The sequence below is a fragment of the Myxococcales bacterium genome (genome assembly GCA_016717005.1).
Lineage (GTDB): Bacteria > Myxococcota_A > Polyangia > Haliangiales > Haliangiaceae > UBA2376.
Map to the genome: position 1 here is coordinate 308187 of JADJUF010000008.1, position 57671 is coordinate 365857.

Genomic DNA, 57671 nt, shown 5'->3' on the forward strand with positions numbered 1-57671 from the left:
CGGCCAGCGGATCCAGGTGAGCCTGGCCGCCGGCGCCACGACCGTGAGCGCGAAGGCGAGCGACCGCTGGACGCAGGACGATCCGGGCCGCGCCGAATGCGGCGACGCGGAGCTCGCGGTCACGGCGGTCCGCGTTCGGTGAGCGCGGTCGGCGGCGGCGATCAGTGGATCGCCGCGTGCGCCGCGGCCTCGGCCGTCGGGTTCGGCCCGCTGTCGTCGGCCCAGTACAGCTCGACCCGGTTCTTGCCCGAGCGCTTGGCGCGGTAGAGCGCGCGGTCGGCCCGGCGGACCAGGTCCTCGGCCGAGCCCAGGCCGCTGTCGGGGTACGTGGCGATGCCGAACGACGCGGTCACCGACAGCACCGGCCCGTCGGAGGTGACCGCGATGCGGCGCTCGGCGATCCGCACGCGGATGCGCTCGGCCAGCGACAGCGCCGCGACCAGCTCGGTGCGCGGCAGGATGATCACCAGCTCCTCGCCGCCGTAGCGCGCGGCGGTGTCGACGCCGCGCAGCTCGCCCTTGACCGCGGCCGCGACCTCGCGCAGCACCCGATCGCCGATCAGGTGGCCGTGGGTGTCGTTGAGGTGCTTGAAGTCGTCGATGTCGATCATGACGATCGAGAACGCCTGGTCGTAGCGGCGCGCGCGCTCGATCTCCTCGTCGACGCGGGCGTCGAAGTAGCGCCGCACGAACAGCCCGGTGAGGCCGTCGACCATCGCCATCGTGTACAGGTGCGCGTTGTGCAGCGCCGCGCCGACCTGCAAGGCCAGCGAGGCCAAGAGCCGCTGGTCGGTGGGGCCGAAGGCCGCCGGCGCGCGGCTCTGCACCGCCAGCACGCCCTCGCAGGTCCCGGCCACGAACAACGGCACGCCCAGCCACGAGCGCACGCCCTCGGTGCCCTCGGGGCCGAGATCGACGTCGCTGTGCGCGAGGTCGTCGATCGCGACCGGCGCCAGGGTCGCGACCACGCGCCCCGCGGCGCCCTCGCCGCGCGCCACCGCGAGGCGCGCGAAGTGCGCGCGGTCGCGATCGTAGGCGTCGACGACGAAGCGCTCGGTGTCGCGCTCGGCGCCGCGATGGATCAGGGCCACGGTCTCGGCCGCGGGGATCGCGAGGACCACCTGCCGCGCCACGGTCGCGACCACGTGCGGCAGCTCGATCGATCGGGCCAGCTCGCGGGCCGAGTGATCGAGCTGCTCGAGCTCGCGCACGCGCGCGCGCCAGGCGTGGCTGGCCCGGGCCAGGCGATTGAAGATCAGGTTGACCAGCAGGTAGGTCGCGCACACGAACACGAACGCGACCTCCTCGTGGGCCAGGTACAGGAGCGCGAGCACGGCGGCCAGCGGCAGGAGCGATCCCTCGGCCAGCATGCCGGGGCCGGCCTGGTCCCAGGCGAACCGGCGCCACGGCTGGCCGCCGAGCACCTGGCGCAGCCCCGACAGGAGGTTGTGGGCGACGAGGAACGCGCCGCCGACGAGGAGGACGTGGATGATGACGTCGAGCTCGAGGTCGGCCGACAGATCGAGGCGCGCGAACCCGGCGGCGATCGCCGCCAGGAGCCCGCCGCTCATGCCGCCGAAATACGCCGCGTACAAGAGCCTCGCCGGCCAGGTCTGGCGGACGCTGCGCGGCGCGAACCACGGCCGCGCCAGTGCGTCGACCGCGAGCGTGACCGCGACCATCGCGCCGCCGGCGACCGGTCCGACGGCGACCGCGGCCGCGACGTAGAACGCCGAGTCGAGCGACAGCACGCTCGGACCGACCCGGAACGCCAGCGCGCGGGCCGCGGCCACGACCAGCACGAAGCCGGCGAACGACAGGGGGCTCGCGTGGCCCAAGACGCCGCCCGCCGCGATCGCCTGGGCGATCAGCGCCGACCACCCGAGCGCGGTGAGCGCGAAGGTGAATGCGAGCTGTGGAGTGAGTCGACGGGGCATGGTCGGACCAGTAGCCGGAGAGCTACCACAGGCTTCTGACGCATGCAGTCATATTCGACCGACGGCACCCATGCTCGGCTGACACCCGCTCCGCTCCCGATCAGGCGCGACCCAGCTCCCGATCGGATGACACCCGTGCACACGGCAGGCAGTCACAATCGACCGACGGCACCCATGCTCGGCTGACACCCGCTCCGCTCCCGATCAGGCGCGACCCAGCTCCCGATCGGATGACACCCGTGCACACGGCAGGCTCGGCGGCAGCTCCCGATCGGCGGACACCCGCGCCGCCGCGGCCGTCGGGCGCGATCCCCGAGCACCGGCGGGAATCCGCCAGCGCCCGTCCGCCTCTGGGCAGCCAGGGTTGGCCGCCGCTCCGGCGTTCGTCGGTGTTGGCCCCAGGGCGTCAGGCCCCTGGGGGAAGGACTAGATGTCGATGATGGCGACGCCCCGCTCCTCACGAGCGGGCGTCGGCGGCGGGTTGGCTTCGGCAGGGCGCGGCGACTCGAGCGGCACCTCGATGCGATGCTCGTGATCGCGCCGACGCTGCTCTTCCTCGCGTCGCAAGATCTCTTCGATGATCCAGGGGTCTAGCATGGTGAAACCGCCCTAGTCTCCCGGGGTTTCCAGGATTTGAGAAGACGGTGAGGCGCTGCGGTACTAGTAAGACGCTCGGCGGGTCGTTTTGTTTACGCTGCAATCGATGCGCCGCTGACGACCACCCTTCATGGTTAGCATAACGCACGAGAACCCCAAGGGGTCCAGTAAGCGACGGCACATCTTTGCCGTCGAGAACGTGGGCGGAACCGCCCGGTGCCGGGATCTCCAGGGGCCCGCTGACCCCAGAGCGGCGAGTTCTGCCAGCGCTCACGGCGAGTTAGCCCGACGCCCGGACAGCGACATTTTTTGCGCACGGGGGCCCATCTGGTCACCCCACCCCGATCCCGGGCCAGCTACTCGAGATCCTTGAGGCGCCACCGTCCGTCTTCCCGGACGAAGGTGATCTGCTGGCCGGCGCCGTAGCGCATCCGGGCCTCGCCGGGGCCGATCTCCTCGATCGGCTGATCGACGTTGGCCTCGAGCGCGTTCATCAGCTGGGCCATCGCGTCCTTGCGCTCGCCTGCGAACTGCTCGCGCATCTTGTCGACGTTCATGAGGTCGGCGTAGGCCTTGGGCACGAACCGCAGGAGCACGTCCCAGCGCTCGAGCCGGTAGGCCCGGACGAACGAGCGCAGCGCCGCGCGCGGCGTGGCCTGGTCGTAGAACGCCAGCGGGTTGTCGGCGATCCGCCAGCGCCCGTCTTCCTCGATCAGCCGCAGGCTGTCCCCGAGACCGTAGACCAGCTCGGCGGTCACCTGCAGCCGGCGCTTGCGGCTGACCAGGCGACCGGCGGTGTCGTCGACCTCGCGGGGGTTGTCGCGCAGCATGCGCACGAACTCGTCGCGACCGACCTTGGCCCGGAACTCCGACGACATCAGCTCGTAGGCGGCCTCGTAGTTCTTGGCCCGCAGCGCCGAGGCGTAGCGATCCAGCGCGCTGGCCGGGGCGGTGCGCGCACCGCCGCAGCCGGCGGCGAGCGCGAGCGACAGACCGAGACCGACCGCGAGGAGGCGACGCACGGTCAGGTTATAGCAGCAGTCGCGCGCGCCTGCGCCGCGCGCTCGGTGTCGTGGGCGTAGGTCGAGAACGCGCGGGTCATGAGCACCGCCGCGACCCCGACCGCGCCGGCCGCGGTCAGCATCGCCGGCCGCCCGCCGGCGCGCTGGTAGATCTCGCCGATGACCCGCGACGACGGCGCGGTGCCGAGCAGGTGGGTCGCGAACAGCACGACCGCCTGGGCCGAGGCCGCGCGCCCGACCGGCGCGACGTCGTCGATCGAGGCCGCCATCGGGCCGTGGTACCAGGTGACGAAGAACATCGTCGTCACCGCCGCGACCGTCAGCGGCGCGCCGGCCGGCAGCAGGATCGCGGCGATCCCGCACGGGACCGTCGCCGCCATGCCCAGCGCGATCGCACCCGGCCGCCCCCAGGCCCAGCGCCGGCGCAGCCGGTCGGCGACGTGCCCGCCCGCCAGCACGCCGAGCAGGCCGGCGCCGAGCGAGCCCGCGAACAGCGAGGTCGCGGCCTCCTTGGTCATGCCCTTGTCGCGCTGCAGGAAGTCGAGCAGCCAGGCCTGCAGCCCGCCGGCGGCGAAGGCCATCACCGTCGTCGCGGTCGCGAGCCGGCGCAGCGTCGGCACCGCCAGCAAGGCGCGGGTGTCGGTCACCAGCGACCGCAGGCGCGCGCCCAGGCCCAGGCGCGCCCGCGCGACCGGCACCGCCGCGGCGGTCCGCTGGTCGGAGATGAGCATCACCACGACCGCCAGCACCAGGCCGGGCGCGGCGACGGCGATCCAGCCGTCGGGGAACCCGAGCGCGCCGCCGGCGCCGAAGCCCGCGACGCCGCCGATGAACAGCCCCAGGTTGAAGACCGCCATCGCGGTGGCCTTGTGGCGACCGGCGTAGCGCTCGCCGAGCATCGCGTTGGCGACCGGCACGACCGCGGCGGTGCCGAGGCCGACCAGCACCCGGGTCACCAGCACGCCGGCGTAGTCGTCGATCACCGCGCCGAGCAGGCCGGCGAGGCTCCACAGCACGATGCCCGCGGCCAGGACCCGGCGGCGATCGGCGCGATCGGCCAGCCAGCCGACCGGCAAGGTCGCGAGCGCGTGCGGCAGCATGAACGCCGTGCCGAGCCAGCCCAGGTCACGATCGTCGACGGCGAAGTGGGCGCGCAGATCGTCGTAGACCGCGAACGGCACGTTGCGCGACGCGTACGACAGCAGGTTGGCGAGGGCCAGGACCGCGAGCACGGTCCAGGCGGCGGTCGGTCGGCGCGCCACCCGCGTCGCCTACTCTTCTTCCGGAGGCATCGGGTCGACGTCCGGAGCGATCGCCGACGGCGCCGACAGCGACCACCGCAGCTGGTACGGCCCGGCCACGACGCCCTTGCCGCCCTTGCCCATGACCGACAGCGTGACCACCTGCCCCGGCACGACCTCGAGGCTCGAGAGCTGGATCCGGGCGCCGCTGCGCGCGCCCTGGCCCTTGGCGCCGCCGCTCGCGGTCAAGGTCACGTCGACGCCGGCGGGCGCGTCGAGCGCGACGTCGAGCGTCGCGAAGCCGAGGCTCGGCGACAGCGCGAACCGGTCGACCTCGCCCGGCCCGAGCTGCCCGCTCATCGTGCCGCTGTCCTCGGTGCCGAACCGCAGCGGGTTCGCGCGGTCGACCGCGTCGTTGGGCTCGGCCTCCTCATCGAGATCGAGCAGCCGGCTCCGGATCGTGAGCGCGTAGGTCGCGTCGGGGTTGGGCGGCGTGCCGCTGACCTTGACGTACTGGACGGTCGGCTCGCCGGGCGCGACCCGCGGCGCGATGCTGCGCAGGGTCAGGGCCGCGCCGGCCGCCCCGGTCTGGCGCACCAGCTGCCGGCCGGCGGCGTCGGTGAACTCGACGGTGAGCGCGACCTTGTCGACGGCGGTGACCGCGACGTCGAGCCCGTCGCCGTCGGCCAGCCCGTCGATGGCCAGCTTCCAGACGTCGACGTCGCCCTTCCAGCCGACGTAGCCGGTCACCGGCGTCGCCAGCGTGATCCCGTTGGCCGCGCCGAGATCGTCGTCGGGCTCGCGCTCGCCGTCGGGCGGCGGATCCTCGGCCTGGGTCGCGGTCAGCTCGTAGGCCGGGCCCGGGCCGACCCGCCCGGGGCCCGCGTCGACCTTGCCCTTGACCTTCTTGCGGTGCTCGATCTCGCGCACGACCAGGAAGTACCGACCGGCGTCGAGCGAGATGTTGGGGAAGCCCTCGGCCACGCCGGCGCCGCCGCGGTCGGCGGTGGCGATCAGCTGAAACTGCTCGTCACGCAGGTCGAGCGCGCCGTCGATCCCGGCCATCCCGGTCAGGCGCGCGGTCAGCAGCCGCGCGCCGGGGCTGGTCATCGCGTAGACGTCGACGTCGGCGGCGCCGTCGAGGGCGCCGCGCATCCCCGTCGCCGCCAGCTCGATCGCGGTGGCGGCGTCGTCGTTGGGCTCGCGCTCGGGCGTGCGCGGGGTCGCGGCCGGGCCCGCCTGGCGATCGACCAGCTGCACGGCCGGCCCGCCGCCGTCGGAGCGCACGATGTGGGTACGGTCGCCGCCGCTGCGGCAGCCCGCCGCCAGCGCCAGCGCCAACGCCAGCGCGCGGCTCACGCCACCTTGCTCCGCGGCGCGATCGCCGCCAGCATCTCGGCCGACGACACGACCGCGCCGTCGACCCGGCACTCGCCGCGCAGCTTCATGATCTTGCCCTTGCGCAGCGGCACGACCTCGATGATCAGCTGGTCGCCCGGCACGACCGGCTTGCGGAACTTGGCCGCGTCGATGCCCATGAACAGCATCACGTGGGTCGTGCGATCGAAGCCGGCCGACTGGGCGCCGAGCAGACCGCCGGCCTGGGCCATCGCCTCGATCTGCAGCACGCCCGGCATGACCGGCGCGCCGGGGAAGTGGCCGGGGAAGTACGGCTCGTTGAACGTGACGTTCTTGAGCGCGACGATCTTGTCGGGCGACAGCTCGAGCACCCGGTCGACCAGCAGGAACGGGAACCGGTGCGGCAGGATCTCGAGGATGGCTTCGACACCGAGCACGGGCGCGGGGCTCATGCGGCTCTGGTACCACGGCCCCGGCGTCGGCGGCGCGGCTTGGCCGAGCGCACGTCGAGGATCCGGCGCATGGCCGGCCCCGGCGCCAGGCCCAGCTCGCCCAGGACCTCGGCGGCGGCGCGCAGCCCGGTCTCGGCCGCGCCCTCCATGTAGCCCTGGGCGTCGACCGAGGTGTGCTCGCCGCAGAAGTGGAACGCGCCCTCGGCCTCGCCCTCGAGGCCGCTGTAGCCGCCCTGCCCGACCTTGTAGCAAGCGTAGCTGCCGAGCGCGTGCGGCGCGGTCGGCCAGTGCATGCGCACCGCCGAGCCGGCGGTGTACGCGGCCTGGCTGCCGGGGAACACCGCGTCGAGCCACGGCAGCGCCTCGGCGGCGCGGTCCTCGGCCGAGCCGTTGCCGAGCGCGACGCCGCGGGCGCCGCCGACGAAGTTGGTCAGGATGCCGTCTGCGCCGGCGTAGCCGCGCGAGGTCTCCCCAGGTCGCCTGCAGCTCGCCGACGTCGGACACGCTGCCGCCGCTGGCCAGGCCGGTGGTGCGCCACGGCCGGCTGCCGAACCGCATCATCAGCTTGGCGTTGGTGCCGTAGCCGAGCTGGCGGATGATCCCCTGCTTGCCGTCGGACAGGCCCGCGGCCGCGAGATCGAGCCGGCGCAGGAGCGTGAACGGCAGCGCGAACACGACCCGGTCGAAGGTGGCCTCGACCGTGCCGCCGGCGGTGTCGAACGTGAGCCGCGGGCGCGCGCCGTCCTCGGCCTGGACCGCGACCAGCTCGTGGCCCAGCTCGATGCGCCCGGTCAGGCGCGCGGCCAGGCCGTCGGGCACCGCCTGGTTCCCCTCGTGGATGTGGTACCGCTCGTCGGAGTCGCCGTAGATCCGGAACGGATCGGGCGCGTCGAAGTCGATCAGCCACAGCAGGTTCCAGATCGTCTGCTCGGTGACCTCGAGGCCGTACTCGCCGACGTAGGCGCGCTCGAGGATGCGGCGCATGAGCGAGCCCGATGGCAGCATGCCGTCGGTGCCCAGCCACTCGGGGATCGACAGGTTGTCGAGCCGCGCGAACTCGCTCGGGCTGTCCTCGGCCGCGGCCGCGGTAGCCATGCGCGCCGCCAGCGGCGTGAACTCGGTGACCAGCGTCGCCTCGGGCACGATCTGGCCGTCGAAGTAGAACGTGTCGCCGCGCAGGCCGGCGTCGCCGGCCGCGAGATCGTCGAGGGTCAGGCCTAGCTCGTCGCACAGGCCCTGCAGGACGGTGTGGCCGGAGTCGACCAGCTCGCCGCCGAGCTCGATGACCTTGCCGTCGGGGTACGGGCCGCGATCGGTGAACATGCGCCCGCCGGTCCGGGCCGCGGCCTCGTAGACCGTCACGTCGACGCCGGCCTCGGCCAGGCGGACCGCGCAGTGGAGCCCAGCGGTGCCGGCGCCGATCACCGCGACCCGGGCCGAGCCGTCGAGGTTGTCGCCGCACGCGGCCGCCAGCGGCACCAGCGCGGCGGCGCCCAGCGCCGACTTGAGCACCGTGCGGCGATCGGGGCCGGGCCGGCGTCGCGCCGCGAGCTCGGCCGGATCGAGGCCGGTGCGGCGAGCGAGCTCGGCGGTGCGGAGGGCGCGGCGCAGGGCGGCGAACAGCGGCGAACGGGCCATCGCGCGAGCATAGCGGAGCCGTCGGGGCGTCGTGAAGGGCGCCGGGCGTCAGCGCGCGATCGCGTAGAGCGTGGTCGTCACGACCTGCTCGGCCCAGCGGGCCTTGTAGTCCATCGCGGTGCCGAGGTCGTAGGTGTCCACGCCCTCCGCCACCAGCCCCTCGATCTGCGCCAGCTGCGCGACGTTGCCGAGGCCGTAGCTGCGGTACGCGACGTCGTGAGAGAACTGCAGGCCGCGGTACTCGCCGGCGAAGACCCCGCCGAAGATGAACGCGACGTCACGGTCGTCGACGGCCGCGATCATCAGCCGGGCGCGGTCGGTCGCCGCCAGCGGCTCGATCATGCGCTGGTAGAAGTCGCGCATCGGCCCCTGATCGACGCCGACGCCGGCCTGGCCCTTCCAGCTCCGGCTCTCGATCGCGACGATCCGCTCGAGGCAGGCCTGCGCGGTCGCCGGCGTCACCGCGACCGGCACGAACACGAGGCCGGCCTCGGCGGCCCGGCGCTGATCGGTGCGCACCGCCTTGCGGAAGTTGCGGCTGCGGCGGCCCAGGAACCCGTCGACGCCGCCGGCGAGGCTGGCGACGTAGCGCTCGGTCGACGGGCCGACCCCGAGCCGCCAGCCCGGCCGCAGCAGCGCCCGGAGCGCGAGGTGGTGGGGACCGCCGGTGGTGATCCCGGCCAGGAGCGCCAGGTCCCAGTCGCGATCGAGCGCCAGCGCCTGCATCAGGCCGTCGACCAGCGCCGCCGGATCGGGGCCGAGCAGCGGGCACGCCAGGCCCCAGGCCAGCTCGAGCGGCTCGAGGTAGCGCCCGCCGGGCCGCTGGGCCCGGGCCAGCGCGATCCAGCCGTCGCCGACGGTCCCCAGCCACGGCACCCGATCGCCCATGAGCGCGTGGTGCGCGGCCACGACCCACGGCGCCGACGAGCAGAACCGGTCGATGCCCGGCGTCACCGCGACCGCGCGGTCGAACGCGGCGGCGCGGTCGACCAGCTCGGCCAGGGTCACGGGCGCCAGGGCGGTCACGGCTGGTTGATCATGTGGTCGGCGAGCTGGGCCAGGGCCCGGTCGAGGTGCGCGCGCAGCGCGGCGTCGGCGACCTCGGCCGCGAGCGCCTCGCGCATGCACGCCATCCACTGGTCGCGCTCGACCGGGCCGATCGTGAACGGCAGGTGCCGGGCCCGCAGGCGCGGGTGCCCGAACCGCTCGACGTAGACCTGGGGGCCGCCCAGCCACCCGGTCAGGTACCAGGTCAGCTTGTCCCGGGCGGTCGCCAGGTCGGCGGCGTGGAGCGCGCGCAGCTCGTCGACGTCGGCGCGCAGATCCATGCGGTCGTAGAAGTGATCGACCAGCCGGCGCACGGCGGCCTCGCCGCCGAGCTGAGCGAACGGGGTGGCGTCGGCGTCGCTCACTTCTGGTAGGTCGCCTTCCAGGTGGCGTACGGCATGCCGTAGATGCGCTCCCGGGCCGCCTCGTCGGTCAGCTCGACGCCGCGCTCGGCGGCCTCGGCCCGGTACCACTTGGCGAGGCAGTTGCGGCAGAAGCCGGCCAGATCCATCACGTCCTTGTTCTGGACGTCGGTGCGCTGGCGGAAGTGCTCGACCAGGCGGCGGAACGCGGCCGCCTCGAGCTCGATCTGGGTGGCGGGGTCGATGGCGTCGGCCATGATGGCTAGGTAGCAGATCGCGGCGCGGTCGTCGTGCTAGAACGCGCCGGTGTCGTCCGCGGTCACCGAACTCGAAGTGCACGGCGTCCCGGTCCACCTGGTCGGGACCGCGCACGTGTCGGCCCGTTCGGTCGACGAGGTCCGTCAGGTCATCCGCGAGGTCCGGCCCGAGGTGGTCTGCGTCGAGCTGTGCCAGGGGCGCTACGACGCCCTGACCTCCGACAACGCCTTCCGCAACCTCGACGTGTTCAAGGTCATCCGGGAGGGCAAGACCCTGTACCTCCTGGCGCACCTGGCCCTGGCCAGCTACCAGCGCAAGATGGGCGAGGCGCTCGGCGTCAAGCCGGGCGCCGAGCTGCTCGCGGCCATCGAGGAGGCCAAGGCGGTCGGCGCCCGGGTCGAGCTGATCGATCGCAGCATCCACACCACGCTCAAGCGCACCTGGTCGAGCCTGGGCCTGTGGAAGCGCTCGATGCTGCTGGCGTCCCTGGTGGCCGGCAACGACGACGACGACGACGACGACGATGACAAGAAGAAGGACGCCGACAACGACGCCCCGGCCAGGAGGTCCGGGCCGACCACCGCCGAGGACATCGAGGCGCTCAAGGAGCCCAAGGCCCTGTCGGAGATGCTGTCCGAGCTGGCGCGGACCTTGCCCGAGGTCAAGCGGCCGCTGATCGACGAGCGCGATCAGTACCTCGTGGCCGGGGTCGAGGCCGCCGCCGCTGGGGCGAAGTCGGTGGTCGCGGTCGTGGGCGCGGCCCACGTGCCGGGCATGCTAGCCCACCGGGGCAAGCCGGTCGACAAGGTCGCGCTCGACGCCCTGCCCCGGCCGTCGCTGCTGTGGACGATCGTCAAGTGGGCGATCCCGGCGTTCCTGGTTTTCGGGCTGGTCTGGGGCGCGTTCCACTCCGACGAGGTCAGCGTCACCGACGTGATCATGGCGCTGGTGCTGCCCACGTCGATCGGCGCGGGGGGCTTGACCTTGCTCGGCGGCGGCAAGCCCCTGTCGGTGCTGACCGCGATCGTGGTCGCGCCGATCGCGGCGATCCATCCGCTCCTGGGCACCGCGATGGTCGTGGGCGTGGTCGAGGCGTGGCTGCGGCGGCCGACCGTGCGCGACTGCGAGCGCCTGCCCGACGACATCGCCACGCTCAAGGGCTTCTGGCGCAACCCGGTGTCGCGGATCTTGCTCGTCGCGATCCTGTCGGGCCTGGGCACCGCGATCGGCATGTGGGTCGGCGCCGCCTGGATCGCGACGCTCCTGTGACCGCACGCCGGCGTGACCGCACGCGCGTCGGGGTGACCGCGCCGACGGGACCGCGCTGACGGAATCGCGCTGACGGAATCGCGCTGACGGAATCGCGCCGACGTAATCGCGCCGACGGGGCCGCGCCGACGGGGTGACCGCGCTGACGGAATCGCGCTGACGGAATCGCGCCGACGGAATCGCGCTGACGGAATCGCGCCGACGGGACCGCGCCGACGGGACCGCGCGGGAGCCTTCGCTGCCGTGACCTCGCGGACGTGATCGCGCGCGCAGCGATTGCGCGGGCGACGCGACGCTTCCGTCACGCGCACGCCACCTGGGTCGGCTAGGCTTCGAGCCATGAAGCGTCGCGATGCCTTGAAGACCATGGGCGCCCTCGCCGGTGCCACCGCCGGCACGCGCTTGCTCGCCGCGTGCGGCGACAACGCGCTGCCGCCTGGCATCGACCACATCGTCGTCGTGATGATGGAGAACCGGTCGTACGATCACCTGCTGGGCGCGCGCGCGTTCGAGGGGCTGCCCGGCGACGGCCTGACCCGCGCGATGTCCAACCCCGACCTCGACGGCGTCGAGGTCCCGGCCTACGAGGCGACGATCGGCAACATGTGCGTGCCTGATCCGCCCCACGGCTGGGCGGCCGCGCACAACTCATTCGCCGCCGGTGCCAACACCGGCTTCGTCGCGGCGCACCAGAACTCCCACGGCGACCGCACGCTCCACCACCCGATGGAGTACCTGACCCGCGCCCACGTGCCGGTCACCTGGGCGCTGGCCGACGCCTACACCTCCTGCGACCGGACGTTCTGCTCGGTGATGGGCCCGACCTGGCCCAACCGCATGTACTGGCACTCGGGCAGCTCCAACGCGATCACCTCGAACGACCTGCCGCTCGGCGGGTTCACCTGGCCCAGCATCCACCACCGGCTCGACGACAAGGGCGTGCCCTGGCGCTACTACTACGTCACGATCCCGGTGCTGGCGATCGTCGACACGCTCGACAAGACCGGGCGGCTGTTCCTGTACGAGCAGTTCTTCCGCGACGCCGCCAAGGGCGACCTGGCGCCGGTGACCTACCTGGATCCCGGCTTCAACCTCAACGACGATCACCCGCCGATCCATCCGATCTACGGCCAGCAGTTCCTGGCGTCGATCTACCTGGCGCTGGCGTCGTCGCCGGTCTGGGACCGGACCATGCTGGTCATCACCTACGACGAGAACGGCGGCTTCTTCGACCACGTGCCGCCGCCGACCACCGTCGACGACTTCGCCGGCCAGGGCTTCGACCAGATGGGCTTCCGGGTCCCGAACCTGGTCATCGGCCCGTACATCAAGCAGGGCGTCTCGAGCACGGTCCGCGATCACTGCTCGACCCTGGCCCACATCGAGCGCCGCTTCGACCTCGTGCCGCTCAACCAGCGGACCCGGGCCGCCAACGACTTCAGCGACGTGATCGACACCGATCGCATCGCGGCCGGCGCCGCGAGCGCGCCGATCAAGCTGCCGGCGCTGGAGATCGACGAGTCGCAGCTCGGCGCCGACTGCGCGATGATCGGCACCCTCCTCGACGATCACCCGATGCACCAGCTCGCCGACCGCTACCCCGATCGGTTCGCGGCCTACGACAACCGCAAGAACTTCCGCGATCAGCTCTACCTGATCGGCGACTTCCTCGAGCAGCACAACGCCGGGCGCATCCGCCGCGGCCGCTGACCGCGCAGCGGTGATCGTCGCGCAGCGGCACGCGCGAGGCGGCGCACGTGATCGCTCGGGGCTGCGGCGATGCCCCCTCGGGCGCCCCGCGGGCCAGCGGCGACGGCAGCGGGGACGCCTGGGACGCTGAGCGAGCGCAGCACCCGGCGCGCACGTCCGCCCGTGAGCCCGACGACGGCGTCGGGGCGGACGCCGGCGCAGGCGGCGCGAGGCGGCCACGTACGGCTCAGCCGCGCGCGAGGCGGTCCACGTGTGGCTCAGCCGCGCGCGAGGCCGCCGACGGCGTCGGGGCGGACATCGGCCCCGCCCGCGCCTGGCTGCACGCAGTCGGCTGGCGCCGCGGCGGTGGCTCATCGACGTCGACGACGTCCCCGGGCCGGCCCCGTGATCGGCCCCGCCCGCACCTGGCTGCGCGCGGTCGGCTGGCGTCGCGGCGGTGGCTCATCGACATCGACGACGTCCCCGGCCCCCCGCACCTGCCTGCACGCGGTCGGCTGGCGCAGCGGCGGTGGCTCATCGACGTCGACGACGTCCCCGGGCCCCGTCCTCAAGGCAGCCCCGTGATCGGCATCCGCACCTGGCTGCTCGCGGACGACTGGTGCCGCAGCCGCGGCCTCATCGACGTCGATGACGTCTCCGGCCCGGGCCCGGTGGTCCGCGCACCAGGTTCGTGCAAAGGCCGCGAACTCCAGCGGGGCCCGTCGCCGAACCCAGGGTCAGGGCTCGGACGTCTCGCGCCGGGCCGGCGATGGCTCGGGGGCACGTCCCTGCGCGGCATCTCGGCTCCGACGTGAGCAGGACCGGCAACACGAACCGGCTTGGCGACCTTGGGAGCCCGTGGCAGACTGTCCCGGATGAAGACCATCCTCGCCAGCATCGTCGCGCTCGGTTTCATGACCTCGGCCGCCCTCGCCTGCCCCGGCATGGAGGGGCACACCAAGCAGGCCGAGAAGAAGGACGACACCAAGGACACCAAGCAGGCCCAGGCGCCCAAGGCCGAGCCCAAGGCCCCGGCTCCCAAGGCGCCGACCAAGCCGTCCGAGGCGCCCAAGACCGACGGCAAGGTCTCGCAGCGCTGAGGTTCCAGGAGGAGCTTTGCGAAAGCTCCTCCACGCATGGCTGATCGCGCGGGGCCGCTTCACTGGGGCCCCGACGCATGCCGGTAGGAGCGTGGCGAACGCTCGTCGACACGGCTGATCGCCCCGGGCCAGGAGCATCGGATTCGGGGCGCGGCCTCGGCCTGGGTCGCTGGATCGCGCGGCCGCGGATCATCCACACCGCGCCGACGGCGCCGCCGCGCGCCTAGACCAGGATGTCGAGGAGCTGGACCCGCGTGAGGTAGCCCTCGAGGACCTGGGCGTACATGTCGATGAACAGGTCGAGCTCGAGGGTGACGCGCTTGCCGTCGACGCTGATGACCTTGCCGCTGGCGGGCACCTCGGTGCCGCCGAGCTCGAGCACACCGGCGAGCCAGGCGCCGTTGGCCGGCGGGGTCCGATCGGGCCAGGTCACCGAGACCTGCGTGCGCGACAGCTCGTTGACGTCGGCGGTGCCGGCGTCGAGGCGGAACTTGACCGACGCGGCGACCGGCGGCTCGACCCAGTAGTTGACCCGGCGGTTGTGCGAGATCAGATCGTCGACGGCGTCGTGGATCGGCTGCGACAGCGGGCTCTCCGGGCTCTCGAGGATGAGCGTGCGGATCTGCTTGAGCTCCTTCTGCGTGCGCACGATGTTCTGGCGCATGTCGCCGATGCGGCGCTGATCGCGGTGGACCTTGTCGGCGACCACCTCGAGCAGGTTGGCGAGGAAGCGCACCCCCAGCTCCTGGTTGTCGCCGAAGTGGCGCTGCAGCCGGGCGGCCTCGAGCCGGAACAGCTTGGCCTCGCCGGCGACCACCGCGCGGCACGAGCGCGGCAGGCCGGTCAGCGCGCCCAGCTCGCCGATCAGCGCGGGCGGGCGCAGGCGGTAGGTGTCGTCGGCCGGGCGCACCAGCGTGACCTCGCCCTCGATCAACAGGTACAGCTCGGTCGCGGCCTCGCCGGTCTCGAACACGATGCCGTCCGGGCGGGCCACGACGGGCTCGAACAGCTCGGCGACGCCGAGCAATTCGTCGTCGGTGAATCCCCGGAACAGCGGGACCAGTCGCAGATGCTCGGGCCGCGGCGCCATGCGCGCACTGTAACAAGCTGAGCGGCGGCGGGGGGCCAGGGCGACATTTTCCGGCAACCATCGACCCGCGGTACTGTCTACCGGTGATGCAGGCCCGCCTGGTCGTGATCGCGTCGCTGGGGCTCGCGACCGCGTGTGGGGGCCGGCGCGCCGAGCCGGCCCGCGGCGCGCTCGACGCCGGGATGACCGCCAGCGCCGACGCGGCGCTCGCCGCCGACGCGTTCGTGCCCCGCCACACCGTCCACCCCGACGTCGCCGCCGCGATGCAGGTGGTGCTGGCGGATCGGCCGCGGGTGCTGGGGATCGGCGAGATCCACGAGCGCACCGATCGCGCGGCCGCCGCGACCCCGGCGCTGGCTCGGTTCGCCAGCGAGCTCTTGCCGGCGATCGCGCGCCAGACCTCGGATCTGGTGATCGAGACCTGGACCCTGGCGCCCGGCTGCAAGACCGGCGTCGACAACTCGCGCCGGATCGAGCAGTCGATGCGGCGCCCGGCCGCGACCACTGGCCAGATCTCGTCGCTGTTCGGGATCACCAAGGCCAACTCGATCACCGCCCACGTCATGCGCCTCACCTGCGACGACCTCGCGGCGGCGGTCACCCCCGACGGCGTCGATCCCGAGCGCCTGCTGGGGCTGGTGACCCGGGAGCTCGGGCGCGTCGCCGCCAGCGCGGTGCGCTACCGCGACGAGCACCAGGAGACCCGGCCGATGGTCGTGGTCTACGGCGGCGCCCTGCACAACGACCTGTATCCGCCGCGCTCGACCCGCGAGTGGAGCTACGCGCTCGCCGTCGACACCCAGACCGGCGGCCGCTACGTCGAGCTCGACCTGTACCGGCCCGAGCAGGTCGAGGACGTCGACCTGTACATGGGCGAGCCGTGGTACCCGCTGGTGGCCAAGACCGGCCCCGATCGGGTCGTGCTGATCGAGCGGGCGCCGCACGCGTACCTGCTGCTCTTGCCGCGCGAGCCGTAACCGCGGCGGCGTGGCGCGCGTCGGAGTACGGTCGAGCCGTGACCACCGCGATCGCACACCATCTGCTGGGGTTCTGGGCCATCGCCGCCGCCCTGCAGCTCGGGCTGTGGGCGTGGGCGCGCCGCGTCGACAACTGGGCCTGGGTCGACGTCGGGTGGTCGGCGTCGTTCGCGCTCGGCCTCGGTGCGTGGCTGGCGCTGTTCGACGGGCCGCGGCCGTGGCCGCTGGCCGCGCTGGCGATCGCGTGGAGCCTGCGGCTGGCGCTCCACCTCGCCACCGACCGGCTGATCGGCCGGCCTGAGGAGGGCCGCTACGTCGAGCTGCGTCGACGCTGGGGCCGCGGCGGCGCCGGCGCCGGGCCGTTCTTCGTGTTCTTCCAGGCCCAGGCGCTCCTGGCCGCGGTGCTGGCGGTGGCGCTGGTGGTGCCGTTCGTGGCGGCGCCGGCCGACGGCCTCCGCGGCGCGCTGCGCTGGGTCGGGCTCGGCCTCGGCGTGGCCGCGCTCGCGATCGAGATCGTGGCCGACGCGCAGCTCGCGCGCTGGAAGCGCGACCCGGCCCACCGCGGCCAGGTGTGCGACGTCGGGCTGTGGCGGTACTCGCGCCACCCGAACTACTTCGGCGAGTGGCTGCTGTGGGTCGCGTACGCGCTACGCGCTGGCGCACCCGTGGGGCGCGATCGCGCTGGTGGGCCCAGCGATCATCTTCGCGTCGATCTGGAAGGTGACCGGCATCCCGGCGACCGAGGCCCAGGCGCTGCGCTCGCGCGGCGACGCCTACCGCCGCTACCAGGAGGTGACCAGCGCGTTCGTGCCCCTGCCCCGCCGCCGCCCGAGGCCGGCGTGAGCCAGGTCGCCGCCGCCGTGACCGCCGCGATCGATCGCGGCTGGGTGCCGACGCCGCTGGTGCGCGCGTGCATCCGCGCGGTGTGCGCGGCCCGGCTGCGCGACGAGCGACGCGGCGGCCCGGCGGCGACCGCGGCCCGCCAGGCGGCGCTGCGCGCGACCCTGGCCACCGCGCCGATCGCGATCGCCACCGACGCCGCCAACGCCCAGCACTACGAGGTGCCGGCGGCGTTCTACGGCCACGTGCTGGGCCCGCACCGCAAGTACTCGAGCGGGTACTGGCCCGCCGACGCGCGGACCCTGGCCGACGCCGAGGCCGCGATGCTGGCGCTGACCGCGGCCCGGGCCGACCTCGCCGACGGCCAGGACATCCTCGACCTCGGCTGCGGCTGGGGCGCGCTGGCGCTGTGGGCCGCGGCCCGGTTCCCCAGCGCGCGCGTGGTCGGGCTGTCGAACTCGCACGGCCAGCGCGGCTACATCGAGGCCGCGGCCCGGGCCCGCGGGCTCACCAACCTGCGGATCGTCACCGGCGACATCAACACCGTCGCCGCGCCCGGCCAGTTCGACCGCGTGGTCTCGGTCGAGATGTTCGAGCACGTCCGCAACCACGGCGCGCTCCTGGCCCGGGTCGCCGGCTGGATGCGCCCCGACGCGCGGCTGTTCGTGCACGTGTTCGCGCACCGCGCGCTCACCTATCTCTACGAGGACGAGGGCGCCACCGACTGGATGGCGCGCGAGTTCTTCACCGGCGGGATCATGCCCGCCGTGGATCTGCTGCCGCGCGTGGCCGGGGCGCTGCGTCTCGACGACGCCTGGCGCCTCGACGGCACCCACTACGCCCGGACCGCCGAGGCCTGGCTGGCCAACCTCGACGGCGCCCGTGCCGCGGTCGTGCCGATCCTCGGCGGCGGCGCCGAGGGCGACCGGCGCTACCAGCGCTGGCGGGTGTTCTTCCTCGCCTGCGCCGAGCTGTTCGGCTACGCCGGCGGCAGCGAGTGGCTGGTCGCCCACTACCGCTTCGCGCCGCGGTGACCGCCGGACGATCGCGCTCGGGCCGCGCCCCTGCGATGGTCCCGGGGTCAGCCTGATCGACCTCGACGCGCCGCGCCCGCTCGCCGCCCTCGCGTCCGACGGTCCGATCGCCTTGTCACCCAGCGGGTCGCGTCGCTGAGCTGGCGCTCACGCGGCGGTGATCACAACCGCGACTGCCGCGCGGGTGTCCTCGCTCGTGAAGGAGTAGACCATGCGCGCCGGTGCCACGTGTCGATGCAGACGCGCCGCGGCCCGACGTCGACGGCGGTGCCGCCGATCAGTGGCGCTCACCGGCCGGTCGCGAACGTGAAGCCACCGCGTACCGGGGTCGGGTTGGGCATCGGCAGCTCCGTGGTGTTGCCGTCGCCGAGCTGCCCGTAGCCGTTCCAGCCCCAGCAGTACATGACGCCCGCGGTGGTCACGCCGCACGTCGAGGCCTCGCCGGCGACGATCTGCGCGAAGGTGTGACCGCCGGTGACCGCCGCCGGCGCGGGCGCGTCGACCGCTCCGCGCCGCGGTGACCGCCGGACGATTGCGCTCGGGCCGCGCCCCTGCGATGGTCCCGGGCGATGAGCAAGCTCGTCGTGCTCGAAGGCCTCGATGGCGCCGGCACCACCACCCAGGCGCGGCTGCTGGCGCAGGCGCTGACCGAGCGCGGCCGCGCCGTCCACGTCACCCGGCAGCCCTCGGACGGGCCGATCGGCACGCTGCTGCGGGCGATGCTGACCGGCGGCCACGCGATCGAGGGCGAGGAGATCGATCAGCGGACGTTCGGCCTCTTGTTCGCGGCCGACCGCATGGATCACGTCCAGCGCGAGGTCGCCCCGGCGCTCGCGGCCGGCACGATCGTGATCTCCGACCGCTGGTACCACTCGTCCTTGGCGTACCAGGGCACCGGCGCGGCCCGGGCCTGGATCGCCGCGTGCAACCAGCACGCGCGCTCGCCCGACCTGACCGTGTTCCTCCGGGTCCGGGCCGAGGTCGCCGCGGCCCGCCGAGCCGCAGCCGGGCGCACCGAGGAGCTGTTCGAGAAGCTCGAGATGCAGCGCCAGGTCGCGGAGGGCTACGACGAGGTCATGGCCAAGCTGACGTTCGGCCGCGAGCGCATCGAGATCATCGACGGCGAGGCGCCGCTCGAGCACGTGACCGCCGAGATCGTCTCGGCCGTGCTCAAGCTGCTCGCGCGCTAACCCGAAACTTGCGCGCGGGCCCGGGCCGCGGCAGCGTCAGGCATGCGCTGGGCCGGCTTCGTCGTCGTCTTCGCCGCCGCGGTGGCGTGCGGCCCCAAGGTCAACCCGCAGTCGCCGTTCGACGAGGACGACCCGCGCGCGGGCGCGCCGCCGATCGACGCCGGCGCGTCCATCGACGGCGCCGAGGTCGCCGTGCCCGCCCCCGGGCTGCGCGCGACCACGGTCACCCAGGCGGCGCTGATCGCGGTGCTCGACGCCGGGCCCGGGGAGCTGCTCAAGGGCCTCGAGGTCTCGGCCGAGCGCCCGGGCGGGGTCTTCGCCGGCTGGCGCCTGGTGCGGCTCTTGCCGAAGGGCTCGATGTTCGCGACGCTGGATCTGGCGCCGGGCGATCTGCTGACCGGCGTCAACGGCCACACGCTCGAGAGCCCGCCGGATCTGGCGACCTTGTGGGGCGAGCTCCGGACCGCGACCGCGATCGAGGCCTCGATCACCCGCGGCGCCGAGGCGTTCACGGTCCGCGCCGACGTGACGCCGTGATCGGGACGGCGTGATCGGTCCGCGCCGACGTGACGGCGTGATCGGGACGGCGTGATCGGGACGGCGTGATCGCGACCGGCGTTCACGGTCCGCGCCGACGTGACGCCGTGATCGGGACGGCTTGATCGTGACGCCGTGATCGGGACGGCCGACGTGACGGCGTGATCGGGACGGCGTGATCGGGACGGCGTGATCGGGACGGCGTGATCGCGACGGCGTGATCGGGACCGGCGTGATCGCGACGGCGTGATCGCGACCGGCGACCCCGAGGCCCTCCGGTCAGCGCCCGGCCAGCGCCGCCCGGGCCGCCCGCGGATCGTTGCTGAACACCCCGTCGAGGCCGGCCGCCGCCAGGGCCCGCAGCCGCGCCGGATCGTCGACGGTCCAGGCGTGGACCGCGAACCCGCGCGCGCGCCAGCCGGCGACCGCGGACGGCGTGCACAGGTCGTGCTGCACGTGCAGCGACGACGCGCCGAGCAGCGCGCCGATCGCGCGCCACGGCGCCGGCACGTCGAGCTCGAACAGGAACCCGAGCGAGATCTGCGGCGCCGCCAGGTGGAACTGCCACAGCGCCACCGGATCGAACGACGACACCACGAGCCGGTCGCGGCGGCCGACGTCGGCGAGGATCGCCGCCACCGCCGCCGGCAGCGGGCCCGGCCGCCCGGGGTGCACGACCTTCAGCTCGACGTTGACCAGCAGGTCGCCGGCGGCCTCGAGCGCCTGCTCGAGCCGGGGCACCCGGCCGCCGCCGGTCAGCTCGACCGCGGCCAGCGCCGACCACGGCAGCGCGTCGATCCGCTCGGGCCGGCCGGCGAGCCGGCGCAGATCGTCGTCGTGGAACACCACGATCTCGCCGGTCGCGCACGGCATGACGTCGAGCTCGATGCCATCGGCGCCGTGGGCGGCGGCCAGCGCGAACGCCGGCAGCGTGTTCTCGGTGGCGTGGGCGCTGACCCCGCGGTGGGCCCAGACGATCGGGCGATCGCGCCGCCACAGGTGGCCGCCGCGCCGGGCGCGGCCCAGGGCCGGGATCAGCCGGGCCAGGCTCGGCGCGATCACGGGTCGCTCACGACTCGACGAACGCCTTGTGCAGCGCCCGGGTGAGATCGTCGACGTGGGGCCGGTCGCACCACAGCGTGATCCGCAGCGGCGACACGCTGACGGCGTTGAGCGGCACGCCGGCGGCGATCGCGGTCTGCCGCGCGCGCACGATGATGCTGGGGTTGCCGCCGATGCCGTGGCCGACGATCGTCACCGCGCCCTCCTCGCCCAGCTCCATGTCGGGGCCGAGCACGTTCTCGAGCCGGCCCTGGACCGCGGCCCAGTCGGGCACGTCGGCGATCGTGAACCAGGCCCGCAGCTCCTTGCCCTCGAGATCGAGGTGGGTCAGCGGGATCGACGCGGCCTCGAGGATCTGCAGCGCGTTCTCGACCGCGGCCCCGCCCGAGGCCCGCAGCCGCACCAGCGCCGTCTGCCCGGTGACCGCGGCCACCTGGCGCTCGCGGGTCGGGCTCCAGTCGATGCGGGTGCCGCCGCCGTCCTTGCTGGTGGCGCGGGCGTAGAGCGCGATCCCGCTGGCGCGGGCGAACTCGACCGAGGCGTCGTGCAGCACCTTGGCGCCCTGGGCCGCCAGCTCGAGCATCTCGTCGTGGCTGATCGCCTCGAGCAGCTCGGCCGCGCCGACGACGCGCGGATCGGCGGAGTAGACGCCGTCGACGTCGGAGCAGATCTCGCAGTAGTCGGCGCGCAGCGCCGCGGCCAGCGCCACCGCGGTGGTGTCGGAGCCGCCGCGGCCGAGCGTCGTGACCTCGCGCTTGTACGAGACGCCCTGGAAGCCGGCCACGATCACGACCTTGCCGCGATCGAGCTCGTCCTCGATCCGGAACGGCCGGACCTCGAGGATGCGCGCGCCCGAGTGGCGATCGTTGGTCATGATGCCGGCCTGCGAGCCGGTGAACGAGATGCACTCGAGGCCGAGCTCGGTCACGGCCATCGCCAGGAGCGCCATCGACTCGCGCTCGCCGCAGGTCAGGAGCATGTCGAGCTCGCGCCGCGACGGCGATTGGCTCACCTGCCGGGCCTTGTCGATCAGCGCGTTGGTGGTCTTGCCCATCGCCGACACCACGACGACGACCTTCTTGCCGGCGGCCTTGGTCCGCGCGATGCGGGCGGCGACCAGCCGGATCTTGTCGACGTCGGCGACCGACGAGCCGCCGTACTTCTGCACCACGATTCCGGTCTGCTGGGTCACGCTGGGTTCCTCCGCGCGGCAATGTAGCAGCGTTGTCGGGGTGCGGCGCAGCGTCGGTGCTACCTTGTCGAGGTGCGCGCGCTCGTCGTGTTGTTCGCCCTCGCCGTGATCGGCTGCCACCCGGCGGCGCCGGCCCGCCCGCGCGCGCCCCTGGCCGACGCGCCCTACGAGCTGGCCGACGACCTCGACTTCGCCGAGCGCGCCGACGCGCTGTGGGCGCTGCCGCCGGGCGACGCGCGCGCGGCGCTGCGCCGCGACCTGGCCGAGGTGCTGGGCGCCCGGCTCGATCGGGCGCTGGCCGCGCGCCGCCTCGACCGCGCCGGGTCGCTGACCACCGCGCTGGCCGGGCTGTGGCAGACCGAGCCCGCGGCGCTCACCGAGCTGGCCGAGGCCCCGGGCTGGGCGGCCCGGCTCGATCGCGCGCGCAGCGGGTTCGCGCGCGGCGGCGCCGATCGCGAGGCGGCGCTGGTGCTGGTCCTGCGGCTCGGCAGCGGCCTGGGCCCGGCCGAGCGCGATCGCGCCGAGCTCGACCAGATCATCGCGTTCGCCGACGACCTCGGCGTCGCCCGGCTCGGCGCGCTCGGCCTCGGCACCGGCGCGATCGGGGTGCTGACGCCGATCGTCGAGCGCGGCCTCGCGCCCGACCTCGTCGCCCGCTACGTCGAGCTGGTGCTGGGCCGCGCCAACCAGGTCGACCAGGCGATCGGCGGCGGCGCGGCGACCCCGGCCGCGGCGCCGGCGGTCCGCGCGGCGATGGGCGCCAGCCGCGACCTGGCGATCGCGCTGGCGACGGCGCACCAGATCGAGCGCCTGGCGCCGGCGCTGGTCGGGCTGCAGGGGCTCGGCCGCGAGCGACGGCTCGATCAGCTGGCCCGCGCGGCGGCCGCGCCCGAGGCCGACGCCCGCGCCTGGGCCGCGCTGGCCGGCGCGATCCGCGCCAGCGACGGCGGCGACGACGACGCCAAGCTGCGGGCGGCGCTGACGGTGTGCCTCGACGGCCTCGTCCGGTTCCCGGACGACGCCACGCTGACCGCCGCGGCGGCGGTGTACGCGATGGAGGCCGAGCGCGTGGCCCAGCCGATCGCGCTGCTCGAGCGCGCGCGCCGCGCCGATCCCGACGACGTCGAGCTGGCCGATCGCCTGCTGCAGCTGTACCGCGAGCGCCTGGGCCGCCTGATCTACGGCGGCCGCGGCCACGCCGCCGCGGCGTGCCTGGCCGAGCTGCGCCAGCTGTACCGCGAGCTGGCCCGCCGCCACCGCGCGCACACGTGGTCGGTGAGCTGGGCCCAGGTGCTGGCCACCTACGGCCGCGGGCTGATCAGCCAGGGCGAGCTGGCCGCGGGCCAGCGGGCCCTGACCAGCTCGGTGCGCGCGCAGCCCACGCTCGAGGCCCTCGAGATGCTCGGCACCGTCGCGCTCAAGACCGGGGTCGCCAGCGCGGCCCGCGGCTACTACGAGCAGGCGGTCGCGCTGCCGGGCGATCGGCCGGCCGAGCAGTACGCCCGCGCCAAGCTGCTGCGCCTGGCCGGCGACGCCGCGGCCGCCGCCGGCGACGCCGACGCCGCGCGCGGGCACTACGCCGAGGCGCTGTCGCTGTGGGCCGATCTGGGCCAGCGGCTCGAGCTGCCGCCCAACCTCGCCGGCGAGCGGCTGGTCGAGAGCGGCAAGCTGTTCTGGGCGCTGGACAAGCCCGACGACGGCGCCGAGCTGATGACCAGCGCCAGCGCGGTCGATCCCGACGGCGCCGACACGCACATCCAGGCGGTCGCGTTCCTGCTGCTGCACGGTCAGTACGACCGCGCGCGCGACACCTTCTACCAGGCGCTGGCCAGCGAGCGGATCGGCGACTACTACAAGGTCTACATCGCGCTGTGGATCCTGGCCGAGGGCCGGCGGCTCGGCCGCGCCGACGACGACCAGGCCCAGGCCTACCTGGCCGGCCGCGACGGCCCGCTCTGGTACGACGAGATCGCGCGGCTCGCCACCGGCCGGCGCAGCGTCGGCGACCTGACCGCGCGCGCCGCGACCCGCGCGCGCCAGACCGAGCTGGCGTACTACGCCGCCGTGCTCGATCCGGCCAGGCCCGACGCCAGCGCGCTGCTCGAGGACGTGGTCGCGTCGGAGCTGGTGCTGTTCTTCGAGTACGACATGGCGCGCCACCGGCTGGGCCGTGGGCCCTGACGTCGCGGGTCGCGCCGCGCGCGCGGCCGACCTGGCGCACCTGGGCGCGCGCCTGCGCGCGGCCCTGACGCCGCGCGCGGTCACGACCTGCCTCGGCGTCAGCGCGATCACCGGCGTGCCGCTCGCCCGGGCGGCGATGCCGACGCCGTGCCCGCCCGCGGCGGCGCCGATCTGGCTGTGGTGCGCGGGCTGCCCGGCGCCGGCCGCGGCGCTGGCGCGGGCGCTGGGCGACACCGCCGTGGCGACCGCGATCGCGGCCGACCTGGCCGCGCGCGACGGAGATCAGCTGCGCCCGCGGGTGCGCCTGGCGCCGGTCGGCGCGGGCCTGGTGGTGTGCGACCTGGCCGACCGCGCCGACGACGACGCGGTGCCGTGGCCCGACGACTCGACGCTGCACCTGGCGAGCTGTCTGCCGCGGATCCTGCCGGGGCCGTGGCTCGACGTCGGCGCCGGCCCGGCCGCGCTGGCCCTGGCGGCCGGGCCGAGCCGCGCGCGCGTGCGCGCCACCGACGTCAACGTCGCCGCCCTGGCCCTCGCGACCCGGGGGCTGGCGCTGGCCGGCCGCGACGACGTCGAGGTCGCCGAGGCCGAGCTGGTCACCGGCGCCGACGCCGGCTGGCGGCTGATCACGATGAACGCGCCGATCCCCGTCGCGGCGGGCCTGGCGGCGGCCGGGTCGCGCTGGCACCACAGCGTCGATGATCTGGTGCCGCGGCTGTGGCGCACCGCCGCCGCGCTGCTCGACGGCGACGGCGAGCTCCTGGTCCACGGCGTCGATGACGACGACGACGCCTGGGCGCCGCCGCCGGCCGCCGGTGGCACGGTCACGATCGCGCGCTACGGCCCGGTCGCCCGCCGCGGGTTCGCCGTGACGCGCTGGCGTCCGCACGGCCCGGCCCTGCGTCGGCGCGGCCGGGTCGCGCTCGGGCCCGGCCGGCCGTACGTGCTCCGCGCCGACCTCGATGCGATCGAGGGCGGCGGCGATCCGCACGCGGACCGCGACCTGCGGTAGCGTCGGGCCATGGGCACCTGGCGCGCGCTCGCGGCGATCGCCGTCGCCATCGCGACGCTGGCGTGCACGCGTACGGCGCCGCCGCCGCTGCCGGCGCCGACCGCCGAGCCCGATCGCTTCCCGCACCCGGCCCACGCCACGCTGACCTGCACGCCGTGCCACGATCAGGCGGCCGCGGTCGCGGGCGCCGTGCGGGTGCCGGGCTCCGACGACCACGCCGCCTGCGACGCCGCCGCGTGCCACGGCCCGGCCTTCATGGCGCCGCCGGACGCGCTGTGCCGGGTCTGCCACGTCGCGGTCGACCCGACCCGCACCGGGGCCTCGCCGCTGCGCCCGTACCCGGCGGTCGACGGCCTGCGGTCGCTGCCGTCGCGGTTCTCGCACGCGGTCCACCTCGACAACGCCACGATCGAGGACGCGGTCGGCTTCAACGTCGCGTGCACCGACTGTCACGAGGTCGACGCCGACGGCCGCCCGGCCACCGCCGGGCACCGCGCGTGCGCGCGCTGCCACGCCGACGAGGTCGGCCTGGTCGACGCGCCGGCGATGTCGACCTGCGCCGCCTGCCACCTCACCGGCGTCGCCGCGCGCACGCCCCGGCGCATGATCGTGCGCGACGTGCGCTTCGATCACGGCCGCCACCGCGCCGACGCGCGCGGCGCGGTGATCTCCTGCTCGACCTGCCACCGCGACAGCCGCACCGCCGACCGCGACGGCCGGCTCCCCAAGCCGGTGCTGGCGGCGTGCGTGGCCTGCCACGACGACCCGGCCCGGGTGCCGATCACCAAGCGCATGCGGGTGTGCGAGACCTGCCACGCGTCGATCGCGCTGACCTTCGGCGCGCTCGCGCCGCGATCCCACCTGCCCGACACCGAGCGGCCCGTCGACCACACGCTCGCGTTCCGGCGCGATCACGCGGCCGAGGCCGCCGATGGGCGGCGCTGCGCCGGCTGTCACACGATGATGTCGGGCGCGCGCGAGGCCTCGTGCGACGAGTGCCACCAGGTCATGCGCCCCAGCGATCACAACCTGACCTGGCGCGAGCTCGATCACGGCGCGCCGGCGATCGCCGATCGCGACCGCTGCGCCACCTGCCACGTCGCCGACGCGTGCAGCGCGTGCCACCAGCAGCGCCCGCGCTCGCACGGCCCCTTCGGCACCTTCGGCAGCGGCGACCACGGCGATCTGGCCCGGCAGAACCCGGCCACGTGCATCACCTGCCACGACATCGCCGCCGACTGCCAGCCCTGCCACAGCGGTGCTCGGTGAGCCGACCGTGGCTGACCGTGGCGGGCGTGGCGCTCGCGATCGCCCCGGCCGCGGCCGAGCGTCCGCCCCGGCTGCCGCCGACCTTGCCGGTCGCGCGCATGCCGACCACGCTGACGATGCGGCTCGCGCCGACCCCACCGCCGCCTGCGCCGGCGCCGCCACGTCCGCGCCGCCGCCGGGCCGCGCCGGCCCGCCGTGAGCCGGCGCCGCCGCGGGTCACCGCGCAGCTCGCGATCGGCATGGCGGTCGACGGCGCCGCGCTCCGCACCGCGGGCGACGCGCCCACCCCCGGCGTCACCGTCGGCGGCGCGCCCTTCACCGAGGGCGTCGACTACCGCGCCGCCCGCGCCTACGGTTTCGGCGAGGCGTTCCTGGGCAGCCGCGGCCTGGTCGTGCCCGGCATCTCCGCCTACCTCGCGTCGCGGTTCCGGCTGGCCCCGACGATCGCGTCGACGCCGCCGATCGTCGACGCCTGGGACAAGATCGATCCGCTGCAGGTGCGCGCGGCCTGGACCGAGGCCGACGGGGTGATCGACTCCGGCGCGCTGCGGACGCTGCGCATCCGCGGCGGCCGCCAGTACGTCTACGGGCCCGCGGTCGCGCACCTCGACGGCCTGGCGGCGACGTGGTCGACGTCGTGGCTGCGCACCAGCGTGTACCTGGGCAGCCGCGTGCCCGACTGGGACAGCGGCGAGCTCGCGACGGCGCCGCGGCAGCTCATCACCGGCGGCGAGGTCGCGGTGACGCTGCGGCAGGGGCCGCGGCCGCTGGCGGTGCGCGTCCGCGCGCTGCGCTACGCCGACGCCAGCCACAGCGACGTCACGGTCGACTGGACCCCGCGCCCGGACGTGGCGCTCGCGCTGACGTCGCGCCTCGCCGGCCGCGAGGTCGCGCGCCACCACGCCAGCATGCGCGTCCGGGTCTCGGCCGAGACCCGGCTGGTGTTCGACGCGGATCTGCGCCGCCGCGCCGACTGGGTCTGGGACTACGACCTGCGCGACGACGACCCCGGCCGGCCGCGCCGCTACCTCGACCTGGGGCCGCGCCTGCCGCGCACGACCGTGCGCGGGCGCGCCGGCACGGTGCTGCTCGACAACATCGACGCGCTGGTCTTCGGCGGGCTCGCCTTCGACGGCCGCGGGGTCGACCCGACGCCGAGCTTCACCAGCGCCGGGTGGGTCGAGGGCGGCGGCGCGCTCGAGATCCGGATGCGGCGCACGGTGGCGCTGACCTTGACCGGCCTGGCCCGGGTGTACAGCCGGGTCGACGCGGCCCCGGCCGCGGTCGTGACCGACGAGGAGGACCAGATCCAGGCGCTGGCGTGGCCGACCCGGAACGTCGGCGAGCGCAACTTGATCGAGGGTGGCGCGCAGGTCCGGTTCACCGGCGGCGCGCGCAAGTTCTCGGTCAGCGGCGAGCTCTACGCCCGCCGCACGCGCTACGCGCAGCTGTACGTCGACGACGCGGACGTGTCCCCGGCCCCCGAGATGACCGATCCCCTCGACGACACCACCGTCCATGGCGGCGGGCGGTTCGTGTTCGAGGCCTGGATCTCGCCGCGCATGCGCGTGCGCAGCGAGTACGAGCTGTCGAGCCGGTTCGCCAGCGCCCCCGAGATCGCCGGGCTCAAGGCGCTGCGCATCGTCGCCGAGGGCCGCTACTGATGCGGGCCTGGCCGTGCGTGCTCGCGCTCGGCGCGCTGCTCGCGCTGGCGCGCCCGGCGCGCGCCGATCAGCCGATCGGGTTCGATCACCCGATCCACGAGGGCAAGGTCGTGGTCCAGGGCGGCGCCGAGGTCGGCTGCGCCAGCTGCCACCCCATCACCGCGCGCGGCGCGCTGATCGGGCGCCCGGACCACCGGGCCTGCTTCGGCGCGTGCCACGGCCCGGCGCCGACCCGGGCCGCGCCCGACCTCGAGGCGCGCGCGCGCGTGTGCCAGACGTGCCACGCCCCGACGGCCCTCGCGGCGCGCCGCCCGACCGTCGCCTACCCGCCGTACGCGCTCGACGCCGACTTCGGGATCACCTTCGGCCATCGCCACCACGCCGCCGCGGACTGCACGACCTGCCACGCCGTCCCCGGCGGCCCGGCGCGGGCGACCGCGGTCCACGGCCGGTGCGCGACCTGCCACACCGCGACCGCGGCGCCGCGCATGCCCGACTGCGGCGGCTGCCACGCCGCCGGGTTCGGCGCCAACGTGCGCCCCAAGCTGGTCGCGCGCGAGCTCGCGGTCGGCGCCGCGTTCGATCACGGGCGCCACCGCCGCCGGGCGCCGATCGCCGCCGCGCTGGCGTGCGCGACCTGCCACCAGGCGATCGCCGCGACCGACGACCTCGAGCTGCCGGCCCCGACGGTCGCCACCTGTTCGGGCGCCGGCTGCCACGACGGCCAGGCCGCGTTCGCCACCACCACCGCGTGCACGCGCTGCCACACCCGCGCGCCGACCGACCCGTTCGCCGTGGCCCGGCCGCTGGCCCGTTTCGGGCACGCCGGCCACGACGCGCGCACGCCGCTGGCGGCCTGCACCGCGTGCCACCGGCTCGACGGCGATCGCCAGGTGCGCACCGCCGGCCACGACGCGTGCGCCGGATGCCACGCCGCCGACTTCGGCGCGCGCGCGCCGACGATCTGCGGCGCCTGCCACGGCGCCACCGAGCCGTGGCGGCACCTGGTCGCCGATCGCGCGCCGCCGCCGCGGTCGGAGTTCGGCGTCGAGTTCGATCACCGCCGCCACGCGGCGCAGCCGTGCGCGCGCTGCCACGTCCACGACACCGCCGCCGCCGAGCTCCGGCCACCGCGCGGCCACGACGCGTGCACCGGGGCTGGGTGCCACGCCGGCGCGGGCGGCCCGGCGCCGGCGCTGGCCGCCTGCGCCGCGTGCCACGGCCTCGGTCGCGCCGACGCCCGCGACCTCGCGCGGACGAGCGCGCCGTGGTCGGTGCGGGCCCGGTTCCGCCACGCACCGCACCGGACCGACGGTGACGCCGCGCTGGCGTGCACCGCGTGCCACGGCGACGTCGCGACCGCCGCGTCGATCGCGGCGATCGGCGGCCCGCCCAAGGCCGCGTGCGCCGACTGCCACGACGGCGCGCGCGCGTTCCGCATGACCGGCCACGGCTGCGCGCGGTGTCATGGCCAGTGACCGATGGCCCCGGCGCGTGATCATCGCGATGGCGGCGGTCATCGGCGGCTGCCTCGCGTACGCCCTGGCCGACTGGGGCGGCTGGCCGCGCCTCACCTACGATCCGTACGCCGCGCGGTGGTCGTGGCGCTCGGGCGCGACCCCGACGGTGCCGATCAACTACTACGGCGGCCTGATCTGGGCGGGCGCGGGCGCCGCGCTCGGCGCGGTGATCGGGGCGGTCGTGGCGCGCTGGCCGGGCGCGCGGACGGCGCGAGCGCGGGCCTTGGCGCTGGCGTGGGCCCTCACGGCGTTCGGCCTCGCCGGGACGTACTACCTCTGGAACCTGTGGCCGTTCTGACCCGGCGGCGGCCGCGGCGCCGGCGCGCGCTGATCGACGGCGACGCGTAAGCGCGAGCCGCGTGCGCGCGTTGGCATGGCGAGGTCCCCAGCCATGCCCCACACCAGCCCCGCCGTTCGCCCCGCCCTCCGCCCCGCCCTCGCGCTCCTCACCGCCCTCGCCGCCGCCGCCGCGGGCTGCGCCGGCGGCTCCTTCGCCGGGACCGGCAAGCCGGCGATGACCGCGACCGCCCCACCGCCATCGGAAGGTCGCGCGGTCCCGGCCGCGCCCCCGAGCTCGATCGCGCCCGCGAGCGTGGTCCTCGACGGCCCCGGCCCCGCGGCGCCGCCCGACGAGCGGCCCGGCCTGGCCACCGCCTGGGGCGAGACGACGTGGTCGCCGATCACGACCACGCCGTTCGTGCGCGCCGAGGCGCGGCCGTGGGCCACCGCGGTCTTGCACTACAACGACGCCGACGGCGTGCGCGCCCACGCCAGCTACGTCGGCGCGGCGATCGCGCCGCTCGAGGCCTACGCGGGCAGCGGCGACGTCGCGGTCGCGCTGATCGACGACGGCGGCGACATCCTGCCCGGCGTCGCCGTCGGCGGGCGCAACCTGGTCGCCGCCACCGACGGCGCGCGCTACCGGATCGCGGTCCGCAACCTGACCGAGGCCCGGTTCGAGGTCGTGACCTCGGTCGACGGGCTCGACGTGCTCGACGGCCGGCCCGCCGGGTTCGATCGTCGGGGCTACGTGATCGAGCCGCACGGCGAGCTGATCATCGACGGCTTCCGCCAGTCCAACGACGAGGTGGCCGCGTTCCGGTTCGGACGGGTCGCCAGCTCGTACGCCGCCCGCACGACCGGCGACGCCAACGTCGGCGTCATCGGGGTCGCGCTGTTCGCCGAGCGCGGCGCCCGCTGGACCCCGGCCGAGCTCGAGCGCCGCGACCGCGCCGCGCCGTTCCCCGGCGAGCCCGGGCGTGGCTACGCCGCGGCGCCGTGACGTGAGGCCGCGCACGCTCGCCGTCGGCGATGCCGCGCCGGTCGGTGGCCCCGTGGCCGACGGCGCTCGCGCAGTTGATCTATCATCGTCGACATGAACTGCGCCGTGTGTGCCCGTCAGCCGGTCGAGAGTGGGCTCCTGTGCGAGGACTGCCGGGACGAGATCGCGGGACCGCTGGGGCTCGTGCCTGAGCAGATCATGGCCACCACGGCCAAGCCCACCGGCGCGGTCCTGATCGATCCCTGGGGCCGCCCCCACGGCGTCGACGCGCGCACGCTCCTGGGCCGCCAGCTCGAGGGCGCGGGCATCAGCATCCTCGAGAGCTCGGTGTCACGGCACCACGCCCACCTGTCGATCGATCCCGTGCGCAAGGCCTGGTCGCTGCGCGATCTCGGCTCGGCCAACGGCACGATGGTCAACGACCAGACCATCACCGACGCGGTCGTGCTGCGCGCCGGTGACCGGGTGGTCCTGGGCCAGGTCGGCTTCTACTTCGTCGCCGACGGCCGCGACTTCCCGCCGGTCGTGATCGATCCGGCGATCAGCTCGACCCTGCGGCCGGCCGATCGGGTCCGGACCCCGGTCGAGGAGAACGAGTTCGAGCGCGAGAGCACCGACGTCGGGCTGCCGACGCTCGACGTCCGCCTGCTCGAGCCGACCGGCGGTGGCGGTGGGCTGGTCGAGGTCGACGGCAAGCAGGTCCAGTTGACCGCCACCCAGTTCGAGTTCTTCGCCCTGCTGGTGCGGCGCATGGCCGACGAGGCCCACCAGCCGCACCTCGTGCGCGGGTTCGTCCGCACGTCCGAGCTGATCGGCGATCTGTCGTGGGACACGCGCGATCCCGGCGACAACCACGTCAAGCAGCTCGTGCGCCGGGTGCGCCGGGCGCTGGTCAAGGTCGAGATCGGCGATCTGATCGAGTCGCGCCACCGGTTCGGCTACCGCCTGCGCGTGATCCCGAACCTGGCGTGACGGCGCGTACCCGATCCCTACCTCGGCTCTGCCCGCGCGTGACCTCGCGCCGGGCCGCGGTCCGACGTAGGTTCTCGGCCACGCCCCCTGCGGGCAAGGAGCACCCATGTCGCGCACCGTCACGTTCGTCCTGTCCTCGCTGGTGACCGCCGCCGTCGCCGTCCCCGCCGCGGTCGCGCAGCCGACCCCGAAGTTCGAGTACGGCAAGGCCGAGGAGCTCAAGGACGTGAAGAAGGCCGAGTGGTCCGCCACGGCCGAGGCCGGCCTGGTCTTCACCACCGGCAACTCGCGCACGACGACCGTGTCGGCCGGGGCGAAGGCCTTCCGCAAGGAGAAGCAGAACAAGTTCTCGGCCGAGGCGTCGGGGACGCTGGCGCGCGCGTCGACGCTGGCGGCCGATGACCGCGACGGCAACATGATCCTCAACGCCAGCGAGGTGACGCGGGCCACCAAGAACTCGGCCGAGGCGTACCAGGTCAAGCTGCGCTACGACCGGTTCCTGTCGACGTACAACTCGCTGTTCGTGGCCGCGCTCGGCGGCGCCGACATCGTCGCCGGCAAGGACTTCGCGGGCGGTGGCCAGGTCGGCTACGCCCGCCTGCTCTACAAGACCGAGCGCCACGAGGTCACCGCCGAGATCGGCTACGACTTCAGCTACGAGAACTACGTCGACAGCGCCGCCGACTCGCTCGCGATCCACTCGGCGCGCGGCTTCATCGGCTACAAGGGCAAGCTGTCCGAGGTGACGAGCGTCGACGGCTCGCTCGAGCTGCTGACCAACGTCAACGAGCAGAGCTCCACGGTCGCCGCGTTCGAGGACGTCCGCGCCAACGCGGCGGCCAGCCTGTCGACCAAGCTCACCAAGTCGGTGTCGTTCTCGTTCGGCCTGCTCGCGAAGTTCGACAACGTGCCGGCGCCGCTGTCGCTCGCGGGCTTCACGCTCGACCCGAACAACCCGCCCGAGGCGCTCAAGCTCGACACGACCACCAAGGCGTCGCTGATCATCAACTTCCTGTGATCGGCCGCCCCAGGCTGGGCGCGAGCGCGCCACCGACGACGATCGGCCGCGCGCCGCGCCGGCCAGGCGCTGGTCGCCGGCTCACGACTTGGTGGGCGTGGCCGCGAGGGCCTCGAGGACCGCGCGCAGCTGCTTGCTCTTGAGCTTGCCGAGCCGCGCGGCCCACCCACGCTCGACCACGTCGGCCGCGCGCTTGACCTCCGCCGCCCACTGACGCCCGCGCGCGGCCAGGCGGACGCGCTTGATCACGCCGTGATCAGGATCGGGGTAGCGCTCGACCAGGCGCTCGCGCTCGAGGTCGTCGACCAGGTCGCCCAGCGTCTGCTTGGCGACGCCCAGCACGGTGACCAGCGACGACAGGCGCAGGCCGCCCGGCTCGATCAGCGTCAGGATCTGTGCCTGCGCGGGGCGCAGCGCGGGGAAGCCCAGCTCGTGCAGCCGCGCGTCGACCGCGCTGGCCAGCTCGAGCGTTGGCCCCAGGAGCAGGGCGCGGATATCGCGGCGGGGTTCTCGGGCCATGGTTCAAATCGCGACCGGCGAACGGAAGGCGTCATAGCAGACCCGGTGGACGCGTGAAACGCCGCGCCGCCACAAAGTCCGGAAAGCGGACGACCGCACGTGCCGCGGCTTACGCCGCCGTCGTCGCCCGCGCGAGTTCCGCCGACATCGTCCCCGTCGCGATACGCCGCCACATCCGGAAGTCGCCCCGCAGCGACCACAGCAGGTGCCGGGCCGAGTGCCACGACGCCGGCCGGTTGCGCTCGAACGCGAAGTGCCCGATCCAGGCCAGGCCGTAGCCGCAGACCGGCGCCGCGAGGATGGCCGCCGGCACCAGCGGCGTGGCCGCGACGCACGCCATCGCCAGGGTCGTCCCCGCGAAGTGCAGCGCCCGGCAGGTCGGGTCGAGGTGCTGCGACACGTAGTACGGCCAGAACTCCTCGAACGTTTGCGGCGTGTCGACGTCCATGGCCGGGTGGTACCGCGTCCCGGCCCGGCTGGCTACTCGATGACGAGGTTGACGGAGCCGGTGCCCTCACCGTGGATGTGGCAGTAGAACGTGTCGGAGCCGCTGGTCGGCATGACGTCGAGCGTGCCGCCGGCGAGCGTGCCGGGCGTGGGCTGGTGGTCGAACCCGCCGACCCCACCGCCGGTGTGGATCCGGTGGGTGATCGTGTCGTCGTTGCGGATGCGCAGGCGCGTGCCGGCCTTGATCCGGATGGTGCCGCCGTTCATCGCGCCCCAGTGGGTGTTGCCGCCGACGGCGCCGACCGAGATGAGGTAGTCGTTGGCGACGGTGAGCGTCGCGGCGGCGCCGGCCGTGTACACGGGCGCCGTGGCGGTGATGGTCAGGGCCTGCCCGGTCGGCGCGGGGGCGCCGTTCGACGGCACCCGCACGGTGACCGTCGCGGTCGCGGACACGCCGTCGGTCAGCGTCACCGACGACGGCGACACCGCGACCAACCAGCCGGTGGGCGCGCCAGTCGCGGTCAGATCGACGGCGCCGTTGAAGTGGCTGGGCGCCAGGGTGACGGTGAACGTGGTCTCGGTGCCCAGCGTGGTCTGCGCCACCGCCGGCTCGACCCCGACCGCGAAGGTCGGGATCGCGGCGTCGATCGGCGGCGGGACCGAGCCGTCGACGTCGGACACGTCGTCGCCGCCGTTCGGCGCGACCGAACCGACGTCGCAGGCGGCGACGAACGACAGCGCGAGGGGGACAAGCACGCGGGCAAGTCGGACCATGCTCCAGGCAGTTGCGAACCGTGTGCCACCGCAACCCCGCAACACTGCTAGCCCGCCCTGCCTCAGATCTGGGGAGTGGGGACTGGAGACAGGGGCCCGGGGCCCCTCCCTACCACTTCCAGAGCGACCAGCCCCGCTTGGCCCACCGGCTCGCGGACTGCCACGGCCCGGTCGCGCGCGCCCGCTGGACCTTCTTGCCGAAGTGCCAGAGGCCGGCGACCCACACCACGTGCGCCAGGTAGATCAGCGCGCCGAGCGGCACCAGCGGCACCAGGCTGGCGAGCACCAGCGTCCCCAGCGACACGCCGCCGGCGACGGCGCCGCGCTGGAGCCCGAAGAACCGAGCGGTGACCGCAAACACGGCGAGCGCGAGGACCAGCACGCCTCGATCGTAGCACACCGATGGCGCGGTCACGCCGGTCACGCCGATGGCACGGAGTCGGAACCGAAGCCGGAGCCGGACCCGGAGCCGGAGTCGGAACCGGAGCCGGAGCCGGACCCGGAGCCGGAACCGGAGCCGGAGCCGGAGCCGGAGCCGGAACCCGAGCCGGAGCCCGAGGAGCCGGAGCCGGAGCCGGAGCCGGAGCCGGAGCCGGAGCCGGAACCGGAGCCGGAACCGGAGCCGGAGCCTGAACCGTCGGAACCGGAGCCGGAGCCGGAGCCGGAGGCCACGCCGGTCACCCCGCCACGCCGGTCACCCCGCCACGCCAGTCACACCGATGGCACGGTCACCCCGCCACGCCGGTCACACCGATGGCACGGTCACACCGCCACGCCGGTCACACCGCCATGCCGATCGCCCCGGTCACTCGAGGCGCTCCCGGCACGGGAAGTCGCAGGTCTTCCGATGGGGACAGTCGTACGCGCACCCGGCCGCGATCGCGAACCGGGCCACGATCTCGTCGGCGGGCTCGCCCCCAGCGGCCCGCCGCGCGGCCCGGGCCGCCGCCAGCAGCGTGGTGGAGTCGGGGGCGTACGGCGACGCGAGGAACCCGAGCCGGAAGAGCGTGTCGCGGACGATCCGGTGCGGCAGCGCGGTGACCTGCCCCAGATCGTCGAACCGGATCACGCCGAGCTGGCCGAGCATCCCGAGGATCCAGAACAGCTCGAGCCGGAACAGACCGCGCCCCAGGCTGCCCTCGAGGACCGCCCAGGCCTCGGCCGCGGTCTTCTGCTGCTCGATCGTCGCCGCCAGCTCCGGCGTCTCGGCGCAGCGGCGGGCCGCGAGCGACGCCAGCATGAGCGCGCGCGCGTCGACGGCGGCCGGCAGGTTGTCGGGCACGGTGCCGTGGTAGAGGTCGCCGAGGACCTCGGCCTGCTCGAGCGCGCGGTAGGCGCGCAGCACCCCGGCGCGATCGACGTCGAGCCGGAACACCAGCGCCGCCGCGACCGCGACGCGGTAGATGACCTCGTCGGCGCCCTCGACCCAGTCCTCGGGGTCGAAGCCGAAGTCGGCCGGCGCGTACGGCGACGCCACGCCGCCGAGGTCGGCCGACCACGCGCCGATGCGGCGGGTGGTCTCGTCGAGCAGCTCGTCGGAGATCTCGCCGTTCCCGAACCCCGACAGCGGCACGACCCGGTCGCGCCCGCGCGGCGACGCCGGCGGCGGATCGAGCGCGGCCAGGTGGCGCAGGTACGGCGGCAGCGGCGCGGCCTCACGGGTCGACGGCGCGGCCGTGCCGGCGCTCGCGGCGTCGTCAGCGGCGGCCTCGGGCGCGGCGGCCGGCGCGACCTCGTCGTCGACCGGGATCACCGGCTCGGGCAGCGGCTGATCGGTCTCGAGCAGCTCGTCGGCGTCGAGCGCGGCGACCTGGCTGGCGAAGCGATCGGCGCGCGGCCCCAGGATCAGCGCGATGCCCAGGATCCGGGCGACGCCGCCGGCGACCAGCGCCGCGAAGTAGTGCTCGAGGTCGGGCCGCGACGGGAGCTTGCCGCGGTAGGCGAACGAGCCGAGGTACTTCGACAGCTCGTCCTTGCCGTGCGCGCGCTGCCCGAGCAGCTCGTAGACGGTCTTGAACAGGAGCGGGTTGATCTCGAAGTAGCGGTCGAGGAACGCGTCGCAGACGTCGTCGTCGCTGGTGACCGACTTGAGCTTGGTGACGAACGGCGACGGCGCGATCGTGGCGCCACCGACGCCCAGCACCCGCAGCGCCGCGGCCGGGCGCTCCTTGTCCCAGAGCTTCGCGGCGCGCAGCCGGCTGCGGAGATCGCGGAACGGCTCGCCGGCGGCGGGCATCTCGCGGGCGACCCGCCCCAGCGCCGCGAAGGTCGCGCGCGCGTCGCTGGCGGTCGGGATGAACTCGGTGACCTGCGGCATCGGCGCCATCCTACCGCGCCCGCGTCGGCCTCGCGCGGCGCGACCGCCAGTTGTCGCGGTCGGCCTCGCGCGGCGCGGCCACCAGTCGTCGCCGCCGGCCCCGCGCGGTGGTCGCCTACTCGACCGTCAGCGCGTAGCTGTTGGTCGCGCCGCCGTAGCCGATGATCTGGACCGCGCCCCCGGCCGGGACCGCGACGTGCTCCTCGTCGGTGACCCCGTCGGAGGTCGCGACCCGCGCGCCGCTCGCGTCGACCGCGACCAGATCGAGATCGCCGGCGGCGTGGCTGAAGCGGATGCGCACGGTCCGGGCCCCGGCGGTGCGGAACCAGTCGGCGTCGCCGGCGCACAGGCGCAGATCGCCGAAGGTGCCGACCGCGACCTGCGCGGCCGCCGCCTGGCTGTCGTTGGGCTCGAACCGATCGGTGCACGCCGGCGTCGGCGGCGCGGCGCAGTAGTTCGGCGCCTGGTTGGCGGCGATCTCGTCGGCGGCCACGTCGCGCTGCGGGCAGCTCTCGTCCTCGGACCACGCCCGCCAGCTGCCGCCGACGCCGGTGGCCGCGGCGTGGGCGGCCCAGCGCTGGTAGCCGTCGTCCTCGGCGCGGAACACCGTCGGCGCCGCGCAGGTGTGGGCGGCCTCGGCCGCGGTCTGCTCGGCCCGGGCGTAGCTCATGATCACGTCGTACATCGCCGAGGTCGACGAGTTCCAGCAGCAGGTCTTGCTGCGGGTGTAGGTCAGCTCGGCCAGGACGTAGTCGTCGAACACGCGGTAGCGCCGATCGAGCTCGGCCCGGGACAGGCCCAGCGCCCGCTCGCCCAGGTCGTAGAGCTCGGCGAACGCGGCCTCGCGGCGTTCGCGCGCCGAGCACGAGGCCGGGTACGTGCGGAGGTGGCGGCGCGCGTCCTCGATCTGCGCGACCAGCTCGGTCTGCTGCTGCGCCGGCGACACCTGCCCGAGCAGCTGCTGGAAGCGCGCGGTGCGGGCGGCGATGCGCGCGTAGTCGGTCGAGTTGATCCAGCTGGCCTCGTCGCCGCGCATCCAGGTGTTGGTCCAGTAGCCGTTGACGTTCTTGGTCACCCGCCAGCGCTTGGCGCCGCCGCCCAGCCGGGCGTAGGCGTCGCCGTCGAGGTTCTCGCCCGGGCCGCCGGCGTAGGCGCTGGTGAAGTAGCCCTTCGAGGCGACGCCCGACTCGCGCTTGCCCTGGCGCCGCGGCATCGAGCCCGAGATCGTCGTGAGGTCGAGGTTGCCCTCGCCCAGCACCGCGACCTCCTTGACGACGAGCGTGTGGCCGATGCCCGACCGCTGCCAGCGCTCGATCAGCATGTCGCCCGCGCGGACCGCCTCGGGCACCAGGTTGTAGGTGTTGGCCGAGTCGGCCAGGTTCATCGAGCCGAGGTAGTTGAGCGCCATCACCGTGAAGTAGCCGGCGCGCTTGTTGAGGTGGATCTCGTCGACGTACGCGCCGAACACGCCGCCGTCGACCGCCGGCTGCACGTCCTCGCCGCCGGTGACGCGCTTGGTCCGCAGCGCGGCGTCGCTCGGCCACGACGCCTGGTACTGGGCCGGCGTCAGCTTCGAGTGATCGGCGTAGCGGATCGCGAACTCGGGCGTCTGGGCGTAGCGGCCGCTGGCCGTGCGCACGCCGTTGTGGCCGAAGTAGACGCGCTGGCCGTGGCTGTCGACCGTCTCGAAGAACAGCGGCAGCTCGTACCAGGCCGCGAACGTGATCCGCAGGAACAGCGAGGTCTCGGCGCACTCGAGCGACGGCGCGTCGAGGGTCTTGCCCCAGGGCGTCGTCAGCCGGATGGTCTGGGCCCAGCCGTCGGCGCTCGGCGTCCACGCCAGCGAGTCGAGCCAGCGCGCGTACTTCTCGTCCCAGGTCAGCCCCGAGCTGGCCGGCCACGCCAGGCCAGCGGCGCGGGCCGCGGGGGTGTCGGTGTCCTCCCAGGCGTTGCGCGCGGTCCAGACCTGGGTGCGTCGGGTGTCGGTGTTGACGAGGAGGCCGCGGCGGTACTCGCTGTCCTCCTTGCCAGGCGGCGGCACCGGCGACACCGCGCCGTCCATGCCCCACTCGTCGTCGAGGTCGAGCTCGCTGTCGGCGCAGGCGGTGGCGAGGACCATGAGGAGCAGGGACAGGAGCCAGCGGCGCATGGTCCAACCATCCAGCATGAACCGTGCCCGGCCCGACCGCGCGCGGAGCCGCCGGTCGCGGGCCCAGGGCTGGCGGGTCGAGCCGGCGGCCACTGGAGTGGCCGGTCAGCGGACCTCACTTTGACCGCGTGCCGCGCTCGGCCGGTGATAATCTGGGCTCATGGGCGAGTTCCGCCGTGAAGTCCTCCCTGCTCGACCGGCCCCCAGCCTCGGGCTGACCGCGCCGCTGGTGGTGCTCATGGGCACGCTGTTCGTCACCGTGGCGATGGCCGCGATGGCGATGATCCCGCGCGCCACCCCGCGCTGCCACGGCCGCGTGACGCCGATCCAGGCGCCGCCGGCGGTCCGGGCCGCGCGGGTCGCGGCCGCGCCGGTCGCGGCGCCGGACGTGGATCGGGTCCAGTGCCGCGCGCCGATCCATCGCGCCAACCCCGACGGCACCGTCGCGGTGACCTTCTCGCTGTGCGCGGGACCGTCGTTCGTCGCGCCCCGCTGACGCGCGTCGGCAGGGCCGGCCGCTCGAGCTGGCGGCCAGGTCCGGCTAGATCACGGACCGCGGAGCGCCCGTGCGGCCGCCTGGTCCGGCGACCCGCCCGCTGAAGCTCAGGTCCGGAAGATCGCCGGATCGGCGGTGATGCCGCGGCTGTCGAGATCGGGCCAGAACCGAGGGATCGAGCCGGTCGCCGCGAAGCCCTCGTCGCCGCCGCGGTAGGCGAACAGCGTCTGGGTGTCGAAGCCGACCTCGCGGACGCCGAGGATCTCGTCGATCGCGACCACGCGCAGCGTCCCGTCGGCGAAGCGGCTGACGTGGATCACCACGTCGCACGCGGCCGCGACCAGCTCCCGCACCGCCGGCTCGGCCGCGCCCGGCGCCGCGAGCTGCGCCAGCGCGACCCAGCGCGCCATCGCCGCCTGGGTGCCGTCGCCGGTCAGCGCCACGATCGCGCCGTCGACCGACGCGCCGAACGCGCTCGCGACGTCGAGCGCCTCGCCGCCGCGCAGATCCGCGACCACGAGGCGATCGGGACGCAGCCGCAGCGCGCTCGCGACCAGCGCGGCCAGGCCGACGGTCGGCCGGGTCTCGAGCGCCAGCCAATCCTCGCGGTCGAGCGACAGCTCGGCCACGTCCTCGACGGTGATCACCCGCTCGCCGTCGGCGACCGCGCCGAGCAGCGCCGCCACCAGCGCGCCCTTGCCGACGCCGGGCGCGCCGCACACCGCCAGGTTGCGGCGCGCGGCCATGCAGGTCGCGAGGAAGTCGGCCATCGGCGCCGACAGCGCGCCGGCGCCGACCAGATCGCCGAGCGTGCGCTTGACCCGCACCGGCTTGCGCAGCACCAGGCACGGCCCGTGGACCGAGGCCGGCGCCACCGCCGCCGTCAGGCGGGTGCCGTCGCGCAGGCGCACGTCGATCACCGGGTGATCGTCGTCGACCACGACGCCGGTCGGCGCGGCCAGGCGCTCGACCACGCGCCGCAGCACGTCGTCGCTCGAGAACGCGCGGCCCGAGCCGCGCATCGCGCCGCCGGTGCCGACCAGCACGCGATCGCGCCGGTCGACGCGGATCTCGTCGACCTTGTCGTCGGCGAGCAGATCCTCGAGCGGGCCGAGCCCGAGCGCCTCGTTGAGCGCCTCCTTGATGAGGCCGTTCTGATCGACGTACTTCGGCAGCTCACCGGACTGCTCGAGGCTGGCCACCAGATCGACGATCGCGCGCTCGGACTTCTGCCACAGCTCCTCGTCGCCGAGGCGCTCGACCGGGATGCGATCGAGGTCGAGCTTGGCCCGCAGCCGCTCCAGGATCTGCGCCTGCAGATCGAGCATCTTGATGACCTTGGGGTCGAGCGGCTCGAGCACGACGCCACGGCGCAGCGGCGCCGCGACCGCGCGCGCGGCGATCTTGCGCGCCCCGGCGCCGACCAGCCGCGGACGCGCGGCGGGCGCCGCCGGCGATGGGGCCGGGATCACCGGGCGCGGCTCGGGCGCGGGCGCGGGCGGCGGCGGCGCCATCATCGGCGGCGCGGCGGGCGGCGGCGCCATCGGCGGCGGCGGCGCCATCGGCGGCGGCGGCGCCATCGGCGGCGGCGGCGCCATCGTGGCCGGCGCCGGCGGGGGCGCGCCCATCGGGGCGCCCATCGGCGGCGGCAGCGTGCCGCCCGGCGCCGGCCGAGGAGGACGGGTGCGCGGCTCCTGGGTCCCCGGCGACGCCAGCGGGCCCGGCTCGCGCGGTCGATCGAGCGGCCCCGGGCCCCGATCGAGCGGGACGGGCGGACGATCCATCGGCGTCACCGCCGGGCGCTCGGCGCTGCGCGGCGGGCTCTGGTGCGACAGCGCCGCGCGCAACAGCTCGTTGGACGCGCCGCCCCCGGGGGGCTCGCGCATCTGGGGCATGGGCTCGCGCGGCGGCATCGGCTCGCGCGGCGGCGGCATCGGCGCGGGCGGCGGCGGCGTCGGCGCCGCGGGCTCACCGGCGGACTCGCCCTCCCCCGGGCTCTCCTCGACGCCCATGATGAAGTCGCCGATGTAGATCTTGTCGGCCTCCTTCACGACCAGCGGCGTCGTGATCTTGCGGCCGTTGACGTAGGTGCCGTTGGTGCTCTTCAGGTCGACGATGATGAACTTGCCGTCCTTGAGCAGGACCCGCGCGTGCCGCTTGGACACGTTGCCCTTGGGCAAGACGATGTCGTTGCCTTGGACACGACCGATCGTGATCTCCGGCTTGTTGAAGACCAGGCGACGCTGCTCACCGCCTTTTTCCGTCAGGACGATCGCGAACATGGACTCTCCCGAGCGGATGTGGGCGGCGTCACAAGTGCACCGCGCAACCTCCGAGCCCGAAAAAGCCTACATATTTTCGAGGCGATCCGTCAAGTTACGGGGGCCGCTAGGGACACCGCCGCGACCCGCGACCGCAGATTTCAGGTCATCGGCGCGGCCGACTCGGTCGTTTCCGGGGTCGCCGGCTTGCCGCTGTGGCGCCAGCGATCGCCCCACAGCGCCCAGACGCCCGCGGCGCCGAGGCCCAGGATGGCGATCACGATCACGACGTCGGGCCAGCGCCGGCGCACCATTGCAACTCGCAGTGTACCACGCGCGCTCGACGCGGCATGATGGCCGCGTGCGCTCCACCCTGCCCCGTCTCGTCGCCCTGGTCGCGCTCGCGATCGCCGCGGTGTGTGCCAGCGCTGCCCCGGCGGCGGCCGGCAAGCCCAAGCGCTACCACATCGAGCTCATCGAGGTGACCGCCACCGCCGGGCTGCCGGCCGGTACCGCTGACGCCCTGCCGCTCGCGACCGCCGAGTGGCAGAAGGTGCTCGCGACCCACCCGCAGCTCGCGACCGTCGACGGCGCGCCCGACCCCAAGGTCGCGGCCAAGAAGTTCAAGGCCTGGCTGGTCAAGAAGAAGATCGCCGGCGCCTACCGGATGAACGTCGAGATCACGTCCTACGAGGAGGAGCTCGAGGACAAGGACGCGTCGATCAACCAGGAGAAGCGCCTGATCATCCGGCTCGAGCTGCGCACGTTCGGCGAGACCATCCCCGACCGGGTGATGGCGTTCGCGGCTGAGGGCTCGGCGACGATCAAGGTCGACGTCGGCAAGAAGCTGCGCCCGGCCGATCGCACGTTCGCGCTCAAGAGCGCGGTCGAGGGCGCGGTCGCCGACGCGATGGAGGCGTCGCTGACCAAGCTGGCGCTGCCGCCGCCGCGCCAGACGCCCAAGCGAAAAAAATAGCCGCGGGTTCGCCGCCCGGCGACGCCGGACCCGCGTGCCCTCTGATCGTCCCGCCCGGCCGCGCGCCGCCGCACGCCGGCGTCGCGCTGGGCCTGTGGCCGCCCGTCGACGCCGCCGCGATCGAGCGGGCGCTCGACGAGCTGCGCGCGCTCGGCGCCACCGACGTCGCGCTCGTGGTCGGCTGGCGGCAGCGCGACGTCCGCGCCACCGAGCTGGGGCCGGGGCCGATCACCCCCAGCGACGATGAGGTGACCGCGGCGCTCGCCGCCGCCGCCGCGCGGGGCCTGGCGGCGACGGTGTTCCCGATCGTCGTGCTCGACGTGACCGGGCCCGGCCAGTGGCGCGGCACGCTGGCGCCGACCGACGTCGACGCGTGGTGGAGCGCGTACGAGCGGTTCATCCTGCACTACGCGGCGCTGGCCGCGGCCCACGACGCCGCGGCGCTGGTGGTCGGCTCAGAGCTGGGCTCGACCGAGCACTGGCGCGAGCGCTGGTACCACCTGATCGGCCGGGCCCGGCGGGCGTTCACCGGGCGGCTGCTCTACAGCGCCAACTGGGACCACTGGCGCGAGGTCAGCTTCTGGCCCCGGCTCGACGCGGTCGGGGTCACCGGCTACTTCGAGCTGGCCCAGCGCGACGACGCCGACGTCGCGACCCTGGCCGCGGCCTGGCGCGCGGCCCGGACCGAGCTGCGCGCCGGGGCGCGGCAGCACGGCAAGCCGCTGTGGCTGACCGAGGTCGGCTACGTCGCGCGCGACGGCGCCACCCGCGCGCCCTGGGACTACCTGCGCGCCACCGCGATCGATCTCGAGGAGCAGCGCCGCGCGTTCGCCGCGCTGGCCGCGGCCTGGGCCGGCGACGACGTGCTCGCCGGGCTGTTCGTCTGGGAGTGGAGCGGCGCCGGCGGCGCCGACGACGGCGGCTACACCCTGCGCGGCAAGCCGGCGCGGTGCGAGCTGGCCGCGTGGTACGGCGCGCGCGAGTGAGGCGACCGCGGCGTCACACGAACCGGTTCGACGGCACCGGCCCGCCGGCCCACCAGCGCTCGCGCGCGCCCGGCGCCGGCGGGCCCACGACCGCGGCCACCGCGAGCGCCGCGGCGATCTCGTCGACGGGATCGTCGTCGGCGCGGGCCGCCGCGATCGCCTCGGCCAGGGCCGCCGCCGCGCGCTCGTCGGGCGCGGACCGACGCGGGCCGTCGGCGTCGGGCGGCAGCGCCAGCCGCGCGTCCCACGGCGCCACCAGGCTCTGGTGCACCAGGTTGACCACGTCCGGCGCGATCGCGCTGTCGTCGGTCCAGCACGCCGCGTGGGCGTAGACCAGCTGCGCGGGGCGGCGCTCGCGCAGGCGCACCAGGTCGGCGGGCGCCAGCTCCGACAGGTCGTGGATCACCACCAGGCCCGGCGCCGGCGCGCCGACCATCGGCCACGGCGCCACCGCGACCCCGAACCGCGCCGCCGCCGCCAGCGCCACCGCCTCGTGGCCGCGCCCCGGCGGCGCGTAGACGCACGCCGGCGTCCACCGCCAGCACGCCAGCACCTCGGCCAGCACCGCGAGCCCGGTGGCGATCCGGTCGTACGAGTCTTGCAACCACGCGTAGCGGCCGTGCATCGGCGTGTCGAGGCCGTGGGGCGAGCGGTGCAGCAGCACGCCGCCGCTGATCACGTGGTGCCAGCCGCGCAGATCGAGCGCGTCGAGCGGCGCCGCGCCGGCGAGGCGGTCGGCGCGCGCCACGAACCCCGCGATCCGCGCGGCCATGATCACGTGGTTGTCGTCCTCGGGCACCAGCGTCGGCGCCAGCCGCCGCGCGACCTCGAGGTCGCCGCTCATCACGGCGTTGTACGCGAACAGGTACCGGCACAGGAACCGCTCGGCCACCAGCGCCGGGTAGCGCTCGAGCAGGCGCCGGGCCTCGCCGTACGCGAGGTGGCGCTCGAGCGCCGCGCACAGCTCGGTCACGACCGGCTCGCTGTCGGGCGCCAGCTCGAGCGCGCGCGTCAGCACCGTCGCCGCGATCGCCGGCAGCCCGGCCTCGATCAGGTGGTAGCCGAGGTCGTAGAGCCCGTCGACGTCGGCTGGGTGCACCGACGCGTGGGCCGCGCGCGTGGCCAGCTCGCCCTGCGCCATCGCGACCAGGATCTGCGCCAGCACGCCCAGCGCGTCGGCCAGCTCGTCCGGCGCGATCGCGCGCGGGTGCCACAGCGTGAACCGGAACTCGGTGAACGCCGCGCCCGGATCCGCCGCGGCCAGGTGCGCGAGCGCCGCGGCCCGGCGGGTCGCGTAGCTCGGCTCGCTCATCCGGCGTCGGCGAGGCCAGCGAAGCGCAGCGTGGCCAGGCGCAGCGCCGCGCGGACGCCGGCGTCCCGGGCGGCGACGCTCGGCGGCGTCGGCACGCCCTCGTTGTAGTACGTGCCGCTGGGCTCGGCGATCGTCGGCGCCGTCGCCAGCTTGACCGCGAGCGCCGCGCCCATCGCGGTCGTGCCGCCGCGCATGCCGGCGAAGCCGTCGCGCAGCAGCTTGGTCGAGATCACGCCGGGGTGGATCGCGTACGCCGCCAGCTCGGTCGGCGGGTGGGCCTCGGCCAGATCGAGCGCGTGCATCACGTTGGCGAGCTTCGACTGGGCGTAGGCGGCGTAGCCGGTGTACGCGCCCGCCAGCGACAGGTCCTCGATGTGGATCCGGCCGCGGGTGTGCGCCACCGACGCCACGACGATGACGCGCGCCGGGGCGGCGGCCACCAGCAGCGGCATCAGCAGCTCGGTCAGGAGCACGTGGCCGACGTGGTTGACCGCGAGCGTGGCCTCGAGCCCGTCGGCGACCAGCACCCGCTCGTTGGCGAAGATGCCGGCGTTGCAGATCAGCACGTCGAGGCGATCGATCTGCTCGGCGATCTCCTTCGCGCCGCGCCGCACCGTCGAGAACGAGCCGAGATCGAACGAGACGCCGATGAACTCGGCCTCGGGCGCGGCGGCCGTCAGCTCGGCGACCGCCTGCTCGACCTTGGGGCGGTTGCGGCCGTGGATCACGACCCGGAGGCCGGCCCGGGCGAGGGCCAAGGCCGTGGCCTTGCCGATGCCATCGGTGGATCCCGTGACCAGCGCTGTGCGGGGGGCCGACATGAACGGTGTTGTACCACCGTCGGCCGGTCGCGGTCAGCGCCGGGCGATCGGTCGCGGCGGCCGAGGCGACCGCAGCGCCGGGCCCGGCTTGCGCAGGTTGGTCAGGTCGGGCTCGACGCCGGTCCAGGCCCGCAGCCGGGCCAGCACCTCGGCCTGATCGGCGGCCGACAGATCGGTGATGCCGGCGCCGTGCGGCGCCTGGGGCGCGACCACCCGCAGGTCGTCGGGGCGCCCGGCCGGATCGAACATGCCGCCCGACCACGGATCCCACTCGCCATACAGGAACAGGATCCGGGCGCCGCTGGCCCGGACCCAGCTGTCGACGTCGGTCATCGCGGTCGCGGCGTAGGCCGGGCGGGTCACGCCCTGCGGGTACGCCCCGTCGTAGGCCGAGCTCGGGAACGCCGTCAGCCCGTCGAGGTGCTCGTCCATCGTGCCCGGGTACCCGAGCTCGGTCTCGGCCTGGTAATAGTACGCCTCGAACTCGGCGAGGTTGTCGTCGTCGGACGAGCCGACCTCGGAGATGACCTGCAAGAAGTCCCAGAGCTCGTCGTCGGTGCCGGTCACGGGCGGGATCGCCCCGCAGTAGCCCACGCCCGCGTACTGCCAGAACGCCCACTCGAGGCTGATCACCGCCGACTCGACCGCCGCCGGCAAGGTGATGCGCTGGTAGCTGCGCCCGCGCTCGACCGCCTCGGCGGCGGCCCGGCTCTCGAGCGCCGCCCGACGGCTGCGCAGCATCTCGGCCTGGACCGCGCGCAGGGCGGCCTTGCACGCCGGCGGCCCCACCCCCTCGAGGTACGGCTCGTAGGCGTAGTCGGGCGCGGCGAACGAGATCGGCGCGACGTAGGCCAGGGTCACGTCGACGTCGTCGGGGAAGAACCGCCGGTGGTAGATCGAGGTCATGCCGCCCTTGGACGCCCCGGTCTCGAGCACCGGCCCACGGTAGAGCCGGCGCATGGCCACGGTGATGCGGTGGTGGTCGGCCGCGGCCTGGGCGATCGTCAGGAACGCCCAGTCGGCCAGCGCCGGCGGTCGGGACGTGCGGAAGAACCGGTGCTCGATGACGAGCTGGTTGGCGTGGAACAGCCGGGCCACCTCGCCGGGGTAGTCGTAGTACCAGTTGCCGTAGCCGGTGTGCAGCAGCACCAGCGGCGCGGCGGCGTCGGTGTGGATCAAGGTCGCGTACTGCAGGAACGTCCCGGCCTCGGGGTGATCGTGGTCGATCGGCTGGGTGAACCACAGCTCGAAGTAGCGGTAGCCGGCCCGGGTGGTCGGCTGCTCGACGACGTGGTCGACCTCGGGCAGGCCCTGGAGCTGCGCCAGGATGTCGCCGCTGGGCGCGTCGATCGTGGCGTCGGGGCCGGCGCCGCTGTCGTCGCCGCACGCCGTCAGGGCCAGGGCGCTGGCGACGGCCAGCGCGGTCAGGAGCGTCCGCATGGGCGGGAGCATCGCACGCCGGCCGCGGCGGCGATCGTCGGCGTGAGGCCGCGCACGGCTTGCGCGCGGCGACGATTCTCGGTACGAGTCCCGCCATGTCGCTGTCCGTCGGGATCGTGGGTCTACCCAACGTCGGCAAGAGCACCGTGTTCAACGCGCTCACCGCTGGCAAGGCCGAGGCCGCCAACTATCCGTTCTGCACCATCGACCCCAACGTCGGCATCGTGCCGGTGCCCGATCAGCGGCTCTACCGGATCCAGAAGCACATCCCGACCCAGAAGGTGCTGCCGGCGATCGTCGAGATCGTCGACATCGCCGGCCTGGTCAAGGGCGCGTCGCAGGGCGAGGGCCTCGGCAACAAGTTCCTCGCCAACATCCGCGAGACCAGCGCGGTCCTGATGATGGTGCGCTGCTTCGAGGATCCCAACGTGGTCCACGTCGCCGGCTCGGTCGATCCGATGCGCGACATCGAGATCATCGAGCTCGAGCTGATCCTGGCCGACGCCGACACCGTCGAGAAGCGGGTCAAGAAGGCCGGCAACCAGGCCAAGAGCGGGAACAAGGAGGCCAAGGCCGAGCTGGCCCTGGCCGAGAAGGTGGCCGCCCACCTGGCCAGCGCCAAGGCGGCGCGGTCGCTCGAGCTGTCCGACGACGACGTCAAGGCGATGTCGACCTGGGGCCTGATGACGGCCAAGCCGGTCCTGTACTGCTGCAACGTCGGCGAGGAGGACCTGCCCGCCGGCAACGCGTGGAGCGACGCGGTCAAGGCCCGGGCCGCGGCCGAGGGCGCCGGCGTGGTGATCCTGTGCGGGAAGATCGAGGCCGAGCTGGCCGGCATGAGCGACGAGGAGAAGACCGAGCTGCTGGCGTCGTACGGGCTGACCGAGCCGGCGCTCGCGAGCCTCGCGCGCGAGTGCTACCGGCTCCTGGGCCTGCAGTCGTACTTCACCGCGGGCGAGAAGGAGATCCGCGCGTGGACGGTGCGCAAGGGCGCGCTCGGCCCCGAGGCCGCGGGCGTGATCCACACCGACTTCGAGAAGGGCTACATCCGCGCCAACGTCTACAGCCTCGCCGACCTCGAGCAGCACGGCAGCGAGGCCGCGCTCAAGGCCGCCGGCAAGATGCGCCAGGAGGGCAAGACCTACGAGGTGCAGGACGGCGACATCATGCACTTCCTGTTCAACGTCTGATCGGGACGACGGGGCGACGGGCGGCGGCACCGTCGGGGCGCGCTGACCGGCCGAGCGTGGACGATGGGGCGACGTCACCGTCGGATCACGCGGCCTCGCCGGGCGTACCTGGTGGCGGCGACGCGCGATGTCACCGTCGGATCGCGGTGACCAGACGGGCGTACATGGTGGCGGCGATGGCGCCGTCGGGGCGCCGCCAGCGCGGCGCGGCGGCGACGAACGCGGCGGCGAGCTCGGCCCGGGCCGCGGGCGTGAGCGTCGCGAGCTCATAGCTCGGCGCCAGCGCGTCCCAGACCGCCGCGGCGGTGCCGGACAGATCGATCGCGAGGTCGTCGACCCGCGGCGGCGCGAAGCCGGTGGCCGGCGCGAACAGCTCGGCGAGGCCCGGATCGGTGCGCGCGCGTCGATCGCCCAGCCGCGGCGTCGGCGGCGCCGCCGCGGCGAAGGGCCGGGCCAGCTCCAGCAGCCCAGCGAACGCGTCGTCGCCCTTGGGGCCGCCGCCGACCAGCGCCACGAACCGCCCGCCCGGCGTCAGCACCCGGGCCAGCTCGGCCACGATCGCCGCGAGGTCGGGCATCAGCGTCCACGCGAGGTGCGAGACCACCGCGTCCCACGCGCCGGCGGCCAGCGGCAGCGCCTGGGCCCGCGCGTGCACCAGCGCCACCGCCGGCAGGCGCGCCCGCGCCAGGCCCAGCTCGTCGGCGCTGACGTCGAGCCCAAGCAGCGCGCCCGGGGCGTGGCCGCGGGCGATCAGCCGCGCCAGCAGGTAGCCGTCGCCGCAGCCGAGATCGATCGCGCGCGCGCCCGGCGGCACCGCCGCGGCCACCGCGTCGTACGACGACGCGGTCGTGCCGACCACCACGCCCCGGGCCAGCGCCCGCGCGGTCGCGCCGGCGTGGTCGCGATGAAAGTCCCGGACGAACGCTTCCTCGGCGCGCACCGCGAGAGTATAGGTCCCGGCGTGCCGCCCGTCGTGCCGCCAGCCCCTGCCCCTGGCCGCGCGCGCGCGTCGATCACCGTCGCCGCGGCCGCGGCGTCGTGGGGCACCTGGAGCGTGTTCCTGCGCCCGGCCGAGCTGCCGAGCGCGACCGCCGGCGTGCTGGTGCTGGTCGTGATGGGCGTCGCGACCCTGCCGGCGGCGCTGCGCGCGGCGCCGGTGCGCTGGGACCGGACCACGCTGGCGCTGCTCGCCGGCAACGCCCTGCTCGACGCGGTCAACGTCCTGACGTTCTTCGCGGCGATGCAGACCACGACCGTGGCGATCGCGGTCCTGACCCACTACCTCGCGCCGGTGCTGGTGGCGCTGGCGGCGCCGCGGATCGAGCGGCAGGCCGTGCGCGGCGCGGTGCCGGCGTCGCTGGTGGCGATCACCGGGCTGGCGCTGGTGCTCGAGCCGTGGCGCAGCGGCGGCGCGCCGCTGGGCGCCGCGCTGGGCGCGATCAGCGCGGTCGCCTACGCCGGCAACGTCTTCGTCGTGCGCCGGCTGGGGCAGCGCATCGGCGCCGCCCGCGCCATCTCCTACCACGCGCTCGCGGCGGCGGTGCTGATGGCGCCGTTCGCGCTGGTCGCCGGCGGCCACCCGACCGTCGGCGGCGTCGCCTGGCTGACGCTGGGCGCGATCGCCACCGGCGCGGTCGCCGGGGCCGCGTTCGTGTGGGGCCTGGGCCGGATCGGCAGCGCGCGCGCCGCGATGCTCACCTACCTCGAGCCGCTGGTCGCGGTCGCGGTCAGCGCGCTGGTCTGGGACGAGCCGCTGGCGCGCTACGCGGCGGTCGGCGGCGCACTGGTGATCGCCAGCGGCGTCTACGTCGCGCGCGAGGGCTCGCGCAGCACCGCCGGGTCGCCCGCGGTCGCGACCTCGACCTCGATCAGCAGCTGATCGACCAGGTCGTCGTCGAGCGAGCGCTCGGCGGTGACCGTCCGCGCCGCCGCGACGAGCTCCTCCTGGATCGCGCGGTACAGCGGCCGCGGCGTCAGGCCGACGGCGCGCGCGAGCGGACGACCGTCGAGCACGAGCGCGACCGCGACCGTGGCCGGGACCACGAGCGACGCGCGGTGCGGCTTGCCCGGCGGGATCCGGCCCGAGTCCGCGAACTCGCGCAGCGTGGCGCGCGCGATCCGCAGGAGCTCCCGACGCTCGTCGGGCGCCAGATCATGCGCGTCGGCCACGGCCGACGGTACCGCGCCCGGCCCGGGCGCTGGCGATCAATCGTGCGCGATCGCGCGCAGCGCGGCGATCGCCAGGTGCGCGGCCGCCGGATCGGCGGCGCGGGCCAGCGCGGTCAGGCCCGCGATCGCGGTCGCCGGGTCGGCCGCGCGCAGCCGGGCCAGCTCGGCGTCGACGGCCGACAGATCGCCCGCGGCCGGCAGCGCCGCCAGCGCCGCCACCTCGGCGGCGTTGCGATCGCGCCCGAGCCGCGCGAGCAGCGCCGCGGCCAGGCCGGCCGCGAGGTCCTCGTCGCCGGGCGCGCCCTGCTCGATCGCCTGGCGCGCGAGCCCGACCGCGTCGAGGGTCGCGCCCACCGCCGCGAAGCCGCGGGCCGCCGCGTAGAACGTGGCGGCGGCGTCGCCGGAGCCCGCGGCCGCGCGGGTCACGAGCTGCAGCGCGGCCGGCGGATCGCCGGCGTCGACCATCGCCAGCGCCAGGCCCAGCGCCAGCGCCGGCTCCTCGGGGCTGGCGTCGAAGCCGCGCTGCCACCACGCGCGCGCCCGGGCCGGGTCTCCGAGCGCGGTGAACACGCGACCGATCGCCGGCGCGCTCGCCGCCAGATCCAGCGCGCGCGGCCGCGTCCTCGGCCCGGCGATCGGCCAGCGCCGGGTCGCGCGCGTACGCCACCGCGATCGCCGCGAGCGCGTCGAGCAGCGCCGGCGTCGACGCGGCCAGCGCCGCGACCCGGCGCGGCCACGCGGCGTCCTCGGCCGGCGGGCGCTCGAGCGCGCGCGCCAGCATCGTCGGCAACGGGCCGCGCTCGTCGAGGGCGGCCAGCGCGTCGTCGAGCCACGGCGCCCGGCCCGGCGCGTTCCGGACCGCGTCGAGGTCGACGTGGAGCCGGACCGCGTGCGCCCACGACGGCAGCTGCCCGCGGGCGGTGGCCCGGGCCGCGACGATCATCCAGGCCGCCGCGACGTCCGGATCCGCGACCCGCCAGCCGTCGCGCTGCCAGGCCGCGACCAGCGCCGGCTCCCAGGATGGCCCCGCGGGCGCGGCGCTGCCGGCCGCGGCGATCACGTCGCAGCCTGGATCGGTGGGGCCGCGGGCGAAGGCGCAGGTGCTGGCGCCGAGCGCGCGCGCGTGATCGAGCGTCGGCAGGTCGACCGGATCGTCGGTGCCCGACCACCAGCGCCGCAGCTCGAGCCAGCGCTCGACGGTGGCCGCGGTCCAGCGCGGCCGGGCCCCGCGGCCGGCCGCGGCCTCGGCCCGGCGGTCGAGCAGCTCGTTGGCGGTGCGACGCGCACCGACCTGCGCGAGCCACGCCGCGGTGGTCGCGACCTCGGCGTCCGACGCGTCGTCGGCGAAGCCCGCGGCCCGCACCGGGTCGACCTCGCGCAGGCGCGCCAGGCCGCGGGCCCGGCGCTGCGGATCGGTGTGGGCCAGGTCGCCGGCGATCGCCGCCCGGGCCGCGGCGTGGTTCAGCGCGGGCTCGATCCGCGCGCCCAGCGCGCGCGCCTGGGCGACGTCGGCGTCGGCGCCGGGGCTGCCGCGCTCGACCCGGGCCTGGGCCCGCTCGAGCAGCAGGGCCGCCAGGCGCGCGCGATCGGTGGCGCCGAGGCCCGCGCGGAACGGCGCGCCGAGCGCCGCGGCCCGGGTCAGCGCGTCGAGGGCGGCGCCCGGCCGCGCGCGCCGCTGCTCGACGGTCGCCAGCGCGGTCCACAGCCACGGATCGCCGGGGTGCGCGGCCAGGCGATAGCGCAGCTCGTCGGCGGCGCCGTCGGGCCCGGCCCGCCGCGCGAGCGCGTCGACGTCGATCGCCGTGCGACAAGCGGCGACCGCGATCAGCGACGCGACCAGCGCACGCATGCCGGGCATCATGCCAGAAGGCCCGCGTCGACGCCGAGGTCGGCCACGTCGAGGGCCGCGCCGCAGGCGCCCCACCGCGCCAGCTCGCCGGGCCCGGGCGCCAGCGCCAGGCGATCGGCGACCGCGTAGGCCACGGCGGCGCCGGGCTCGTCGACGATCGCCGGGTAGGCCGCCGGCGCGCGCGCGCCCATGGTCGCCGCCCACGCCGCGGTCGCGTCGCCGGTCGCGAGCGCCTGGCGCACCATCGCCGCCAGCCGCCGCCGGGTCCGCGCGCCGCGCCGTCGTCGCCACGCCGCCACCGCGGCCCACGCCGGCGGCAGCCGCGGCTCGAGCGCGCGCACCGCCCACGCCGCCACCGCCTCGTCGACCGCGCGGCTCGGCGCCGCCGCCAGCCCCAGCGGCAGGCCGCGCATCGCGGTGGCGTAGAGACCGTGCCCCAGCTCGTGGGTCGCGACCGTCAGGCTCGCGAGATCGGTGACCCGCGGGAACAGGCAGGTCGCCCCGCCGGTCGCGACCACCGTGGCCGCCGCCGCCGCGTCGTCGCACACCACCAGCCCTCCGCCGTCGACGCCGACCAGCTGCGCCAGGTGATCGCGCACGTCGGTCCAGGTCGGCAGCGGCGCGCCCGGCAGCGGCGGCGCCGCGCCATCGTCGTCGTCGTCGTCGTCGTCCGCGCCGCCGTCGATCGCGGCCAGCGGCGCGCCGTACAGCGTCGCGATCAGCGCGCCGACGTCGGCGAACCCGAGCCGCGCCGCGGCGCCGCCGAGGGCGCGCAGCCGGGCCGCGAGCCCCGCGATCGTCCGCGGCCCGCGCGCGGCCGCCGCGACCTCGACATCGCTGGCCAGCCGCGCCGCGTGGTGCCAGCGCACCAGCGTGCGCGCCCGCGCCGCCCACGCGCGATCGTGGCGCGCGGCCAGCCGGGCCAGCGCCGGCGCCTGCGCCGCGGTCGGCCACGGCGGCGGACGCTCGCCCACCCGGAGCGCGGCGATCGTCGCGGCCGCGTGGGCGTCGAGCGGCGCGACCAGGCGCGCCTCGGCCGCCTCGATCGCCAGCTCGTCGTCGAAGGCGGTCATCCGCGCGGCGTCATCCGCGCGGCGGGCGCGCGCGGCCACGCCCAGGCGCTCGAGCTCGGCGATCACTTGCTTGAGATCGCTCCAGGTGTCGCGCTTGCGCGCCGGCTCGCGCAGCAGGTACGCCGGGTGGAACGTCGGCATCACGCGGATGCCCCGGTGCTCGTGGAAGCGCCCGCGCAGCGCGCTGATCGGCGCGTCGACGCCCAGCACCGCGTTGGCGGCCGGCCGGCCCAGCGTGACGATCACCCGCGGCCGCACCGCGCCGATCTGCGCGTCGAGGAACGGCCGGCACGCGCCGACCTCGTCGACCTCGGGGTCGCGATTGCCCGGCGGCCGACACTTGAGGACGTTGGCGATGTAGACGTCGCCGCGGCCCCACCCCATCGCCTCGATCATCTTGTCGAGGAGCTCGCCGGCGCGGCCGACGAACGGCTCGCCCTGGCGATCCTCGTCGGCGCCGGGCGCCTCGCCGATGAACATGATCGGCGCCAGCGCCGGGCCGACGCCGAAGACGATCTTCTGGCGGGTGCCTGCGAGCTTGCAGCGCTGGCAGTCGCCGAGCTCGTCGCGGATCATCGGCAGGGTCCGCGCGGGCGCGGCCTCGTCGAGCTCGGCCACCGGCAGCTCGGTCGCCGGCGCCGCGGCGGCGTCGGCTGTGGGCACAGGTCGCGGCGACGGCCGGGCGCTGGTGGCGTAGGTGCCGCCGCGCTGGTGCCACGCCACGCGCGCGCGCAGGTCGCGGGTCAGCGCGGCCAGCTCGGCCGGCAGGTCGTCGGGCGCGCCCGGCTGGTTCGTGCTACCCACCACCTGTCTATGCCACGGATCGCTCCTGCCCTGGTGGTCGCGCTCACCCTGGTCGCCGCGCTGGCGTCGTGCAAGCGCGGCGCGCCGGTCCCCGCCGGCGACGTGGCCGCGCGCCTGACCGTGCCCACCGCCGCCGGCACGCCGTTCGACCCCAGCACGCTGCGCGGCCAGCCGGCGCTGGTGGTGTTCTGGCGGCCCGGCTGCCCCCACTGCCTGGCCGAGCTGCCCGAGGCCGCCCGGGCCGCGCGCGAGCGCGGCGTCACCGCGGTCGCGGTCCAGGTCGCGGGCAAGCCCGAGGTCGGCCAGGAGGTCCTCGCCAAGATCGGGTGGACCGGCCCGGCCCTGGTCGACGACGGCCAGCTCCGCGCGGCCTGCAGATCAAGGCGGTGCCGTTCACGCTGGTGCTGCGCGCCGACGGCACCGCGCGCTCGGCCTCGATCGGGCGCCAGAGCTACGACGCGCTGGTCGCCGCGCTCAAGTAGCGCGCGCGGCCAGCCGCGCGCCGACCGCGTCGAGGATGCGGTGCGCGACCACGGTCTTGGGCCCGAACGGCACCTCGGTGGTGCGGTCGCGCTCGACCACGACCACCCGGTTGGTGTCGACCGAGAACCCGGCGTCGGCGGCGCTGACGTCGTTGGCGACCACGAGGTCGCAGCCCTTGGCCGCCAGCTTGGCGCGCGCGTAGTTGACGACGTCGTGGGTCTCGGCCGCGAACCCGACCAGCAGCGGGCCGGCGCCGCGGCGCGCGCGCTCGGCGCCGAGGCCGGCCAGCAGATCGGGGTTGGCGTCGAGGACGATGCTCGGCGCCAGGCCGATCTCGGTGCGCTTGAGCTTCTTGTCGGCGGCGGCCAGCGGCCGGAAGTCGGCGATCGCCGCCGCCATGATCACCGCGTCGCCGGTCCAGGCGTGGTCGGCCAGGGCCCGCGCCATCGCCCGGGCGTCCTCGACGTGGACGGTGGTCAGCCCGACCGGGTCTGGCAGCGCGGTCGGCCCGGCGATCAGCGTCACCGCGGCCCCGCGCCGCGCCGCCGCCGCCGCCAGCGCGTAGCCCATCTTGCCGCTCGAGCGGTTGCCGACGTAGCGCACCGGATCGATCGGCTCGTGGGTCGGCCCGGCGGTCACGACGATCGCGCGCCCGGCCAGATCCTGCGGCGCGCGGATCCGCGCCGCGGCCTCGACGATGTCGGCCGGCTCGGCCAGGCGCCCAGGCCCGACCCAGCGGCACGCCAGGAAGCCGTCGCCGGGGCCGACCACGCGCGCGCCGGCGACGTCGACCAGCCGGCGCACGTTGGCCGCGGTCAGCGGGTGCTGCCACATGTTGACGTTCATCGACGGCGCCAGCAGCAGCGGCGCCTGGGTCGCGAGCGCCACGGTCGTCACCGGATCGTCGGCCATGCCCGCGGCCAGGCGCGCGATCACGTTGGCGGTGGCCGGCGCGACGATCATCAGATCGGCGCGATCGGCGATGCGGATGTGGCCGATGTCGGCCTCCTGGGTCGCGTCGAACAGATCGGTGAACACCGGCCGGCCCGACAGCGCCTGGAACGTCAGCGGCCCGACGAACCGGGTCGCGCGCCGGGTCATCACCACCTGGACCTTGGCGTCGGCCTTGATCAGCAGCCGCACCAGCTCGCACGCCTTGTACGCGGCGATGCCGCCGCCGACCGCGACGATGATCTCGGCGCCGGCCAGCGGCGTGGCCGGATCGGCGGCGAGCGTGGGCGTGCGGGCGACGTCGGTCATGCGAGCTCCTGGCGGCGACCATAGCCCGAGGCCGCCCCCGCGCCGACCCGCGCGATCACCCCGGTCACAGCAGCGGCCCCAGCGCCTGGGCCAGGGCCCGGGTCTCGAGCAGGTTGTCCTCGATCGAGCAGTAGGTCCAGCCGCCGTAGCGCCCGACGCTGTAGACCCCGGCGGCCTCGAGCGTGCGCCGGGCCGTGGCGACCGCGGCGATCGAGCGCTGGGTGATGTGGGCGTAGGCCGGGGTCATCGTGACGGTGTGGCTGGCGACCAGCTGGTGATCGGTGACGACGCCCTCGGCCCGCAGATCGTCGAGGACGCGCGCGCGCACCGCCAGCGGATCGACCGCGGCGCCGTCGTCGGGCAGCCCGACCTCGACGTACAGGCTCATCCGGTCGCCGCCCATGATGTTGTCGTACCAGCCGACCCGGTAGAACGACCGCGCCGGATCCGGGAAGTACATCCAGTGCACGCCGGCGGGGCCCTTGCGATCGAAGCCGAGGTTCCACACCAGCACGCGGTTGCCGGTGAACGTGCCGGGCTCGACCGGCAGCCCGCACAGCCCCAGCAGCGCCGGCAGCGGCGCCGACGACACCAGCCGGCCGTACTGCACCTCGCCGCGCGGGGTCGTGACCACGCGCCGCCGCAGATCGATCGCGGTCGCCGGGGTCGCCAGCGCCACCGCGTCGGTCGGCAGATCGCGCAGGAGCGCGCGCACGTACTCCATCGCGCCCCGGGCCGGGTACGTGAACGTCGCGTTGTAGCTGGCGTTGTCGGCCGCGCGCATGTTGCGGACGATGTCGGCGACGTCGGCGTGGGGGAAGAACCGCCCCATCGCGTCGCGATCGAGCCGATCGAGGTCGGTCGCGTAGAGCTTGGTGTTGTACGGGATCAGGAACGCCTCGGCGATGCCGCGGCCGAACCGCCGGTACAGCATCTCCTTGAACGAGCCCGCGGTGGCGTCGACCACCGCCTCGTCCCGGAAGTACAGGTCGACCAGGCAGTCGATGAACCGCTCCTTCGGCAGCTGGTGGATGTTCTTCTGGAACGGGAAGTCGACGTCGACGCCGGCGACCCGGATCGACGACAGCTTGGTCACCGTCCGGACCTCGCCGTCCATGCGCGCGCGCAGCCACGCCTCGACGTCGGCGTGCTTGAAGTGGAAGAAGTGGCCCGAGTAGTCCCAGACGAAGCCGTCCTCGACCACGGTCCGGCAGTAGCCGCCGGGCTCGTCAGCGGCCTCGAGCACGCGCACGCTCGGCGCCGGTCGCCCGCGCGCGGCCGCCTCGGCCCGGATCCAGTTGGCGAAGCCGAGGCCGGACATGCCGGCCCCGATCACCAGGTAGTCGACCTGCTCCATCGCGCCGCAGTATCGCCGCGGCCCCACCCGGGGGCCAGTATCGCGACTTCCCGTCGGTTGGCGCGCGGCGCCGGGTCGTGCCGCCCCGACGACCTCGCGGCGGTCGCCTCGACCACCGGCGTCCATCCGCTCGCCCAGCGCGTTCACCCAGGCGCCGAAGCCGTCGCCCCGCTGCCT

Annotated in this window: 52 protein-coding genes and 2 pseudogenes (1 of these 54 only partly in view); 24 read left to right on the forward strand and 30 right to left on the reverse strand. The window is 75.1% G+C overall.

From position 1 onward, the window contains the following. Positions 1–142, forward strand: partial view of a hypothetical protein gene (locus IPL61_11095; protein MBK9031853.1) — the 3' end only. The gene continues 374 nt to the left of window position 1, outside the view; 142 of the gene's 516 nt are visible here — the last part of the coding sequence; the start codon falls outside the window, past its left edge; its stop codon occupies positions 140–142. A gap of 19 nt (positions 143–161) precedes the next feature. On the opposite strand, the gene IPL61_11100 is transcribed toward IPL61_11095, so the two are convergent. The 9 genes from IPL61_11100 to IPL61_11140 all read right to left on the reverse strand — a co-directional run bounded on the left by IPL61_11100 (position 162) and on the right by IPL61_11140 (position 9912). Next, on the reverse strand, positions 162–1937 hold the full coding sequence (locus IPL61_11100; protein ID MBK9031854.1) for a sensor domain-containing diguanylate cyclase: 1776 nt from the start codon (positions 1935–1937) through the stop codon (positions 162–164). A 426-nt stretch (positions 1938–2363) separates the two neighbouring features. After that, entirely contained in the window at positions 2364–2534 is a 171-nt protein-coding gene (locus IPL61_11105; protein MBK9031855.1) for a hypothetical protein, read from the reverse strand. Between the two features lie 356 nt (positions 2535–2890). Beyond that, positions 2891–3556 (reverse strand): hypothetical protein, encoded by a 666-nt coding sequence (locus IPL61_11110; protein MBK9031856.1) that lies wholly within the window; start codon positions 3554–3556, stop codon positions 2891–2893. A gap of 2 nt (positions 3557–3558) precedes the next feature. Continuing rightward, positions 3559–4818, reverse strand: coding sequence for an MFS transporter (locus IPL61_11115; GenBank protein MBK9031857.1), 1260 nt, complete (start codon positions 4816–4818; stop codon positions 3559–3561). Between the two features lie 9 nt (positions 4819–4827). Next, the gene (locus tag IPL61_11120) at positions 4828–6156 is read right to left on the reverse strand and encodes a hypothetical protein (GenBank protein ID MBK9031858.1); all 1329 of its coding nucleotides are present in this window, start codon (positions 6154–6156) and stop codon (positions 4828–4830) included. Beyond that, on the reverse strand, positions 6153–8246 hold the full coding sequence (gene fabZ, locus IPL61_11125; protein MBK9031859.1) for a 3-hydroxyacyl-ACP dehydratase FabZ: 2094 nt from the start codon (positions 8244–8246) through the stop codon (positions 6153–6155). The genes IPL61_11120 and fabZ overlap by 4 nt, the downstream gene beginning before the upstream one ends. Positions 8247–8294: 48 nt before the next feature. Next, complete coding sequence (locus IPL61_11130) at positions 8295–9272, reverse strand: GNAT family N-acetyltransferase (GenBank protein ID MBK9031860.1); 978 nt, start codon at positions 9270–9272, stop codon at positions 8295–8297. After that, the gene (locus tag IPL61_11135; protein ID MBK9031861.1) at positions 9269–9658 is read right to left on the reverse strand and encodes a group II truncated hemoglobin; all 390 of its coding nucleotides are present in this window, start codon (positions 9656–9658) and stop codon (positions 9269–9271) included. The genes IPL61_11130 and IPL61_11135 overlap by 4 nt, the downstream gene beginning before the upstream one ends. After that, a complete protein-coding gene (locus tag IPL61_11140) occupies positions 9655–9912 on the reverse strand; it encodes a DUF1244 domain-containing protein (protein ID MBK9031862.1) in 258 nt (85 codons plus the stop codon). The genes IPL61_11135 and IPL61_11140 overlap by 4 nt, the downstream gene beginning before the upstream one ends. Before the next feature lie 49 nt (positions 9913–9961). Between IPL61_11140 and IPL61_11145 the strand changes: the two genes are divergently transcribed. From IPL61_11145 to IPL61_11155, 3 genes are all read left to right on the forward strand, one after another. Then, positions 9962–11182 carry a TraB/GumN family protein gene (locus IPL61_11145; GenBank protein MBK9031863.1) on the forward strand — a complete coding sequence of 407 codons (1221 nt, stop codon included), beginning with the start codon at positions 9962–9964 and terminating at the stop codon, positions 11180–11182. Positions 11183–11521: 339 nt separating this feature from the next. Next, positions 11522–12892: a phosphoesterase gene (locus IPL61_11150; GenBank protein ID MBK9031864.1), complete on the forward strand. Its 1371-nt coding sequence runs from the start codon at positions 11522–11524 to the stop codon at positions 12890–12892. 854 nt (positions 12893–13746) lie between these two features. Further along, complete coding sequence (locus IPL61_11155; GenBank protein ID MBK9031865.1) at positions 13747–13971, forward strand: hypothetical protein; 225 nt, start codon at positions 13747–13749, stop codon at positions 13969–13971. A 223-nt stretch (positions 13972–14194) separates the two neighbouring features. Here IPL61_11155 and IPL61_11160 read toward each other — a convergent pair whose 3' ends face one another. Further along, entirely contained in the window at positions 14195–15061 is an 867-nt protein-coding gene (locus tag IPL61_11160) for a cyclic nucleotide-binding domain-containing protein (protein ID MBK9031866.1), read from the reverse strand. An 83-nt stretch (positions 15062–15144) separates the two neighbouring features. Between IPL61_11160 and IPL61_11165 the strand changes: the two genes are divergently transcribed. After that, complete coding sequence (locus IPL61_11165; protein MBK9031867.1) at positions 15145–16038, forward strand: hypothetical protein; 894 nt, start codon at positions 15145–15147, stop codon at positions 16036–16038. A 38-nt stretch (positions 16039–16076) separates the two neighbouring features. Then, positions 16077–17912 (forward strand): DUF1295 domain-containing protein, encoded by a 1836-nt coding sequence (locus tag IPL61_11170; protein ID MBK9031868.1) that lies wholly within the window; start codon positions 16077–16079, stop codon positions 17910–17912. A 287-nt stretch (positions 17913–18199) separates the two neighbouring features. Here the strand turns inward: IPL61_11170 and IPL61_11175 are convergent, their stop codons facing one another. Further along, entirely contained in the window at positions 18200–18595 is a 396-nt protein-coding gene (locus IPL61_11175; GenBank protein ID MBK9031869.1) for a hypothetical protein, read from the reverse strand. On the opposite strand from IPL61_11175, the gene tmk reads away from it, so the two are divergent. Together tmk and IPL61_11185 are read left to right on the forward strand one after the other, a co-directional pair. Continuing rightward, on the forward strand, positions 18482–19102 hold the full coding sequence (gene tmk / locus IPL61_11180; GenBank protein ID MBK9031870.1) for a dTMP kinase: 621 nt from the start codon (positions 18482–18484) through the stop codon (positions 19100–19102). The two genes, IPL61_11175 and tmk, sit on opposite strands and share 114 nt — an antisense overlap. A 42-nt stretch (positions 19103–19144) precedes the next feature. Next, positions 19145–19639, forward strand: coding sequence for a hypothetical protein (locus IPL61_11185; GenBank protein MBK9031871.1), 495 nt, complete (start codon positions 19145–19147; stop codon positions 19637–19639). Between the two features lie 279 nt (positions 19640–19918). Here the strand turns inward: IPL61_11185 and IPL61_11190 are convergent, their stop codons facing one another. Both IPL61_11190 and IPL61_11195 read right to left on the reverse strand, forming a co-directional pair. Next, positions 19919–20701, reverse strand: coding sequence for a glycerophosphodiester phosphodiesterase (locus IPL61_11190; protein MBK9031872.1), 783 nt, complete (start codon positions 20699–20701; stop codon positions 19919–19921). Between the two features lie 7 nt (positions 20702–20708). Then, positions 20709–21872 (reverse strand): aspartate kinase, encoded by a 1164-nt coding sequence (locus IPL61_11195; GenBank protein MBK9031873.1) that lies wholly within the window; start codon positions 21870–21872, stop codon positions 20709–20711. Positions 21873–21965: 93 nt separating this feature from the next. Here IPL61_11195 and IPL61_11200 point away from each other — a divergent pair, with 93 nt between their 5' ends. The 9 genes from IPL61_11200 (at position 21966) to IPL61_11240 (ending at position 32811) form a co-directional block, all read left to right on the forward strand. Continuing rightward, positions 21966–24074, forward strand: a complete 2109-nt coding sequence (locus tag IPL61_11200; GenBank protein ID MBK9031874.1) for a hypothetical protein — start codon at positions 21966–21968, stop codon at positions 24072–24074. Beyond that, positions 24064–25086 (forward strand): methyltransferase, encoded by a 1023-nt coding sequence (locus IPL61_11205; protein MBK9031875.1) that lies wholly within the window; start codon positions 24064–24066, stop codon positions 25084–25086. Before IPL61_11200 ends, IPL61_11205 begins: the two co-directional genes overlap by 11 nt. A 9-nt stretch (positions 25087–25095) precedes the next feature. Continuing rightward, the gene (locus IPL61_11210) at positions 25096–26355 is read left to right on the forward strand and encodes a cytochrome c3 family protein (protein MBK9031876.1); all 1260 of its coding nucleotides are present in this window, start codon (positions 25096–25098) and stop codon (positions 26353–26355) included. Continuing rightward, on the forward strand, positions 26352–28019 hold the full coding sequence (locus IPL61_11215) for a hypothetical protein (GenBank protein MBK9031877.1): 1668 nt from the start codon (positions 26352–26354) through the stop codon (positions 28017–28019). Before IPL61_11210 ends, IPL61_11215 begins: the two co-directional genes overlap by 4 nt. Next, the gene (locus IPL61_11220) at positions 28019–29497 is read left to right on the forward strand and encodes a cytochrome c3 family protein (protein ID MBK9031878.1); all 1479 of its coding nucleotides are present in this window, start codon (positions 28019–28021) and stop codon (positions 29495–29497) included. Before IPL61_11215 ends, IPL61_11220 begins: the two co-directional genes overlap by 1 nt. A 16-nt stretch (positions 29498–29513) precedes the next feature. Beyond that, positions 29514–29837 carry a hypothetical protein gene (locus tag IPL61_11225; protein ID MBK9031879.1) on the forward strand — a complete coding sequence of 108 codons (324 nt, stop codon included), beginning with the start codon at positions 29514–29516 and terminating at the stop codon, positions 29835–29837. A gap of 93 nt (positions 29838–29930) precedes the next feature. Then, positions 29931–30821 carry a hypothetical protein gene (locus IPL61_11230; GenBank protein MBK9031880.1) on the forward strand — a complete coding sequence of 297 codons (891 nt, stop codon included), beginning with the start codon at positions 29931–29933 and terminating at the stop codon, positions 30819–30821. A gap of 93 nt (positions 30822–30914) precedes the next feature. Continuing rightward, positions 30915–31793 carry an FHA domain-containing protein gene (locus IPL61_11235; GenBank protein MBK9031881.1) on the forward strand — a complete coding sequence of 293 codons (879 nt, stop codon included), beginning with the start codon at positions 30915–30917 and terminating at the stop codon, positions 31791–31793. Between the two features lie 106 nt (positions 31794–31899). Then, the gene (locus IPL61_11240) at positions 31900–32811 is read left to right on the forward strand and encodes a DUF481 domain-containing protein (GenBank protein MBK9031882.1); all 912 of its coding nucleotides are present in this window, start codon (positions 31900–31902) and stop codon (positions 32809–32811) included. Between the two features lie 81 nt (positions 32812–32892). Here IPL61_11240 and IPL61_11245 read toward each other — a convergent pair whose 3' ends face one another. From IPL61_11245 to IPL61_11270, 6 genes are all read right to left on the reverse strand, one after another. Then, positions 32893–33330 (reverse strand): winged helix-turn-helix transcriptional regulator, encoded by a 438-nt coding sequence (locus IPL61_11245; protein ID MBK9031883.1) that lies wholly within the window; start codon positions 33328–33330, stop codon positions 32893–32895. A 109-nt stretch (positions 33331–33439) separates the two neighbouring features. After that, complete coding sequence (locus IPL61_11250; GenBank protein MBK9031884.1) at positions 33440–33778, reverse strand: DUF962 domain-containing protein; 339 nt, start codon at positions 33776–33778, stop codon at positions 33440–33442. Between the two features lie 32 nt (positions 33779–33810). Next, positions 33811–34533, reverse strand: a complete 723-nt coding sequence (locus tag IPL61_11255; GenBank protein MBK9031885.1) for a hypothetical protein — start codon at positions 34531–34533, stop codon at positions 33811–33813. 127 nt (positions 34534–34660) lie between these two features. Beyond that, the gene (locus IPL61_11260; protein ID MBK9031886.1) at positions 34661–34933 is read right to left on the reverse strand and encodes a hypothetical protein; all 273 of its coding nucleotides are present in this window, start codon (positions 34931–34933) and stop codon (positions 34661–34663) included. A 423-nt stretch (positions 34934–35356) separates the two neighbouring features. Continuing rightward, positions 35357–36868, reverse strand: coding sequence for a hypothetical protein (locus IPL61_11265; protein MBK9031887.1), 1512 nt, complete (start codon positions 36866–36868; stop codon positions 35357–35359). A gap of 115 nt (positions 36869–36983) precedes the next feature. Continuing rightward, entirely contained in the window at positions 36984–39017 is a 2034-nt protein-coding gene (locus IPL61_11270) for a hypothetical protein (protein ID MBK9031888.1), read from the reverse strand. Positions 39018–39177: 160 nt separating this feature from the next. Here IPL61_11270 and IPL61_11275 point away from each other — a divergent pair, with 160 nt between their 5' ends. Next, complete coding sequence (locus IPL61_11275) at positions 39178–39513, forward strand: hypothetical protein (GenBank protein ID MBK9031889.1); 336 nt, start codon at positions 39178–39180, stop codon at positions 39511–39513. A gap of 107 nt (positions 39514–39620) precedes the next feature. On the opposite strand, the gene tadA is transcribed toward IPL61_11275, so the two are convergent. Beyond that, complete coding sequence (tadA, locus tag IPL61_11280; protein ID MBK9031890.1) at positions 39621–41795, reverse strand: Flp pilus assembly complex ATPase component TadA; 2175 nt, start codon at positions 41793–41795, stop codon at positions 39621–39623. 140 nt (positions 41796–41935) lie between these two features. Continuing rightward, positions 41936–42088 (reverse strand): hypothetical protein, encoded by a 153-nt coding sequence (locus tag IPL61_11285; protein MBK9031891.1) that lies wholly within the window; start codon positions 42086–42088, stop codon positions 41936–41938. A 47-nt stretch (positions 42089–42135) separates the two neighbouring features. Between IPL61_11285 and IPL61_11290 the strand changes: the two genes are divergently transcribed. Next, complete coding sequence (locus tag IPL61_11290; GenBank protein ID MBK9031892.1) at positions 42136–42750, forward strand: hypothetical protein; 615 nt, start codon at positions 42136–42138, stop codon at positions 42748–42750. 173 nt (positions 42751–42923) lie between these two features. After that, positions 42924–43736 (forward strand): hypothetical protein, encoded by an 813-nt coding sequence (locus IPL61_11295; protein MBK9031893.1) that lies wholly within the window; start codon positions 42924–42926, stop codon positions 43734–43736. A 13-nt stretch (positions 43737–43749) separates the two neighbouring features. Here the strand turns inward: IPL61_11295 and IPL61_11300 are convergent, their stop codons facing one another. From IPL61_11300 to IPL61_11310, 3 genes are read right to left on the reverse strand one after another with little or no spacing between them, the layout of a single operon-like run. Beyond that, complete coding sequence (locus tag IPL61_11300) at positions 43750–45048, reverse strand: hypothetical protein (GenBank protein MBK9031894.1); 1299 nt, start codon at positions 45046–45048, stop codon at positions 43750–43752. Next, complete coding sequence (locus IPL61_11305) at positions 45045–45869, reverse strand: SDR family NAD(P)-dependent oxidoreductase (protein ID MBK9031895.1); 825 nt, start codon at positions 45867–45869, stop codon at positions 45045–45047. Before IPL61_11305 ends, IPL61_11300 begins: the two co-directional genes overlap by 4 nt. Before the next feature lie 33 nt (positions 45870–45902). Continuing rightward, positions 45903–47309 carry an aminopeptidase gene (locus IPL61_11310; protein MBK9031896.1) on the reverse strand — a complete coding sequence of 469 codons (1407 nt, stop codon included), beginning with the start codon at positions 47307–47309 and terminating at the stop codon, positions 45903–45905. A 101-nt stretch (positions 47310–47410) separates the two neighbouring features. On the opposite strand from IPL61_11310, the gene ychF reads away from it, so the two are divergent. Further along, positions 47411–48499 (forward strand): redox-regulated ATPase YchF, encoded by a 1089-nt coding sequence (gene ychF / locus IPL61_11315; protein MBK9031897.1) that lies wholly within the window; start codon positions 47411–47413, stop codon positions 48497–48499. Positions 48500–48629: 130 nt separating this feature from the next. Here the strand turns inward: ychF and IPL61_11320 are convergent, their stop codons facing one another. Next, the gene (locus IPL61_11320; protein MBK9031898.1) at positions 48630–49439 is read right to left on the reverse strand and encodes a class I SAM-dependent methyltransferase; all 810 of its coding nucleotides are present in this window, start codon (positions 49437–49439) and stop codon (positions 48630–48632) included. A gap of 21 nt (positions 49440–49460) precedes the next feature. Here IPL61_11320 and IPL61_11325 point away from each other — a divergent pair, with 21 nt between their 5' ends. Next, a complete protein-coding gene (locus IPL61_11325) occupies positions 49461–50378 on the forward strand; it encodes an EamA family transporter (GenBank protein ID MBK9031899.1) in 918 nt (305 codons plus the stop codon). On the opposite strand, the gene IPL61_11330 is transcribed toward IPL61_11325, so the two are convergent. The 3 genes and pseudogenes from IPL61_11330 to IPL61_11340 all read right to left on the reverse strand — a co-directional run bounded on the left by IPL61_11330 (position 50303) and on the right by IPL61_11340 (position 54166). After that, positions 50303–50668, reverse strand: coding sequence for a hypothetical protein (locus tag IPL61_11330; protein MBK9031900.1), 366 nt, complete (start codon positions 50666–50668; stop codon positions 50303–50305). The genes IPL61_11325 and IPL61_11330 overlap by 76 nt on opposite strands. 36 nt (positions 50669–50704) lie before the next feature. Then, positions 50705–51238, reverse strand: a complete 534-nt coding sequence (locus tag IPL61_11335; GenBank protein ID MBK9031901.1) for a hypothetical protein — start codon at positions 51236–51238, stop codon at positions 50705–50707. Between the two features lie 2406 nt (positions 51239–53644). Then, positions 53645–54166 (reverse strand): annotated as a pseudogene (locus tag IPL61_11340) (uracil-DNA glycosylase). Positions 54167–54403: 237 nt separating this feature from the next. On the opposite strand from IPL61_11340, the pseudogene IPL61_11345 reads away from it, so the two are divergent. Beyond that, a pseudogene (locus tag IPL61_11345) lies at positions 54404–54751 on the forward strand (TlpA family protein disulfide reductase). Beyond that, the gene (locus IPL61_11350; protein ID MBK9031902.1) at positions 54721–54876 is read left to right on the forward strand and encodes a hypothetical protein; all 156 of its coding nucleotides are present in this window, start codon (positions 54721–54723) and stop codon (positions 54874–54876) included. Before IPL61_11345 ends, IPL61_11350 begins: the two are co-directional and overlap by 31 nt. Here the strand turns inward: IPL61_11350 and coaBC are convergent. Together coaBC and IPL61_11360 are read right to left on the reverse strand one after the other, a co-directional pair. After that, complete coding sequence (coaBC, locus tag IPL61_11355) at positions 54869–56137, reverse strand: bifunctional phosphopantothenoylcysteine decarboxylase/phosphopantothenate--cysteine ligase CoaBC (GenBank protein ID MBK9031903.1); 1269 nt, start codon at positions 56135–56137, stop codon at positions 54869–54871. The genes IPL61_11350 and coaBC overlap by 8 nt on opposite strands. A 64-nt stretch (positions 56138–56201) precedes the next feature. Continuing rightward, positions 56202–57494, reverse strand: coding sequence for an NAD(P)-binding protein (locus IPL61_11360; GenBank protein ID MBK9031904.1), 1293 nt, complete (start codon positions 57492–57494; stop codon positions 56202–56204). Positions 57495–57671: the final 177 nt, after the last annotated feature.

Bases quoted from the DNA above. Each gene is read 5' to 3' on its own strand.
- IPL61_11360 (MBK9031904.1), bottom strand. From the start codon at position 57,494: ATGGAGCAGGTCGACTACCTGGTGATCGGGGCCGGCATGTCCGGCCTC.
- IPL61_11240 (MBK9031882.1), top strand. From the start codon at position 31,900: ATGTCGCGCACCGTCACGTTCGTCCTGTCCTCGCTGGTGACCGCCGCC.
- IPL61_11185 (MBK9031871.1), top strand. From the start codon at position 19,145: ATGCGCTGGGCCGGCTTCGTCGTCGTCTTCGCCGCCGCGGTGGCGTGC.
- fabZ (MBK9031859.1), bottom strand. From the start codon at position 8,246: ATGGCCCGTTCGCCGCTGTTCGCCGCCCTGCGCCGCGCCCTCCGCACC.
- IPL61_11250 (MBK9031884.1), bottom strand. From the start codon at position 33,778: ATGGACGTCGACACGCCGCAAACGTTCGAGGAGTTCTGGCCGTACTAC.
- IPL61_11105 (MBK9031855.1), bottom strand. From the start codon at position 2,534: ATGCTAGACCCCTGGATCATCGAAGAGATCTTGCGACGCGAGGAAGAG.
- IPL61_11155 (MBK9031865.1), top strand. From the start codon at position 13,747: ATGAAGACCATCCTCGCCAGCATCGTCGCGCTCGGTTTCATGACCTCG.
- IPL61_11140 (MBK9031862.1), bottom strand. From the start codon at position 9,912: ATGGCCGACGCCATCGACCCCGCCACCCAGATCGAGCTCGAGGCGGCC.
- IPL61_11265 (MBK9031887.1), bottom strand. From the start codon at position 36,868: ATGCCGCAGGTCACCGAGTTCATCCCGACCGCCAGCGACGCGCGCGCG.
- IPL61_11275 (MBK9031889.1), top strand. From the start codon at position 39,178: ATGGGCGAGTTCCGCCGTGAAGTCCTCCCTGCTCGACCGGCCCCCAGC.
- IPL61_11300 (MBK9031894.1), bottom strand. From the start codon at position 45,048: ATGAGCGAGCCGAGCTACGCGACCCGCCGGGCCGCGGCGCTCGCGCAC.
- IPL61_11270 (MBK9031888.1), bottom strand. From the start codon at position 39,017: ATGCGCCGCTGGCTCCTGTCCCTGCTCCTCATGGTCCTCGCCACCGCC.
- IPL61_11150 (MBK9031864.1), top strand. From the start codon at position 11,522: ATGAAGCGTCGCGATGCCTTGAAGACCATGGGCGCCCTCGCCGGTGCC.
- IPL61_11305 (MBK9031895.1), bottom strand. From the start codon at position 45,869: ATGTCGGCCCCCCGCACAGCGCTGGTCACGGGATCCACCGATGGCATC.
- IPL61_11220 (MBK9031878.1), top strand. From the start codon at position 28,019: ATGCGGGCCTGGCCGTGCGTGCTCGCGCTCGGCGCGCTGCTCGCGCTG.
- IPL61_11310 (MBK9031896.1), bottom strand. From the start codon at position 47,309: ATGCGGACGCTCCTGACCGCGCTGGCCGTCGCCAGCGCCCTGGCCCTG.
- IPL61_11235 (MBK9031881.1), top strand. From the start codon at position 30,915: ATGAACTGCGCCGTGTGTGCCCGTCAGCCGGTCGAGAGTGGGCTCCTG.
- tmk (MBK9031870.1), top strand. From the start codon at position 18,482: ATGAGCAAGCTCGTCGTGCTCGAAGGCCTCGATGGCGCCGGCACCACC.
- IPL61_11100 (MBK9031854.1), bottom strand. From the start codon at position 1,937: ATGCCCCGTCGACTCACTCCACAGCTCGCATTCACCTTCGCGCTCACC.
- IPL61_11285 (MBK9031891.1), bottom strand. From the start codon at position 42,088: ATGGTGCGCCGGCGCTGGCCCGACGTCGTGATCGTGATCGCCATCCTG.
- coaBC (MBK9031903.1), bottom strand. From the start codon at position 56,137: ATGACCGACGTCGCCCGCACGCCCACGCTCGCCGCCGATCCGGCCACG.
- IPL61_11230 (MBK9031880.1), top strand. From the start codon at position 29,931: ATGCCCCACACCAGCCCCGCCGTTCGCCCCGCCCTCCGCCCCGCCCTC.
- IPL61_11160 (MBK9031866.1), bottom strand. From the start codon at position 15,061: ATGGCGCCGCGGCCCGAGCATCTGCGACTGGTCCCGCTGTTCCGGGGA.
- IPL61_11210 (MBK9031876.1), top strand. From the start codon at position 25,096: ATGGGCACCTGGCGCGCGCTCGCGGCGATCGCCGTCGCCATCGCGACG.
- IPL61_11245 (MBK9031883.1), bottom strand. From the start codon at position 33,330: ATGGCCCGAGAACCCCGCCGCGATATCCGCGCCCTGCTCCTGGGGCCA.
- tadA (MBK9031890.1), bottom strand. From the start codon at position 41,795: ATGTTCGCGATCGTCCTGACGGAAAAAGGCGGTGAGCAGCGTCGCCTG.